The organism is Marisediminitalea aggregata (assembly GCF_900129565.1).
In the GTDB taxonomy this organism is placed as follows: domain Bacteria; phylum Pseudomonadota; class Gammaproteobacteria; order Enterobacterales; family Alteromonadaceae; genus Alteromonas; species Alteromonas aggregata.
Map to the genome: position 1 here is coordinate 1 of NZ_FQWD01000009.1, position 57,671 is coordinate 57,671.

Sequence of the window (57,671 nt, forward strand, 5' to 3'; positions counted from 1 at the left end):
TTAACCGTGAACGCCACCGTGCTGGATGATGCGGGGAACCTGGCCACGGCCAGCACGTCCGGCCTGATTGACCTCACGTTGCCGACCTTGTCGCTGGCGAGCATTGGTGACATCAACAATGATACCCCTGTCATTTCGGGCACCTGTGATGAAATTGGCGCGACAGTGAATATCAGCGTCGTCGATGGCGATGGTACGACGCACACCGTGTCAGCCACCGTGCAATCCGACGGTACGTTTAGTGTGACTATGCCCAGCGCATTGCCGGAAGGACTGTTAACCGTGAACGCCACGGTGCTGGATGATGCGGGGAACCTGGCGACCGCGAGTACGTCCGGTCTGATCGATCTGACGTTGCCGACCTTGTCGCTAGCGAGTATCGGTAGTATCAACAATGATACGCCGGTGATCAGCGGAACCTGTGATGAAATTGGTGCGACGGTCTCCATCAGCGTGGTCGACGGCGACGGCACCACCCATACGGTCAGTGCGACCGTGCAATCCGACGGTACGTTTAGTGTGACCATGCCCAGCGCATTACCGGAAGGACTGTTAACCGTGAACGCCACGGTGCTGGATGATGCGGGTAACCTGGCGACCGCCAGTACGTCCGGCCTGATTGACCTCACGTTGCCGACCTTGTCGCTGGCCAGTATCGGTAATATCAACAATGATACGCCGGTGATCAGCGGAACCTGTGATGAAATTGGCGCGACGGTGAATATCAGCGTGGTCGATGGTGACGGCACCACCCACACCGTCTCAGCCACCGTGCAATCCGATGGTACCTTCAGCGTGACCATGCCCAGCGCATTGCCAGAAGGGTTACTCACAGTGAACGCCACGGTGCTGGATGATGCCGGTAACCTGGCCACGGCCAGCACGTCCGGTCTGATTGACCTGACGTTACCGACGTTATCACTGGCGAGTATCGGTAGTATCAACAACGATACACCGGTGATCAGTGGTACGTGCGATGAAATTGGCGCGACGGTATCCATCAGTGTGGTCGACGGTGACGGCACCACCCACACCGTCTCAGCCACCGTGCAATCCGACGGTACCTTCAGTGTGACCATGCCGAGTGCATTGCCGGAAGGGCTGTTAACTGTGAACGCTACGGTACTGGATGATGCGGGTAACCTGGCCACAGCAGGAACAAGCGGCCTAATCGATCTGACTGTACCGCTATTTAATCTGGATAGTCTGGGTAGTATTAATGACACAACCCCAACTATTTCAGGCACAAGCGATGAAATTGGCGCAACCGTGTCAATTACAACAACCGATGATGATGGTTCAATTCAGACCTTTGATACCACTGTTGGTAGTGATGGAAACTTTAGCATTGATATACCGCTTGACGTAGCAGAAGGGGTGTTAAATGTCAGCGCTTCTGTGTCTGATGATGCTGGTAACGTGTCCAGCGATAGCATCATTGGGTTGATTGATATAACTGCGCCATCACTCGCCTTAACTGCGTTGCCGACGTTACTGTCGCCCATAGTCTCTGGTACCACTGATACTGACATGGTAGGGCGAACCATAAATGTCGACGTGACCGCAGACATTGGAGGAATTAACCAAACAGTATCTCTGTCGACTACGGTACTGGCTGATGGAAGTTGGTCAACCGGGCCGATAGCGTCGCTGGGCGTTGGACCTGTTTCTGTATCTGTGTATATCGCGGATGAGGCAGGGAATATAGCGACAGAGTCTCAATCTGGAACGGTGTCGTTGTCGAGTGGTGGCTCTGGCAGTCCATTACTTGGTACTGATTCCGCTTCAGATTCAGCGCAAAGTGATGCTGACGCTAAGCTGCTCAACTTGATCAACGATCTAAACAAACCTACGGATATATGACAAAAAAAGACGGTGCATAGAATGCACCGTCTTTTCTCTCTCAGAGCTTCTTTTTAGGCACTGTAGTCAGATACCGGCAACTCCAGAATGAATTGGGCACCGCTAGTGGTGTTGGTATCGTAATACAAGTCACCCGCTAATTTTTGCTGCGCTAGTTCTTTCGCTATGGACATACCCAAACCACTTCCATCCTCTCCTCTACGCGTGGTAAAAAATTGTTGGAATATCAGTGGTTGGTGCGCTTTGGGTATACCTACACCATTGTCGCTATAAATGACCTTGAGGACTTGTCGCTGCTCGTCGTATTCACTTGTGATAGTAATCGCAGGTGCTTCAATGTCTTTGAACGCGTGTTTAACCGAGTTGAAAAATAAGTTTGTCATAATTTGCGACAAAGCGCCCGGTACACTCTCCGTCGTCGCCGATTGAGGCAGGTTAATATCCAGCTGAACGCCATGGCGTTTTAGCTCAGGGCCCAAGCTGGTAGCCAGACCTTTTATTCGCTCAGTGATATTAAATTTAATGGTGTCCTGAGCGCCTTGATCGACAGCCGTTTTCTTGAAGCTGTTTACCAGTTCCACCGCTCTTTTTATGTTGAACTCAAGCAAGGTGCAGACTTCAGCACAACTGGCCATAAAGTCTTTAAACGAGGTTTCAGTCAATGTTCCACTGCTAAATTGTTCATTCAGCGCACTAACTTCGTCAGTAAGGTGGGATAGACCCGTTACGGCAACCCCTAACGGTGTGTTTATTTCATGAGTTACCGACGCAACAATGCCACCCAACATCGCCAGTTGTTCGTTTTTGACAACTTGCTGCTTCATTTCCCGGAGTAATTTAATGTAGTCCTGGTTTTGCTTTGCAATGGCGCAATGCAAGAACACTCTGGCTAATTTTTGTAATGGTAAGGGATCAAAATCGGCAGGCAGGCCCGGCTCACATATAAACATACAAAGTATGTCTTCATTGTGATCAGATACCAACGTACAGCCGGATTTTGTTTTGAACAGTAGATGCTTCTCAAGCACCTCGCTGTCAGGCACCTGATTAGGGCTGGAAAATCCGGAGACTGATTGTTCGGTTATTAATTTGGTAAACGAGGGGGCAAGCGACAATGGAAGTAAGGTATCCAAATAACAGCTTTCATCCGTACATCGGTAAACAGGATGCACGGAAGCGTCCATACGGCCCAGCCAAATACTAAATGCGTTGGTCTTCGTCGCATCACTAATAATAGAGGCAATTTCCCGAGCGCAAAAGTCGGTGTCGCCCATTTTTACTTCTGCGCTCAGAGCCAGTTCTACAATACGCGATTGAACATCCATTATTCTTCTCCTGCGTCTGGGAATGCCTCTCTGATTTTCCAGAAGTCGTCGAAGTTGTTAAGCAATAAGTCCACTAACTTGGGCTCAAAGTGCTTCCCTCGTTCCTCTTCAAGGATGGCCTTAATTCTGTCTGTGCTCCAGGGTTCCTTGTAACAGCGCCTTGAACCCAGCGCATCAAAAACGTCAGCCAAAGCGGTAATACGCCCAGCAATGGGAATATCTTCTCCTGCGGTACCGTTGGGGTAACCGGCCCCATCCCAGCGTTCATGGTGAGTGCGGCATATTTCGGCTGCCATTTGTAATATTGGCTTTTTGGAGTTGCGAAGAATTTCATAGCCAATTTGCGCATGTGTCTTCATCTGGTCCCACTCTTCAGGCTCGAGCTTTCCAGGCTTATGCAGAATACCATCAGGGATAGCTACTTTGCCCAAATCATGAAGGGGAGCTCCGCGTTTGATCATTAATGCATCGTGTTCACTTAATCCGTAGAGCTCTGCGAGCTTATAGCTTATCAGCGAAACGCGCTTAACATGTGCACCTGTCTCTTTACTGCGCATCTCAACAGCGTCGCCCAGTAGGTAAACTAATTCACGCTGCGTTTCAATGACCTCTTCGCTCATTAACAGGTTGTCGTATGCCAGTGCCACGTTGATGCAATATATTTCCAGAAACTCCTGCTGACCTTGGGTTAAATCTCCCTGGGTATCAATGTACAGGAGGTTTTCATTGCCCTTATCTGTTTGCAGATAAAAAATGAAGCCGTCTTCCGAATGAAATGAGCGCTTCAGCGTTAAGGCTTTTAAAAATTTAGCCTGAACACTCTCCGGTAAATCAGACAGCGCTGCGATTTCCGGATCCGTACTTAACTGCCCGGTAGAGGCCAGTATACGCCCGTTACTTCGGATCGCATCAGAGCTGGAACCTGTCGACCAGTAGATGGCACTTGAGTCGATTTGAAGGATGTTCATGATTTCTTTAAGCACTGCTGTTGCGAACGCATTTAGTGAGTTTGAACGCAACATATTTCCTGTGCTTTCGATGACCTGCCGCAGACCTTTGCGGTGTGACTCTATGGTACTGATATCCCGGTATGAGCGCAGACCGCTGTACATGAGTGTTTTGAGCTTTTGGCTGGTAAGTTCGGTCTTTTCCTTGTAATCATTGATGTCGTATTTCTCAATGACTTCATGTTCTGGTGCTTGTCCAGGCTGGCCTGTACGGAGAACCAGTCTACAGAGATTATTATTCAGTTCTTTGCGGACCCAGTGCACTAGGTCTAAACCTGCATGGTCGTTTTCCATCACTACATCGACCAGCGCTAGTGCAATGTCCGAATGTTGTTGGAAGACTTCCTTTGCTTCTGCAGCTGAATAGGCATGCAAATATTGAATTTTTTTGCCTTCGAAACGAAAACGCTTCAGTGTTAATTCGGTTACCCTGTGAACTTCAGCTTCATCATCTATAATGAGTACAGTATATTCAGGTTGTTCAACTTGTTGTTCTTCGGTGTTTTGCGTTGTGTTAGCCTGTTTTGCAAATAACGGATTCATGGGTTACAGACCTTTATTGTTAGTTTAAATCGTGCAAAAGAAATGAGATGCAAAAGCCTTCATCTGGCACGCTGTCGTAATGCACATCACTCTCGAGTTTACTTTTTACTAAATTATAGACCACGCTCAGGCCAAGCCCTGCGTTGCCGGCACCTCGCTTCGTTGTAAAGAAGGGCTCAAACACTTTCTTCAAATCCTGTTCATTAACGCCGATACCGTTGTCGCAAAACATAAATTCGTAGGCATCACCAGAAGGTGTCAGTGTGATGGTAATTTCACATTGTTGTTGCCCTGGTTTCATTGCGTGAATCAAGGTATTGGAGGTGAGGTACGACAAGATTTGGGTAATAACGGTGGGGTATGTTTTTATACGGGCAGACGACGGCAACTGCGTTTCAAACTGTATTTTACTGTTGTCTGAATTGATTCGGTAAGCCGCAACATAGTCATTGATCAGCGTAGTTACGTCGACCTCCTCAAGTTGGCTGGCGTCATCTGAGTTCAGAACCGCCACTCGCTTGAAGCTGGCGACGAGCTTGGACGCCCGTTGCATGTTCTTGATTGAGAGGTCGGTGATGTCTTTCGCCGTAGACAGAAAGTCCTCGAACTTGTCTGAATCCAATACGCCGTTTTTGAAATCCATATCAAGTTCAGCCAATAGCTCTTTCATGTGGGAGCTGCTGGTAATGCTGATCCCCAAAGGTGTGTTAACCTCGTGGGATATGCCCGCTACCAAGCCACCCATTGCGTTGATTTTTTCAGACTCAATGATCTTTTCCTGCGCGAACTTGAGTTGTTCAATGGCTTCAGACTTTTCGTTGTGCATACGGGAAAGACGCAAAGAATATTTGTGCATTGAAAAAATAAAAAACGCGATCACTGCTGATAGCAGCGGAATTATCAGATACCAGTATTGTCCTGGGCTGAATTGACGACGTACCGTGATTTCCCAGTTTCGGTCAAAGAAATTCAGTGTGCTGGTATAGCTGTCTAAAGACACGTTTTTATTTATGATATGGTCGTAAATGAGTACGCGCTTGTCGTCAATAGTCTCGTGCAGAACAAAGTCTTCTGCTATTTCGTTATCAAGCACCAGCCTGAATGCCTTTTCAAAGTCGAATAGCAGTAGCAAGATGCCTTCACTACCGTGCATGCGATAAAACACGCCAATTAAGTTGCGGTCAATTTCTTTGAATATGGGCGTTGTCGCTGTCTTACCGACTTCGAGGTTACTTAGCATTTGAAGCTGCGTTGCATCATAAATGGCTTGTTCAGCCGTTGCATTGGAAATTCCCGCGGCCTCCCAGAGCTGAGCCTCTTTGGCACCCCCGTTAAATATTTCATTGTCGAAGTAAGCGACACCCGTTAAGGCTTTGTAGTGTTCGAATAGCACTGTGGTATAGTCCGAAAATTCCTCTTTCGACACTTTATTGGAGGCGGCGTAAAAGCTCTCAATCGACTGAACAGGGTAGGACAGTGTCGATAACTCTTCCTGGGTTAACAATAAAAACTGTTTTACCGGAGTAATAAAGTTGAGTTGTTTATCTTGCTCTATTAATGCACTAGCGATGTAAATAGCGCTTAATACCAAGAGGGCAGATGCCACCAATACATATTTCAGTGAGCTCATAAAACCAGTCAAAACAAGTTAGTTACATTAACTGTAATACAAAATCGAAATATTGCGTGCTTTCCTGCAAAAACATCGACCAAAGCTAAAATTGCCTGGGCTTCATGACAGATGACGCTGCGAAATTTCTCGTACTCTTAGGGAATATGAAGTGTGGCTGAGTGCCGGAATAAGGCGCGGGCAGAACCCGCGCTTCAAAGCTAAGAGCAGAGGCAGTGATTAGTTAAACTTGTTGAACAAGCTTTCCAAATCAAGGCCTTGATGACCTAACATGTCGCGTAATCGACGCAGGCCTTCTACCTGAATTTGTCTTACGCGTTCTCGAGTCAGTCCGATTTCTGCGCCAACGTCTTCAAGGGTTGAAGGTTCATACCCCATCAATCCGAAGCGACGTGCAAGCACTTCCCGCTGTTTGGCACTGAGCTCCTGCAACCAGCCAACAATACTATTTTTTATATTGTTATCCTGGAGCTGCTCTTCCGGACTTGTCTCGTTGTCGTCAGCCAGTATATCTAACAACGCCTTGTCATTTTCACCGCCAATTGGCGTGTCTACTGAACTGATTCGTTCGTTCAGACGCAGCATTTTACTGACTTCATCAATGGGCTTATCGAGATAAACCGCAATGTCCTCAGCGGTAGGCTCGTGGTCTAACTGTTGTGCTAGTTCACGGGCGGCTCGCAAATAAACATTTAGCTCTTTCACTACGTGAATAGGTAGCCGTATCGTGCGCGTCTGATTCATGATCGCGCGTTCGATTGTCTGACGAATCCACCAGGTGGCATAGGTTGAAAATCTGAATCCGCGTTCTGGATCAAACTTTTCGACCGCCCGGATAAGTCCTAAGTTACCTTCTTCAATCAGGTCGAGCAGTGCAAGGCCGCGATTGTTGTAACGGCGGGCAATTTTAACTACCAACCGAAGGTTACTTACAATCATTCGTTTACGGGACGCTTCACAACCTTTCAGCGCGCGTCGGGCAAAGTGAACTTCTTCCTCTGCAGTCAGCAATGGCGAATAGCCAATCTCGCTTAGGTAAAGCTGAGTTGCGTCTAAGTTTTTTGCAACTTCCTCTTGGTTTAACCAAGTATCTGCTTGGTTATCGTCGTTTTCTTCAGTGAACTCATTCTTGGCCTGTTCAGCCATATCAATGTTTTCAAGTTCGTCTCGGGGTGTAGCTTCGATGACAGCGTTATTTTGTTGACCCACAACTGTATCTCCTGCGTTATGTTACCTTTCGACGTTCTCCTGGTTCCTCAGTATTATTATTATTTATTGTTATTATTATGGTTGCTTTGGCAGATACTTCAGAGGGTCCAACGACTTTCCTCTATACCTGATCTCAAAATGTAATTTGTTCGTGGTAGTGCCGGAGCTTCCTACCTTGCCAATGACATCACCGGCCTTTACCCAATCCCGTTCGCTGACAACGATAGACTCGTTGTGCGCATAGGCACTTAAAAACGATTCGGTGTGTTTTATTATTATTAGATTTCCGTAACCGCGAAGTGCGTTGCCTGAGTAAACGACTTTTCCTGCCGCAGCGGCTACAACGTCACTACCTTTAGGTGCGAATATATCTATACCGTTTACACCTGCTTCTGCGCCATTTTGCGTTTGTTCAAACTTCCCGTTGGCTGGCCATTGCCAATGCTCAACGCGTTTGGGAAACGTGTTAACCAGCTTGTTATTTGTTTGCTTTTTAGCTTGCGTTACAGGCTTGTTAACATTTGGTTCACAATCACAATACGCCTGGCTCTCTTTAGGGTCAATAGACATTTTTGTGTTTTTTTCTCTGGTCGTACCAGTCGATTTTTTGACGTTAGACAAAGGGTTAAGATCGTTTAGAGTAGCCTGTAAATGGAGTGATTGACCTGGGTAAATGACGTAAGGCGGCGTTAATTTATTCCATTTGGCGATGTCCCGATAGTCATTTCCTGTGTACCACGCAATGGCAAATAAGGTATCGCCAGACTGCACGGTGTAAGACGTTTGTTGTGGGGTGTCAGGCAGCTCGTGCTGGCTGTTTAATACAACCAATGGGGCAGGTCTTGAAGGATTACTACAGCCCGCTAGTAAAAGACTTAGCGTTAAAATAGAGACGACGGCGCGCGAAAAAGACCTCAACGCAATAGTAAATAAGCAACAATGGCTAACATGATGACTGCCCATCCTATGACCTCAACATATTTACGTAGTTCCTGTTCCATTCTGGCGCCACCCCAACGCATCAGGCCTGCTACCAGGTAGAAACGCGCACCTCTGCCTACTGCTGATGCAATGAGAAAAGGTAAAAATGCCATCTGCAAAAAACCAGCGCTAATGGTAAATATTTTATAGGGGATCGGAGAAAAGCCGGCAATAAATACTACCCAGACACCGTATTGTTCGAACCAGCCCATGGCCGTTTCCAACTTGTGTGTATAACCTGCAGACTCAATAAAGGGCTGTAGCCAGTTTTCAAAGGCTAAATACCCCAGAAAATACCCTGCTATTCCGCCAAGAATGGACGCTAGCGTGGTAAGCATGGCGAAATGCCAGGCTTTGTCTGGTCGCGATAGCGACATAGGGGCGAGCATCACATCCGGGGGAACCGGAAATATCACCGATTCGGCGAAACTCAGACCTGCCAGATAGCGGCTCGCCCACGGGTGCTTGGCCCAACGCAGAGCCAGATCGTAACACGGTTGAAATAGCTTCAAAGTAGCGCTCCTGCTACCAAGGGTACAAAACGTACCGCTTCTATGGTTTGTTCTTCGAGTTGCCCATCGATTTTATCGATACACAGTAACTGTTGGTGATCGTCACCTACCGGAATAACCAGTCGACCCCCTTCGTTTAGCTGGTTTGTCAGGGCTTCAGGCACACTGGTGGCTGCAGCAGTAACAATGATTCGGTCATAAGGCCCTTTGCTCTCCCAGCCTTGCCACCCATCACCGTGTTTCATTTTTACATTGTGCAAATCCAGCTGATTCATTCGGCGCTTGGCCTGAAACTGTAACGCTTTTATGCGTTCGACGGAAAATACCTGTGGGAATAACAGCGCCAGTATTGCCGTTTGGTAGCCAGAGCCTGTGCCAATTTCCAGCACATTTTTAGCAGGTGAAGATGCTGCCAGCAGCAACTCACTCATTTTAGCGACGATGTAAGGTTGAGAAATCGTCTGTCCCTGACCAATGGGCAATGCCGTGTTTTGATAGGCTTTGTGTTTTAATGCGTCCGGGATGAAAATTTCCCGGGGAACACTGGCCACGGCATTTAGCACGCGCTGATTGCTAACCCCTTCATCACACAGTAGTTGTGCTAGTACTTCGCCTTTTCTTGTTGTTCTCATTTGGTTGTTGTCTTTGTTGAGTGTTGCTGCACTGGCACATGCTTAATTACATTGCCAGCCACTTCTCCATGTCTTCAATACTGTCTCTGGCTGTCATATCCACACTTAACGGCGTCACCGAGCAAAAGCCGTTAGCAACAGCGTGAAAATCAGTGCCTGGACCAGCGTCTTGTTCCGCGCCAGCGGGGCCATACCAGTAAATTTCGCGGCCGAATGGGTCCTTGGCTTTTACCATGCCTTCTGCACGGTGGCGTCTGCCCTGACGGGTAATTTTAACCCCTGCCAGTTCTGAGTAGGGAATATCCGGAACGTTGACGTTCAGGATCTGGTTGGCAGCCAAAGGGTGGCTTTGAAGTTTTGTGATTATGTCCGTTACTACCCGTGCGGCGGTTTCGAAATGTTTGCCTTCGTGGCTACACAATGAAACAGCAATAGCCGGCAGCCCCATGTAGCGACCTTCTGTTGCGGCGGCCACCGTTCCAGAATAAATGACATCGTCACCTAAATTGGCGCCGTGATTGATACCGGACACCACTAATTCGGGATCTTCTTCCAGAAAACAGTTTAATCCAAGGTGAACGCAATCAGATGGCGTGCCGTTGACAGCATAAAACCCGCTGTCCATTTGCTGAATTCTTAGTGGTTGATGCAGTGACAACGCATTACTGGCGCCGCTGCAATTTCGATCCGGGGCGATGACAGTGACATCGTGAGATGCTTGCAATGCACCGTGCATAACGGCAATGCCTTTTGCAAACACACTGTCGTCGTTACTCAATAGAATTTTCATAGTCGCTCTGGTTAATTGAAAGGCTAAGCAGCGGTGTAGCCGCTTTAACTGCCTAATTCCGTTATCAATGCACACTCGCGCAGAATCGATGTCGCAAAGCATCCCGGAGGCAGGAAAAACCGTACGGTTAATGTATCACCTTGGGCTTCGCATTCAAGCTGTCGGGGCCAAATAATTGCAGCGCGGCGCTCCATTTTTAATCCTTCCCCGGCCAGAAAGGCGGAGACCTCAGTAAATGGTTCGAATAACGCCTGTTCAAATTGTTCAGCTTCGAGTCGTGAACCAAGCTCTCCTTTGCCCCACAGCGGTATGGTGGTGGATATATCTTTCTCGGCCAATCGTTCGGTCAGTGTGGTATCGACATCATCAGTCACAAAGATACTATTAGAACCTGTCAGATTGATGACATCACCCGGCATAAAAGTAGCCAGTTTACCGGCAGACAATCGTCTGGAGATACCTTCATTAAACAACCAGCTGCGCAGTGCTGACAACGCCATGGAGCGTTTATTGCGATTGCGGATCACTTCGCCATTTAACATGCGCTCTGCCATTTGAAGGTTGCCGCCACGTTGTAATTCACCGGAGTCTTGTCGTCGCTGAACGCCGAATCGCTGGCTGCCAAAATAATTGGGTGCCCCTTCATTGGCAGTCCGGGATAATCGCTCAACAATGACGTCCGGCTCTGTCACGTCGCGGAGCGTGATTATGAAGCTGTTGCCTTTTAACTGACCGGTTCGCAGTTTTTTATTGTGGCGTTTGGCATCGAGTACTTTAGCGCCTTCAAGGTCAAAAGCCGTCCAGTCAAAGTCCTGCTTTCCCGGTAGGTGAATGCCAAACCACTGCTGGGTAACCGCGTATTTGTCCTTGCGGCCGGCATATGTCACCTGACGCAACGGTAATTTGCAAAACTTAGCCAGTTGCTCGGCAACAAAAGCGGTGTTCAGATTGGTTTTCTGAACGTTCAGATAGATGTGTTCACCGTCACCGGTTAACTCATACCCGAGGTGTTCAATGACCTGGAAGTCTTGCGGTTGTTGTTTAAATACCGCGGTGGTTGAGGGTTGGCCGAATCGGTAGCCCCAATGGTCGGTGTTCAGTTCCATTATGGTTTTGCCACCAACAAGGCGACAGCATGTGCCGCAATGCCTTCTTTGCGACCAGCAAAGCCGAGCTTTTCGGTGGTGGTGGCTTTTACGTTGATATGATCAACGCTTACGCCGCAATCCTCGGCAAGAATTTGTCGCATAGCGTCGATGTGCGGTGCCATCTTTGGCGCCTGCGCTATGATGGTTGTATCGGCGTTGCTGACCAGGAACCCTTTTTCGTGGATCAAACCGACAACATGACGCAACAAAACGCGACTATCTGCGCCGGAATAGGCGTCATCGGTATCAGGGAAATGTTTGCCAATGTCACCCATCGCCATTGCGCCGAGTAATGCATCGCACAACGCATGGATCAGCACATCGCCGTCAGAGTGAGCGAGTAGCCCCTGTTCATAATCTATCTGAACGCCGCCCAGGGTTATGGGGCCGTCGCCACCGAATTTATGTACGTCGTAGCCGTGTCCAATTCGTATCACTGCGGTTCACCTTGTTGAAGATAAAATGTGGCCAGCGGTAAATCCGCCGGGCGGGTAACTTTAATGTTGGCCGGATTGCCATCAACCAGCCTGACAGTATGTCCGGCAAACTCCATCGCAGAAGCCTCGTCCGTAACATTGGCACCGGCTTCGAGCGCCTCGTTCAGCGCAGTCAATAATTCGCCCGCACGAAACAGTTGCGGAGTCAGAGCGTGCCACAAATTCTCGCGGTCTTCGGTATGGGAAACAACCGGGCTTCCGCTCTTAGTCTGAGCGCGTTTCATGGTATCGCGGACCGGGGTTGCCAGAATGCCGCCATTAAACGCAGGCTGTTGAATATGGTCAATCAGCGAGCTGAGGTCTTGCTGACTAATACAGGGGCGGGCAGCATCATGAACCAGAGCCCATTCATGCGCTGCAAGGGTGTGCAATGCATTTTGAACCGACTCTGCCCGGCTGTCTCCGCCCGCTACCGCGGTCAGCCAGGGCGCCTGACTAATCGCCAGCGTTGGAAAGTAAGTATCCTCAGGATGTAACGCCACCACAACACGAGATACTGCAGGGTGCTTATTCAGGGCCCGCAGGGTGTGTTCTAAAATGGTGTGGTTACCAATCGTTAAATATTGTTTGGGTTTATCTGCTTGCATGCGCGACCCAATGCCAGCCGCAGGCACTACGGCTACAATTGTCGGAGCAGTCATTCGTTATTCTTCTTCTGAGGGTAAAATTCGGTAAAAGGTTTCGCCGCGTTTTATCAGGCCTAACTCATTTCGAGCGCGTTCTTCAATGGCTTCCATTCCAATTGTCAGATCACTGATATCCGCTTTTAACAACGCATTACGCTGCACCAGGTTGGCATTTTGCTGAGATTGCTTCTCTACTTCCTGCTCTTTGGAAAGATAGTCCGGGATACTGTTTTTGCCGAACCACAGGCGATACTGAAGTAACCCCAATAGTCCTGCTAATACCAGTAAAATCCACTTATCTCGCCACACAGTGCTTACCTGTTTTTGTGTTAATTCCGGCACTTAACCAGTGCGCCGAAATGCATTAAAAATCGATCAGGCTGGGTACTTATCGCCGGCCTGACTGCGGACGCCTTCAGGTTTTAAAGGGGCCGCAGTCAGCACATTATGCCGCGCTCAGTGTTTAACGTCCATCGCCTTTGTTGAACAGTTTGTTGAACAATTTTTCCTTCTGTTTTTCAACAGCATTACTGAGTGTTGTTTTCAGTAATTCGTCCAGAGTGGCGTTATCCTGCTCGCTCGCGCTCAACAATCCTGATAAATCTCCCAGCTCTGCAGACAGGGTAGAAGACTGATTGGCTACCATTTGCTGAAGGCGGCTGTTTAACTTGTCTAGCTGTGCTTGCTTTTCTTTGTCCAGAGAAGCAAGTGCGGCACTGGCAAGTCGGGTGTCTAGATCAGACGCCAAGCCAAACTTTGGTGATGTCAGATCGCCGGAAATATCCATTTTGATGCCCAGATTTCGCAAATCACCCAGCACGGTTGCTACTGCGTTGGTCAATTTATCAGAGCCCGCTGCAGCCATCACGAGTTCAGACAAATCCACCTTGCCGCCACCGCTTAGCTGGTTATCAGTTACCGTTAGTGCACCCGCCGACGCCAGCAATGCTTGCTTAATCGAGGCATCGAGACGTTTGTTTTCTGTTAGCGGAATACTGTCGAGTAGCAATCCGGCTATTTGCCAGGTTTGTTTAGCATCCAGGCCATTTTCATCCAGGAAGAATTCACCTTCGGTGGTGAATTGTTGCTGGCCCTGATTGGCGGCATTCAGTAGAAAGGTGGTAGGGTTGCCAAAGATACTGTGCACGTTAGTGATATTTGTCCAATCGCCGCTTAGCAATGTGTCCTGCCAGTTAACCGAAACGTTGGCCTGACGGATCAGGATCTGCATCGGATCACCTTCCTCGGCGGTTTCGTCTTCCGCGGTAGATTCGCCTTTCAGCATGGGCACAATAATATCAAACGCCGCAAACAGGTATTGGTTGTATTCAGCGGCCTTGGGGCCAAACACTGCCTCGGTTAGCTGCGATAATGCGGCCTGATCGCCAGCATAAACGCCTTTCAGCAACGCATAGTCTTCCTGCGGAGCGGTTTTCAGCGCTTCGAGTGAGGCTGACATGGCTGTTTTGGCCTCTGATGCTTTGTCAGTAAACTCAGCAATAAGCGCTTTGTCTTTCTTTATCGATTCTTTTAACTGTTCCAGTGTCTGCTTGGCTTTCAGTATCGAGGCCGGGTCTTTCAGATCTGTTTCTTTTAACGCTTTAACCTGAGCTTTGTATTGTTCAAGCTTCGCTTTGTCTGGCAGCGCTTTGTAATCTTCCTTCAAGCCTTCGGCGTACGTATTGTAGGTTTGTTGTGCCTGCTCTACGGCAGCAGTGGTTTTCAGCGGTGAACGAGCCAGCAAATCGTCAACTTCTGGCAATGCTTCTTTGGCTTCTGCCAGTAGTTCCTCAAAAGACTGACCTTCAGGTTGTTTTAGTACTTTACCCGGGGATTGACGGGGTTGATTGAAAGCCACATCGGTTACCGCCAATTGATTCATAATCAGTTGGTTACTGAGCAGTGGCCAGAACTCCACATCGCCTTTCAACTGGCCGACGACGACCTGATTGGTTTCCGGTTTCGAAGGGTTGGTCATTTCAATGGCGGCGATATTGACACTGAGTGGAAAAAGGCTGTGCTCAAACTCACCAATATTTACTTCGGCGCCATAGGACTGGGTGAGTTGGGATTCGAGTACCGATTTAATAAGACTGTCGGCAAACAGCCAGTACAAAACGACCGGTATTAATAATATGGCGAACGTCCAGGTTGCCAGCTTTCCCGCTTTACTCTGCATGAATAACTCCTTGAAAAAATGATGCCCAGGTTACGTTTCCTCCGGCAGTGAGACCTTATTCGACAACCTGTCGCATGAATCACCTTCACATACCGCATTAAACCCGCTGTGCGTCGGGTCTGCCTTGACGCAAAGATAGCAGACCGATAGTGTGGCAACTAAATATTACGATATGACGTAGTTTATCGGCTGGCGGCGTATGTGCAAGCATAGGCGGCATGCGAGCCTTTCGTTAAACTATACGGTTATATGTAACAGGTTCAGTGCCACTGGCAGTGACAACGTAATCAACTACCGCGATGTAGACGGTAAGCATCTTAAAATTTATACGACAGATTGTACACAAAGGGGTTCAATGTTAACGCAACGTACTTTTTCTAACGCCAGTCCTATTCGACAGCTGATTCGGGATTTTTATCGTATTCCTGAAACCGATGCAGTTGACCAGATCTTACCCATAGCGGAAGTTAACCCCAGGGCGCGGAGCCGGGCCTGGGAACGCGCGCGACGGATGGTGTTACAGATTCGCAGGGAGCAGGAAAGTCATGGCGGTGTAGATGCACTGCTTAATGAATATTCATTGTCGACTGCAGAAGGCGTTGTACTGATGTGCCTGGCCGAAGCCTTGCTGCGCGTGCCGGACAAAGCGACCCAGGAAGAACTGATCCGCGACAAGCTGTCGAAAGGGCAGTGGACGCCGCATTTGGGCAACAGCGAATCGCTGTTTGTAAACGCGTCTTCGTGGGGATTGTTATTCACCGGCAACATGGTGAACTACGCCGACAAGCGAAAGAGTGAACAATTTGGCCTGCTGAAGAAGACGCTGGGGCGTCTGGGTGAGCCGGTTATTCGCCGTGCAATGAACATTGCCATGAAGGTAATGGGTCGTCAGTTCGTGATGGGGGAAACCATCGAAGACGCAGTTGAACGTGCGCAGGACAAGGAAAAGAAAGGCTACGTTTACAGCTATGACATGCTCGGCGAAGGCGCTCGAACTGCAAGAGATGCAGATCGCTATTACGAATCCTACGTCAAAGCGATTAAGGTGATCGGTAAAGCCGCAGGCGGCAAAGGCCCGCGGAAATCACCGGGTATTTCAGTCAAACTTTCTGCTATTCACCCGCGTTATGAGTTTGTGCAATACGAGCGTGTAATGGCCGAACTGCCAGCCAGACTGAAAGCCCTGTGTCTGATGGCAAAAGAATACAATATCGGATTAACGGTAGATGCCGAAGAAGCAGATCGTCTGGAAACGTCGCTCGATATCATCGAAACCGTATTCCGCGACCCGGATCTGGCCGGTTGGGATGGATTTGGTCTGGCGGTACAGGCCTATCAAAAACGCGCGCTGCACGTTATTGAATGGCTGCGTGAGCTTACCCAGGATGTCGGCCGTAAAATGATGGTTCGTCTGGTAAAGGGCGCGTATTGGGATACAGAAATCAAACTCACCCAAATGGCCGGACTGGACGCCTTCCCGGTATTCACCCGCAAGTCGTCTACCGACGTGTCATATCACGCCTGTGCGAACCGTCTGTTGGCTTACCGGGATACAATCTACCCGCAATTTGCCACCCATAACGCTTACACTGCGTCAGTTATTATTGAACTGGCCGGCGATGACAAACAAGGTTTTGAATTCCAGTGCCTGCATGGCATGGGCGATACCTTGTATGATCAGGTAGTTTCTGAAGAACAAATTCAGTGCCGGGTTTACGCTCCGGTTGGTGTGCACGAAGACTTGCTGGCGTATCTGGTGCGCCGACTATTAGAAAACGGGGCAAACTCTTCGTTTGTCAACGCCATCGTTGACGACAGCAAGCCTGTTGAAGCCTTACTGGAGGATCCGGTAGAGAAAACCCAGCGCCTGACATACCGCTACAATAAGCAAATTCAACAAGCGTCAGATTTATACGCCCCGGAACGTGTTAACTCAAAAGGCCTGGATATCACCGACCTTAATACGGTGAACACGTTGAAATACAGTTTGTCGCGTTGGGCTGAACAGTACCAAATCGACACCAGCGCCGTGCCGGAAGGTGCGGTGGCAGTGCTTAATCCGGCGAATCGTCAGGATGCCGTCGGGTATCACCATTATGCCAGTGAGAGTGCAATTCGGGCTGCGCTGGACACTGCAGACAAAGGGTTTGCGGCCTGGTCGGGACGACCGGTCAGCGAACGCGCAATGCTGCTGAATCAGTTCGCCGATGCGCTTGAACGCCATTCTGATGAATTGATTGCGCTGTGTATCCGTGAAGCCGGCAAAGTGACACAGGATTCGGTTGACGAGATTCGTGAAGCGGTTGATTTTTGTCGCTACTACGCCGCGCGTGCGGTTGAATTAGGCCAGGACGAACGTTTGGTTCCACGGGGTGTTGTACTGTGCATCAGTCCCTGGAATTTCCCGCTGGCTATTTTCCTTGGTCAGGTTGTGGCGGCGTTGGTAACCGGTAATACCGTGGTGGCGAAGCCTGCTGAGCAAACCAGCATGATAGCGGTACGCGCAGTAGAAATGATGCGTGCCGTTGGTTTACCGGATGATGCCTTGCAATTAGTCATCGCCAAAGGGCCGGATGTAGGCAGTGTGCTGCTGCCAGACGAACGCATTAAAGCGGTTATGTTTACCGGCTCTACACAAACAGGTACTTACATATCAAAAGTACTGGCGCAACGAGGCGGTGAGCAGGTACCTCTGATTGCTGAAACGGGTGGCCAGAACTGTATGATTGTCGACTCAACGGCATTACCGGAACAGGTCGTAGACGATGTAATACACTCAGGTTTCCAAAGCGCCGGTCAGCGCTGCTCGGCTTTGCGCGTGTTATTCGTGCAGGAGGACATCGCCGATACCATTATCAGCATGCTGACAGGGGCTATGAAAGAGCTGCAGATCGGCGACCCTGCCTGGCTCAGCACCGATGTAGGCCCGGTCATTGACGAGAAAGCCCTCAAGTCACTGCAAGAACACGAAGTGTACATGCAGGAAAACGGCAAGCTTCTGTATCAGTCGTCTATGCCGGAAGACTGTGCGGCAGGCACCTTCTTCCCACCGACGCTCTATGAGATCAGTGACTTAAGTGTGTTAACCCGCGAGGTCTTTGGCCCGGTTGTACACGTTGTGCGATATAAGGCTAAACACCTGAACAACGTACTTCAGCAAATTAACGACACTGGCTTTGGTCTGACGATGGGGATCCACTCCCGTATTGAAGAACGCGCCAACGAACTTGCCGCACGCTGTCGAGTGGGGAATGTATACGTAAACCGCAACATGATCGGTGCCATTGTCGGCGTACAGCCGTTTGGTGGTCGAGGCTTGTCTGGCACGGGGCCAAAAGCCGGCGGTCCTAACTACCTGCCTCGCCTGATGATGGAAAAAGCGACACCTAAGCCTTCGCAACTGGCCGACGATATCAGCCCGGATAATGCATTGTCAGGTACACCTGAACAGGCAAGTCAGGCAGCGTCTATTATGCGTAAAGCCTGCGAAGTCGAAGAACTGTGGCGTCATACACCGCTTAACGAGCGTATATCTAAAGTGCGTCAGCTTCTGGCGAAACTGGCAACCGTCGATATCGTTGAAGAATTGGCTGACGACCTCAATCGCACATTGGCTTCTGCCCGTTCACAATTGATGAGTATCGAGAAGAAGTTGGCAAAACCCATCACCTTGCCGGGGCCTACAGGTGAATCTAATAAACTGTACCTTGAGCCACGCGGTATTCTGGTCTGTTTTGCCGACAAAGAAGTAACCTTTGAATACTGGGCGCTTTCGATTGTAACGGCGTTGGCCACGGGTAATTGCGTGGTGTCGGTTGTGTCTGAACTCTTCTACGAAGAAGCGCTGGCAGTGAAAGACAAATTCCAGGCAGTAGGTGCGCCTGAAGCAGTGTTCCAGGTTGCTAAACTAGGTCATTTGGACGCACTGTTAATGGACGAGAAGTTAGCTGGCGTAGTGGTAGACAGTAATACCGAGCGTACGGCCCACATTACGGCCATGCTGGCTGAGCGCGAAGGCGCCATCCTGCCAGTGATCACCGCTGAGTATAATGACAAACTGATTCAGCGACTGATGACGGAGAAGACCATTAGCACCGATACCACAGCATCAGGCGGCAATACGTCACTGATGACCATGGTTGAAGAGGACGAGTAGGTTTTCATCCTGAACGCCAGTCGTTTGTCGCAAAACGATTGGCGGAATCAAAAAAGTCCGTAAACTCAATCGACATCAAGGTACAAGTACACATTTGTGCCTTGTTTCGTGTTAGGGGAGTAGCTTTCTCGCAAGAGAGTCGTTATCAACACACTTGGAACGCATTTCCATGGTAACGACGTGGTTGTAGGTCAAGAGGCCTTATCACTATTAGCAAGACCTAAGACAATAACCGGTCCAGAGCGGGACGCCGGCTGTTGTCTTATGTCTGTACTGTCCCGCCGGAATCATTAATGGAAGCCTTTCTTTCTTCATTAACCACTGTTGCTATTGCTGAAATCGGTGACAAAACGCAACTCCTTTCCTTGTTACTGACCGTCCGGTTTAAAAACAACCTCGCGATTGTCGTAGGAATACTGTTCGCTACACTACTCAATCATGCCTTTTCTGCCTGGGCGGGAATCTGGTTGTCCGCCTGGTTAACTCCCGGGTTAAGTAACGGACTGTTTGCCGGCGCGTTTATTGTTGTGGGGCTATGGCTGTTGATCCCGGATAAAGAGGAGGCGGTAACGTCTTCTTTTGACCGCTACGGCGCTTTTCTGGCTACCTCCGTACTCTTCTTTCTGGCTGAAATGGGTGACAAAACGCAGATAGCGACGGTGTTACTGGCTGGTGAATATCAACACCTTGGCTGGGTAACGCTGGGGACAACGCTGGGCATGATGGCCGCCAACGTGCCGGTTGTTTACCTTGGGGAACCCGTAATGAAAGCTTTGCCGATGAAGCAAGTTCGGCTTGCAGCGTCAACCTGCTTTGTATTACTCGGAGTGTACTGGCTATTCAGAATGTAATGGAATGAACACGCCTGGATGCCAGGCGTGTTCATATGAAGGATTACATCCAGGTGTCGTTGCGGCGTCTGCGCTTAGGAATGAAGGTAATTATAATGCCCAGAAGCACGCCTGCACCGGCCACAATGCCGCCGTAAGTAAACATACGGTACAGCTCTTCGGTATCCTGAGATTGAATTTGTTCGCTTAGCTGTGCAATCTGTTGCTGTGCTTCTGCCTTGTCAGCTTCAAGTTCGGTGACTTGTTGCCTGGCTTGTGCAAGTTGCTGAGTTAATTTTTGCACTCTCGACGACAGTGTATTGCGTTGCTGTTCGCTTTCGGCCAGGCGCTGACTTAACTCAGGTAACTGAACCCGACGTGACATCGTGTTAATCAGGTATTGGGTTTCTACCCAACCCTGTCGACCGTCACCATCCTGAATTTGCGTAAAGCTGCCATCATCACTACGCTGCAGCACGGTGACCGGTAAGCCTGCCTCAATAGAGCCGATAATGCGGTAATTACGCCCCGCACCAGAATGCATGTATACGATCAAATCATCGGCAATATAAGCGCCGGGCTGTTCACTGGTCTCTTGCGCACCTGCTGGCAAAACAACAACCAATAAACCGAAAATAACAGAAAGCAATCGCATAACGTTCCTAACCACCTAAACGAAAGCACTGATGTTAGGGGGTGTTGACCAGAAAGGCAAGCCTGCCAGTCACTTGCTATAACCAGCACGGCAACATTGCCAAAATCCCGATGGGCAGGTAATGTACCAGCCATATACCGCACCGCTATTTTCATAGTACATCACATGTCAGAAACCGAAATTAAATTTGTTGTCCGTGACAACCCGCTGGAAGCGCTAAAAGACGCCGTTTTTCCATTGTTAAAGGAAAAAGGCGTAAACATTGAAGAGCAAGGTCAGTCGTTCTTGCAGAACGATTACTACGACACGCCAGAACATCTGTTTCAGCAACACAAAATCGGTATGCGAGTGCGCGGCGCCAATGGTGAATTTGAACAGACAGTGAAAACCAATGGCAAAGTCAGTGGAGGACTGCATCAGCGCCTGGAGCTCAATGTTCCCCTGGCCAATGAACAGCCCGATTTGACGCTGTTCGAAACAATGCAATGGCCGGAAGGCGAGGATGGGAAGTCGCTGAATACGCGGTTAACCAAACAATTCGGCACACATTTTAGTCGCACTCAATTCGATTTGGTGTTCGAGGATGCCGAGATTGAGCTGGTGGTGGATATTGGTGAGGTAAGTGCACCACAACAGCAAAATGCGTCGCCGATTTGTGAAATTGAACTAGAGCTGAAGCAGGGTAATTTGTTGCGCATGTTCGAGCTGGCTACCCTGTTGCCCGGCAAGTTGCCGGTCAGGCTGAGTGATACTTCCAAAGCCGCGCAAGGCTATCAGTTGTTACATGGCGTACAGAATAAAATTTCGCCGTTGCCAGATTTCTTACCACTGACAGAAAATGTCACAACCGAAGAGGCATTTTGTCAGGCGCTGGCGTGCGGATTACGGCACTGGCAGGTTCACGAACACCTGTTTTTCGAAACCCAGTCACCCAAGATGCTGACCGAAATAACCCGTGCAGTGCGGATGTTAATGCAGACGGTGTCCCTGTATTTACCGGTGCTGCAGTGTCCTGCATTACTGGCGTTGCACAAAAAGCTGATGCGCTATGCAGAAGCCTGGTTATGGCAGGACGACCTGCAAAGCTTGCGAATGCTGCTGTCTAAGAAAAGCCTCTTCAATAAACGCTTGTCGCGTTATCCGGCGTTGTTGAGCTATTTACAGGGGCGACAAGCCGGTTTGTTGCAGGCGCACGATCCGCAAAGCAAGTTATATGAGGACACACCGTCTCTGCTGAAATTGTCAATTGCGCAGATTCTGCAAGAGAAACCCTGGCGCGGGGCTGCCACCGGATATGACTTACCGCTGATGGAACATGCCAAGGGCTGGTTGTCACAGGGATGGCAGACTATTCAGCAGTCCATGCCTATTCAACGCCAAATGCATGCGGCAAACTATACCTCGGTTGAAGTGTTGTTACGTCAGACCTTGTTCAACGGCTTTTTAGTGGCCGACTTATTTGCGCATTCACGCGGTCACTTTCGCGCGCCCTGGCTGGATATTCTGACCGGCATCGACGAACTGAATGCATTGTTACTGCTGAAAAAGTCGGTGTTTGATGCGGAGTTAGCTGAGCAGCGCGAGTTGCTGGAGTGGGTTCAGGAAAAAACACAGAACCTGCTTCGCGTGATGGAGCGGAGCCGGCAGGCTGCAATGTCGGGGGAGATTTACTGGTAATGGACAACCCCAATGAGCTTATCTAACGATTCGGTAGCCGTGTGGGTGGCAGCGTTGCTGACCTGTATATGGTTAGTGATGCTGGCTGTCACACTGAAACAAAAAGCACTGCCCGTTGGCAATGGCGGCCGGATGTTAATGTTGCTCAGTTGGCCGCTATTGGTTATTAGCGAACTCTGGGCGCTGGGGTTTGGACAGGGGCATTCCTTAATTAGCCTGGTTGTGCTGATCGTTGCACCGCTTCAGCTCATGGGTTTGCAAATGACTACCATGGCTTTATTGTGGCGCAAGCCTCGTTATGCACGCTGGCCACACGCGCTCGTTGCCACTGTGTTGCTGGCATTACTGAGCTATCAAATGTGGGCTTTCATGGCCGACATGCCGGGTTGGCATGGCCTGGTTCCTTATGGCGAACCCCTGGTGTACTGGCCAGTGTATGCCAGCTGTTTGCTGATTGCGTTTGCGATGCTGTATACCGCCATTATGCAGGTTGAACATATTCAGCAGTACCATCATGACTTACCTCTTCAGGTTGTCGATACACAACACTACAAAATAAAAGGCGTGGCTGGCGCATGCGGTTTTACCGTGGGGGTTGCCTTCTTCCTGGTCGTGATCACGGTCCTGGTGGGGATTGGCATTTTTCCCTTTGAAAGCTGGCTGGCCTGGTTTCATTGTGGTGTGGCAAGCAGCATGTTGGTGGTGTTAGCTAATTTGTGTCGCAGACAACAAACCTCGCCGTCGCCGTTTGATCACGCTGCGCTGGAAAACGCACCAGTATTGACCGATGCCAAAGCCCAGGCAATAGTAAAACAGGCCGATTCGGTAGTGATTGCCTCAAAAGCTTACAAGCAGGTAGGGTTAACGCTGGAGTCCTTTGCGCGTCAGGCAAAGTTAGACCCTACGATATTGTGCCTGGCGTTGTTGAAGGTGAAGAAGCAGCACTTCAGAAATTACATGTATCAGTTCAGAATGAAATACGCCAAACAGCTGTTGCTGCGCTCTGATATCAAACTTGACCAGGTTGCCAAACGCCTGCAGCTAGGCAACAAAGGCACAGTGAGTCACACGTTTTTAAAATATCTGGAAAGTAAGCAATAGTCCGCAACAAGCGCATGCAATCCACTTTTAAACCGCGCTTTTTTGCTCAGGCGTACATAGCGGCAAATTTATCTGCCAGTGCGTCCAGGCTCTCCTTATGAGCCGGATCGGGCTCGATACATTCGATTGGGCACACAGCGACGCAACTGGGTTCATCATAATGACCCACACATTCCGTGCAGCGTGACGGATCAATCTGATAAATCTCAGCGCCCATGCTAATTGCTTCGTTGGGGCACTCCGACGGACACATATCACAATTTATACAGTCATCTGTAATCAACAATGCCATAACAATATCCTCGTCGATGGTAAGCAGGCGGTAGATGTTGTCAGAAATGTATATAAGCAGTAGTGAATATGCAAAGCCTATTCGTGGCAGGCTTGATACAGGTCAATAGCAACCAAAGTGCTGCTGCAAAATACCCTGGGTAAACTCTTTTCGCAGGTAAAAACCGCGAGGGCGGGTTTTGATTCTTTGGCCTTCCGGACCAAGCGCATCGGCCAGCACTTTTCCGCTCGCGGCTTTGGGGCGCAACTGCATAAAATCGCCATGACGGGCAGTAATGGACTCTACCTGTCCCAGTGCAATCATCTCGGTCAGCAGTTCCCAGTCGCGCTGCAATTGCTGATCCTGATGCTCAGAAGGCTGCCAGATAAACGGTGTCGCAATTCTGCGTTGTGCAACCGGGATGTCGCGTTGGCCTTCGACAGGGACCCACAACACGCATTGCAATTTGTTCCGCACATTGCTGCGCTGCCAATTCATCATGGGCGCAGGTATTAAGGGGGCGTAGCACACGTAGGTGGTTTCAAGCGGCATGCCGTTTGCGTCGATAGGCAGGGTTTTTAATTCAATGCCTAACTCCGGAAAGTCCTGAGTTGGCTTTGAACCCGCAGTGGCACCCAGCCATAGTTCAATTAATTGCCCGGTCCAGCCTTTCTGGCGTTTAAAGTTATCGGGGATAGCAATGTTGGCAAGGTGGGCGAGTTCGCCCAGGCTCAGGCCGGCAATGCGTGCTGCCCGTGACTCCAGGTCGTCACTATCCCGTGGTGCGCTGGTGGGTACTTGCAAACCCTCTACCTCTTGTTTGTGTGTTCATAGCCCGGTTAACCGGGTACAAAACGCTGTTCTGTCACTTGTCTGCTCCTGTCATTATTTACCTAATATTGTGGTTGGCGAATGACGGAGTGGGGAATCTTCTGTGTGGGTTGGTATTAATACTTTGAATGCACAAAAGATTGTGAAAGAATGCTAACACAGAAAAATATAAAGTGCCCTGGAGTCTGAGTGATAGATACCGATGGATTCCGTGCGAATGTGGGCATAGTGATTTGCAACAAAATGGGTCAAGTATTTTGGGCAAGGCGTTATGGTCAGCATTCATGGCAGTTTCCTCAAGGCGGAATAGATGAAGGGGAAACTGTAGAACAGGCAATGTATCGAGAGCTGAATGAGGAAGTCGGCCTCACACCCAAAGACGTTAGCATTTTGAATGTGACGCGCAACTGGGTGAGATACAAACTACCAAAGCGGTTAATTCGCCAAGGCAGTAACCCTGTTTGCATCGGACAAAAACAGAAATGGTTTTTATTGCAGCTCGACTGCCATGAAAAGGAAGTCGACGTGCTCAAAACCGGCCACCCGGAGTTTGATGACTGGCGCTGGGTAAGCTACTGGTATCCGATTCGAAATGTAGTGTCGTTTAAACGGGACGTATATCGACGTGTGATGAAAGAGTTTTCTGGCACCGTTATGAATATGCAACCCCGCTATAATAATCAGTCAAAGCAGAATCGTCGCCGGCGTCGCGGCTAAAGGAAAAGTGTGGCGGGAACACGAGGTGAAAAGGGCAGTATCCTTACTGTCTTAAAAAGCATTGTTCAGGAGGTTAACCAAATACCCCGGTTAACCGATGCTTTGTTTCGCCTAGCTGTCAGAGTTAAGGAAACCATGCAGGTAGACTCCTGCTCTATCTATCTTGCCGACTATACCAATCAGGAATTCATATTAAAGGCCACCGATGGCCTGGCAGCAGATGCCGTTGAACGCGTGCGAATTGGTTTTTCTGAAGGTCTGATTGGTCTGGTTGGTCAGCGAGAAGAACCGCTAAATATCGAAAACGCCCACCAGCACCCGCGTTTTAAACATTATCCCGAAGTTAAAGAAGAGCATTATAACGCTTTCCTGGGTACTCCCATTATTCACCAGCGCAAGGTGCTGGGCGTTATTACTATGCAGCAAAGCGCGATGCGCAAATTCAGCGAAGATGAAGAAGCGTTTCTGGTTACGCTGGCTGCACAGATTGCGCTTGAGATTTCCAATGCCGAAACCCGTGGGGCACTGAACCCGCATGCGGGTATGTATGTCGGCGCGATGCAAAAGAACGTTCGTGGGATTCCAGGTTCGCCAGGATTGGCAATGGGCGTGGGATACTCTCCTCATGCTGCCTATACACTGAATACCTGGATTGTTAAGCAAAGCGACAATACACAACAGGAAATTGACTACTACCGCAAAGGGGTCGAAATTACCCGTACGCAGGTGGAGGCGTTATCTGACCGACTGGAAGGCCAGGTGCCTGATGATGTCCGGGCCATCTTTCAGCTTTATCACCAGTTGCTCGACGCCAATAGTCTTGGGCGAGAAGTCGAGACCAAAATTCGCGAAGGCTGGGATGCAGCGTCGTCACTCAAACTGGTTGTAGAAGCCTATGCTGCCCGGTTTGAAGCAATGGAAGACCCGTACATGCAGGAACGGGCCATCGACATTGTTGACTTGTCGAACCGGATTTTGCTGAACATCCTGGCAGAAGTGAAAGGTAAAGCGGTTACCGACCGCGACCGTCCGCAACAAGCCTGTATATTGGTGGCAGAAGAGGTGTCAGCCCCCATGTTGGCGGAATTCCCCCGAGAGTTCTTAGCTGGGATTATCTCGGTCAGAGGTTCGAATAACTCACATGCCGCCATTTTAGCCCGTGCCATGGGTGTGCCTGCAGTAATGGGCTGTCAGAATGTGTCGCCTACGCTGTTAGAGCACAAGGAAATTTTGCTCGACGGTTACGCCGGTGAAGTCATTGTTTCACCTGAAAAGGCGATTCGCGCTGAATTCAGTCAGTTAATTGAAGAAGAGCGGGTCCTGTCTGAGCGCATCGACAGTGAAGCCGGCGAAGCCTGTGAGACACAAGATGGGTGTCATGTATCACTGATGGTCAATGCGGGCCTATCTACCGAACTGGAAACCGCATCGGCCTCATCTGGTCAGGTAGGGATTGGTCTCTACCGCACCGAAATACCTTTTATGTTACGCGAGCGCTTTCCGTCGGAAAGCGAACAGGTTGCCTTGTACCGGAAAATTCTGGAGAGTGCGCCGAACAGTGAAATCGCGATGCGGACACTGGATGTCGGGGGCGATAAGCCGTTACCGTATTTTCCGATAACAGAGGAAAATCCGTTCCTGGGATGGCGGGGGATTCGCTTAACTCTGGATCATCCGGAAATCTTCTTAGTACAGATCCGCGCCATGTTACGCGCCAGTATCGGGCTGAAAAACCTTAGTATTATGCTGCCCATGATTTCCAGTGTGGCAGAAGTAAATGAGGCACGCCGCCTGGTTGAACAGGCTTTCTTTGAAGTTGAAGAAGAAGCCAGACATCAGAATGTAACGCTGCATCGCCCGCGTCTGGGGATCATGCTCGAAGTGCCGTCGGTGCTTTATCAACTGCCGCAACTCGCCAAGAAAGTCGATTTCTTCTCGGTGGGCAGCAACGATTTAACCCAGTATTTACTGGCAGTGGATCGAAACAATTCCCGTGTCGCCAGTTTGTACAACAGCTATCACCCCGCTGTGTTGTCGGCCCTATACGACATTGTTAAGCAAGCCGATCAGCATCAGGTACCGGTATCGATTTGTGGCGAAATCGCCGGCGAACCGGGTGGCGCGGTATTACTGATGGGCATGGGGTATCGCAAGCTTAGTATGAATGCCTTCAACCTGCGTAAAATTAACTGGGTGATCCGCAACGTTAACCTCACTGAAGCGCAATCGTTGCTGTCGTGTGCGCTAACATCAGACAGCTACGAAGAAGTCTACCACCACATCAATCAATACCTTGAAAAGCGCGGGCTGGGAGGCCTGGTCAGGGCGGGTTCCTAACCCCTATTCTCATTCTCAATAAAGTATGATTTGATAGCGCTTACAGTGCGACAAATTTTTGGCAGGGCGTGTTAAAAAACTGACACAACACGTCTGACGAAGTGTGATATGCTTGCTGCCGAAAAGTAGGAGTGAGCTGGTGGATGCGCTAATTATCATATTCTTGAGTTGTATGGCGCTTGGTATGTTAACCGGAACACTTGCCGGTATGCTGGGCATCGGAGGCGGTCTAATCATCGTACCCGTGCTGACAGCACTCATGACCAGCGTAGGCAATATCGACGCACAACTGGCTATGCCAATGGCAATTGCCACGTCGTTATTTACGATTATTGTGACAGGTTTCTTCTCTGCCAGAGCACATTACCAATTGGGTAATATTGTACCGCGGGTAATTCTCTGGTGTGGCGCGGGTATTGCGTTTGGCGCAATTGCCGGGGCACAAATAGCAAGCCTGATGCCGGCTGATTTGCTACAAACTGTGTTTGCTGTATTGGTTATCGGCATTGCTGCACAAATGGTTTTCGGCAAGCGCAAAGCGTCGCGCTTCGTTGCAACGCCCGCAATTTTGGTTGCGGTGGGGTTAGTAACCGGGATCATATCTGCGCTGATGGGCATTGGTGGCGGCGCATTACTGGTACCAGCCCTGGTCTGGTTTCAGGTACCGATCCGACAGGCTATTGGCTGCGCAGCGCTAAGTGGCTTGGTAATAGCCTTGTTCGGCACAGGCAGTTTTATTATTGCAGGTTGGGGTTTACCGCAGCTGCCCGATTGGGCGCTGGGCTACGTTTATTTACCTGCCGGCGTGGGCATTATGGCTACCTCGGTGTTTACCGCTGGTTTTGGTGCCAGGTTGGGGCAAACAATGCCCACTGATTTATTGAAAAAGATTTTAGCCGGCATACTGGTCTTAGTTAGTATCCGCATGATTATGGGAATGGAATAGTTACATGGGTGGAACAGAGTATCTGGTTTTTCCAAATATCGATCCTGTTATTGTCAGCTTGGGACCATTGAGTGTTCGCTGGTATGGCATGATGTATCTGGTGGGCTTTATTGCCGCTTATTTGTTAGCAAAAAAACGCCTGCCGCAGTCACCCTGGAATCAGGAGCAGCTCAGTGATTTGCTGTTTTGGGGATTTGTCGGTGTCATCATTGGCGGTCGCCTGGGCTATGTCTTCTTCTATCAATGGGACATGTTTATCAGTGATCCCGCCTATTTATTTAAAATTTGGACCGGCGGAATGTCCTTCCACGGTGGTCTGCTTGGCGTTATTGGCGCAATGGTTTGGCAGGCAAAGCGGTTAAACAGCTCTTTGCTGGAAGTCGGAGATTTTATTGCGCCACTGGTGCCGATTGGGCTGGGTGCCGGACGAATCGGTAACTTTTTGAACGCGGAATTATGGGGGCGTCAAACCGATGTGCCCTGGGCTTTTGTGTTTCCAGGCGCAGGCCCTGAACCCAGACACCCGTCACAGCTATATGAGTTCGCATTGGAAGGCGTATTGTTGTTTATTATTCTGTGGCTGTACTCTGCACGGCCTCGTCCTACTGGTGCTGTCGCAGGTCTGTTTCTGGTCGGATATGGTGCGTTTAGATTCATTGTAGAGTATTTCAGAGAACCCGATGCACATATAGGTTTGTATCAGATAGGGTTGAGCCAGGGGCAACTACTATGTCTGCCGATGATCCTTGCCGGATTATGGTTAATGGTGATGGCTTACCGCAAGGGTAGCGTTGCTACCGCACAGGCAAAACAAAACTAGAATAAATTCAAATTATGAAAGAATATTTAGCGTTGATGCGCCATGTGAAAGAGCATGGAATTAAAAAAGAAGACCGCACGGGTACCGGTACAATTAGCGTGTTTGGGTATCAAATGCGCTTTGATTTGGCAGATGGATTCCCGCTGGTTACCACCAAAAAATGTCACCTCCGCTCGATCATCCATGAATTACTTTGGTTCCTGAAGGGCGAAACTAACATCGCCTATCTGAAAGAGCACGGTGTCTCAATTTGGGATGAGTGGGCAACTGATGAGGGTGAACTGGGCCCGGTTTACGGTCACCAGTGGCGCAGCTGGACTGGCGCCGATGGACAAGTTATCGACCAGATCAGTGATGTCATTCAACAAATTAAAACAAATCCGGATTCACGTCGCTTGATTGTCAGTGCGTGGAATCCGGCTGTTCTGCCCGATACCTCAGTCTCCCCCAAAGAGAATGCGGCAAATGGAAAACAGGCGCTGCCACCCTGCCATACGTTATTTCAGTTCTACGTGCTGGACGGCAAGTTATCCTGTCAGCTGTATCAGCGCAGCGGTGATGTATTCCTTGGCGTGCCTTTCAATATAGCCAGCTATGCGTTACTGACTTTAATGGTCGCACAAGTTTGCGATCTTGAGCCTGGTGAGTTTATTCATACACTGGGTGATGCGCATTTATACCTGAACCATCTGGAACAAACTGATCTGCAGTTAAGCCGAGAGCCATTTGCGCGTCCGCAAATGCGGATTAATCCTGAAGTGAAAGATATTTTTGGGTTTACCTACGACGATTTTACGTTGGAAAACTATCAGGCCCACCCTCACATCAAGGCGCCGGTCGCAATATAAGGCTTTAGGGAATGAGCAAAACGAACGTATTAATCTGTGACGATTCAGGGTTTGCGCGAAAACAAATGGCGCGTTCTATCCCGGATGGCTGGGATGTCGATATCCATTATGCAGAGCACGGTGAGCAAGCGCTGGAACAAATCCGCGCGGGCAACGGCGATGTGATGTTTCTCGATCTTAATATGCCGGTGATGGATGGTTATGAAACCATGGACGTTATTCGGCGTGAGGATCTGCCCTGTCTGGTTATTGTGGTTTCCGGTGATGTGCAGGAAGAAGCGCGTTCGCGTATGTTAGCCATGGGGGCACTGGACTTTATCCGTAAACCGATCGACAACGAAAAGCTTATCACATTGCTAAAGCAATACGGCATTTACACTGGCGACGGCAACGCGGAGAAACGCAAGAAAGTAAACCTGTTGGCAGCCAGTAGTGAGAACGAAAAGTTCGACGCTTACCGGGAAATGGTAAATGTAGCCATGGGGCGCGCGGGTGAGAACCTGGCAAGCTTGTTAGGCGAGTTTATTGACCTGCCTATTCCCAACGTTAACGTCATCGAAAATAACGAACTGCATATGGCGATTGCAGAAGTGAATCGCAACAACAGTGTCTCGGCTGTGTCAAAAGGCTTTGTGAGTGCCGGTATCAATGGCGAAGCATTGGTAATTTTCAACGACACGGATTTTGACAATATCGTTGAGCTGCTCAATTACGATCAGTTAAGTGCCGCGCCAGCTCAGCTGGAAGCACTGATGGATATTTCGAATATTCTGATTGGTGCTTGCCTGAATGCGTTATCCGATCAACTCAACGTTACGTTTAGCCACAGTTCACCGATTATTCTCGGGCGCAACCGTGACCTCGACAGCATGTTAACCACGACCAAACAACGCTGGCAACGCATCATGGCGATCGAGATTGGCTACGCCATTAAGCATAAGAATATTCATTTTGACTTGTTGTTGCTGTTCCCAGATACATCAATGGAACGCATTTACTCTAGACTGGTTGATATTGAGGAGTAAACCGTGACATCTGACGTTTTAGAAGAATTAAGCCGCCAGCACTGGATGCACGACCTGCTCAGTTCACTGGAAGTGGGTATCGTGGTACTGGACAGGGAATTTAAGGTTGAAGTGTGGAACCAGTTTATGGAAAACCACAGTAACCTGCGTCCCAGTCAAATCGTTGGCACCTGTCTGTTCGATAGCTTTCCGGAAATCAGTGCCGACTGGTTGAAAGTAAAAGCCGATCCCGTTTTCAATTTGAAAACACCAGTATTTTTAATTTGGGAACAACGACCTTATTTGTTTAAGTTTGGTTGTAACCGCCCGATCACCTCTGAGCTGGATTTCATGTACCAGAACGTGACTTTGTTTCCGTTGTCATCACTGACCGGCAAAGTAGAGCGTTTGTGTATGCTGGTGTATGACGTAACCGACCAGGCGACAGGCCGCTTGCATATCGAAGGCCTGAACGAAAAGCTTACCAATGTGAGCCGTTTGGACGGGCTGACAGGCCTCTATAACCGACGCTATTGGCAGGAGCGATTTGAAAAGCAGTTTAAACTAGCCAGACGACGGGGTGCGCCCGAAACCGCAATTATGCTGGACATCGACCACTTTAAATTAGTGAATGACACTTACGGCCATCAGGCTGGAGACAAAGTCATTCAGGCTTTGGCGAACGTGATTAAGCAGTGCGTTCGTGAAACCGATTTAGCCGGTCGTTACGGTGGGGAAGAGTTCGCCGTGATCCTGACCGACGCAAAACTTGATGATGCGTTACAGGTCGCTGAGCGTATTCGTCGTGCAGCTGAGGCTACTGTGGTAGAGCATGAAGGTCAGAACATTACATTCACAGTAAGCCTGGGGCTTTCAGAGTTTAACGAATCATTCGACAACGAAATGCAATGGCTTGACCGCGCCGACCAGGCTCTTTACAAAGCCAAAGAAGGCGGTCGTAATCAGGCGGTGAGTTTATAGTCTTTGTTGACAGTCACGATAAGCGGGGCTTATCGTGACGTTTCCACTTCTGCAATTTTATCTTTCAGTGACGTTAAAATGATCAGGCTCGGGATCACCATCAGTGCCGTGATCACAAAGAACAGCGCCCAGTTTCCTCCTAGCCCATCCACTAACATACCACTACTAGAAGCCAGCAAAGTGCGGCTTAGCACGCTCAATGACGCCATCAGTGCATACTGCGTTGCAGAGAAGGCACGGTTACACAGCAAGGATATAAACGCGACCATGGCCACGGTTGCCCATGCAGAGGTGAATCCGTCCAGAATAATCGTGACCACAAACCAGCCTTTGTGTGGTCCCACAACAGCCATTAAAGCAAACAACAGGTTACTGGCTGCCATTGCAATACCCGCAATGAGTAACCCCCGGAAAATACCATAGCGGATATTTACCATGCCGCCTAATATCGAAAAGATGATAGTGACCCACCAATTAAGCAATTTTGAGTAGGTGCCGATCTCGGTATTGCTGAATCCTATTTCCTTGTAGAACACGATACTCATTCGACCGAGGAAGGCCTCACCAATCTTGAACAGAAAAATAAAGCACAGTAGTTTGACGGCCAGCCTGGCGCCGCTACGCTGAAAAAATTCGCGGAATGGCTCTATCAGAGTGAGCAGCAGCCATGCAGAAAGCTTGTTGAAGGCTGACTGCGAATCGCCAGCCAGTGCACTGTATCGCGCTTTTGCTTCGCGCAACAACGCGTCGCGATCGATATCCGGTTCCTTTGCTAGCAGGGTGGCAATAAAACACATCACCATTATCGCGGCCAGCACCAGATAAATCATTTGCCAGTGCCAGCCGGGCAAATCGGCTAACAAAAAAGGAATTGCACCCAGACCGCCATAGCCAGTCCACCATCCGGCTGTAGCCAGAGATGAAGCGGCAGACATGGTGTCTTTTTCCTGCTCACTAATGACATCAATCCGGTAAGCATCAATAGCAATATCCTGCGTTGCCGACGCAATTGCAATGAACAGTCCGCACAGGGCGATGTAGAATAAATCAACCTGCGCATCGAGACTCGACATCCACAGACAGCAACCAATAATGACCCACTGCATCTGAGCGATCCAGCCTCGCCGCTGACCTAAAAAAAGCGGTTTGATACGGTCGATAAGGGGCGCCCATAACCAGTTAAATGAATAAACTGCAAATATGGCACCGAACAGGCCAATGGCGGACCGGGACAGGGACTCGTCTTTGAGCCAGGCGGATAATACTGAACCAATCATCAGCCAGGGGAAGCCACTGGCAATGCCAAATACAAAAACGCTGATCAAACGCTTGTCGCGAAATGAAGCAAATGTGGTGGACACCGAATCCTTTCCTCACCGATGGATTATGAGCTGATGAATGTGATCATGTATGAAGCGAGGTAACAAGTCCAGTAAACTGTAGCCTGTGATGCGAGACAGGTAAAAGGGGAATGGTTACCCCTTTATGCCCGTTAAGGTCTGATGCCAATGCAGTCAAACGGAAAGACCGCGCCGCCCTGTAGAAACCGCACGCACTGCTTCAATTCGTCTCGCAGAATGGTGTCGTGTAGCAGCTGTTCGTCACGCCAGTAGTGAATCTGGTGCAACAAATGCCAAAAGACTCTTTCCCTGTGAGAATAAGGTTCAGAATCTTCACAGCGATACAACGACCATTCTTCCAGCGTGTCCCAAAAGAAATAATTGAGCTCGCGATAGTCAAGCGCGCCATTCCAGAATGCTTGCAGGTAACAACACAACTGACGGGACTTTTCTTCAATAAATGGAGTAATACTCACGCCGCTGTTCCAAGAATTCAACACTCTGTGAGTATAGTTCAATATTGTCAGAAAGCTGCAAATTGTGAACAAAGATCACAACGAGGGTATTAAAGAAAATAACTACCAGCCTAAGTATCTCAACCAACTGTATATTTCTTGTCCAAGCCAGGCGCCGGTTGGGTTGGGTAGGGATGCGCCGGCATTACCGAGTCCGACAGTGGGGAACAGTTGGCGCTGTCGGTAGTGACGTTTCAGGCTGACTTTGGCGGCAGTCTGACGGGCATCCGCCGTGAATGATTGCCATTGACTGAGCATCGGCATATTCAGGTCCAGAACAGGGTAACTGCTTTGCGCCAGCCAGTCGATCAGTTGCTGATTTTTGTCATGCTCGGGCCAAAACGCGCCGAGGCTAACCAAGGTGTCAGGCATGTCCAGGGCTCCACGTTGAAATGCATCTATGAGTACTGCGCTGGTCATGCCTTCCGCAATCACAAATGTGTAGCCGCGATGTTGTTGTGCATAGCCGTATGCAGCATTGGTTAGGCCCAGTATGCTGGTATAAAAACTGTCGTAGTCCGGTGTCATGCTGGTGGTGTTATCAATAGGTTTAGGCGGCGCATCTGGCGTGTCTGAAGGGGTAACAGCAGGGCGCTCAACCGGAATGAGTAAACAATGCCAGCCCTTCTCAGTAAGCGTGTCGGCCAGAATGAGCCCACCATCCAGATTAAGAGACTGGGATTCAGCGTCGACTAGAACAATCGCTACACCGCGGCTTAACGGGTGCCTGGAAGACAGTGTCACAGCTGGAATTTGCTTATCCAACACAGTTAATTGGGTAATTTGCTGTTCGGGAAAATAGCGCGCAATATCGTCAGCCACAGCACCATAAGCTGTACACGCTATTGCATTCAAGCATAGCGCAGATAAGAGAATTATGACTTTGGTTATTCGCATTTACCCGTTCAATGACTGAGGTGATTATCAGTATAGTTGTATCGGCAGAACAGGGTAAAAGTTAATCTTTGTCTGCACTAAACGGCGAAGGTGTGTAGTGACCAAAGGGCAAGGGCGCTGAAAAGCACATTTGTTCGTTGCGAGAGGGGTGCGTAATGATTAACGACTCGGCGTGGAGCTGTAACCGACTTGCTTTTGCTAACCCCTCAGGCGGGCTGTAAAGCCTGTCGCCCAGAATGGGGTGGCCTAAAGCAAGCATATGCACCCGTAGCTGATGAGAACGACCGGTAACAGGGCGAAGCTCCACTAGCGCTTCATCGTCTGATGCGCTAATAACCTGATAATGCGTTAGGGCGGGTTTTCCGTGCTCATGGCTAACCATTTGTTTCGGGCGGTTGGGCCAGTCACAAATGAGCGGTAAGTTGACCTCGCCACTGGGTTGTTCAGGCGCACCCAGTACACGCGCGTAGTAGCGTTTAGCCGTATGTCGTGTTTCAAACTGACGGGACAGGTGCTTGTGACTGGCTTTGTGTTGGGCAATCACAATGACTCCGGAGGTCGCCATGTCGAGGCGGTGCACAATGCGCGCTTGGGGAAAGACAGTTTGAATCCGTGAGGCCAGTGAGTCGCGGTGCTCAATGGCCTTACCTGGCACGGTTAACAACCCGCTGGGCTTGTTCGCCACGATAATGTCATCATCGTGGTATAGCAAGCTCAGATAAGGTGAAACCGGCGGATTGTAGACAAAGTCCGGGTTGGCACTCACGGATTGTTCACCAGTATGCGAACGGCGTCTAATTGCACATCGCAGTTTTGTAGCACGTCGGTAAGCGCAGCGATTTGCTGTTCGATGAAAGCAATTTCGCTATCGCGAATTGCCGGGTTTTGCTTTTGCAGGTCTTTTAGCCGTTGTGCCTCACTACCCAACGATTGCTGCATGCGCTGCAACGCGTCCTGCAAAATATGGTTGGCGTGCTGATGGGCCTGATCCCGGGCACGTTCCAGTTGCTGTTGTAGTTGCGGTGTCAGCGCCTGAATCAGTTGTTGGGCAATTTTACGGCCAACCGGTCTGAGCGACTGATTTAACAGTTCGGTATGTTGCCCTTTTACGTCCAGACACAAACGAATCGGCGTGGGTGGCAGGAAGCGCTCTAATTGCAACTTTGCGGGGGCTTTACCCGATAGCACAAACAGGGTCTCTACAAAATAAGCACCTTTAGGTTGTTCTTTTTCGGCAATAAAGCCAACGCTGCTCTTTCCATGAACGTCAGTGAGTACTAACTCAATAGCGTTGTGAATAAGCGGGTGATCCCAGGTCAGGAAATGCACATTTTCCAGGGTAGTGGCAGTACGACGGCGATAGGTCACTGTCATACCTTCCGGATCAAGTCCTGGCAAGTGGCCAATCATCGACTCAGTCGGACGCAGAATAAAACAGTCCTGGCCTTTTTCTTCCTGAGCAATACCGATAGAGTCAAACAAACGGCCTGCCAACTTGGGTAAATCGGCGGCGCTATCCCGGGCTATGATTTGCTCCAACAGGCTATCTACCCTGCCCACACCAGCAGCATTAAGCTCCAGCAGTTTGTCTCGCCCTGCGTCGAGTTTGGCTTTCAATTCGTTGTTCAGGGTATGGCTCTGACTTACCAACGTGTTAATCAATGCACTATCGTCTGGCATCAAACACGCAGTGATTAGCATTTCTTCCACGTTTTCGTATACTTTACCGCCGGTCGGGCAGGTTTGCTCGAATGCATTCAGACCTTCGTGATACCACTTCAGCAGCACGGCCTGAGCGGAGTGCTCGATAACCGGTACATGGATCTGCACATCCTGGGTTTGCCCTATGCGGTCCAGTCGACCAATGCGCTGTTCCAACAGGTCCGGCGTAAGCGGTAAGTCGAATAACACCAGATGATGAGCGAACTGGAAATTACGGCCTTCACTGCCGATTTCGCTACACAATAATATCTGCGCGCCGTCTTCCGGGTCAGCAAAGTAGTGAGCCGCTTTGTCGCGATCCACAATGCTCATGCCTTCGTGGAACACCGCCTGCCTGATGCCGGTTTTAACCCGAATAGTTTCGGCTAACTGCTGGGCTGTGGCTGCACTTGCACAAATCAGCAGAACTTTGGCGGGTTTGACCGTGGGTAAGAATTCGAGTAGCCAGCTGACCCTTGGGTCTTCATTTAACCACTGCTCTGTTAATCCAGGCTGGCGCTCCGGAAACAGTGCGGAAGACAATGAATCAATAGCGTCTACCGGATAGCAATTCGGGCGGGGTAGTGCATAGCTGTGTAATTGCCTTGCTGGAAAGCCTTCAATGGCTGCGCGTCGGTTGCGGAACAACAATCGGCCGGTACCGTGACAATCGATTAACTGGTGTAGTAGAGCGTCGCGGGACGCGGTGTCATTTACATCGTCAAACTGACTAACGATTTCCGGGGCCAGTGCCTGTAGCGCTTTATAGGCGTCGTCTGTTAATGGCTCACCATCAATCAGTGGAGCAACCGCGTCTGCTAATGCGGCGTATTGTGACTCTTCCTCAAGGAACGTTGCATAGTCATAAAAACGCGCCGGGTCGAGCAGGCGCAAACGGGCAAAGTGGCTTTCATGACCTAATTGGTCCGGCGTGGCGGTAAGCAGTAACACCCCCGGGGTGGCCTGAGCCAATTGCTCGACTAACTGGTATTCTTCCGAAGGCGCATCAGCCGACCAGGCCAGGTGATGGGCCTCATCTACAACCATGAGATCCCAACTTGTTTGCTGAATTTGCTGCTGGCGTTTAGGGTGTTGAGTCAGCCAGTTAAGTCCGCAGAGTATGAGCTGATCGTTGTCGAACGGATTGCTGCCTTCTTCACTTTCTTCCAGTGCCACACAACGGCTTTCATCGTAAATAGCAAAGGCCAGATTTACCCGGCGCAGCATTTCAACCAGCCATTGGTGAATAAGCGTGTCTGGCACAATAATCAGAACGCGGCCAGCTCGACCGGTTTGAATTTGCTGGTGGATAATAAGCGCAGCTTCTATGGTTTTTCCCAAGCCCACTTCGTCGGCCAGCAGTACGCGGGGCGCGTGACGACGGCCCACTTCAGAGGCGATGTGCAACTGATGAGGAATGAGTTCTATACGGGCGCCCACCATGCCGATAGTGTCTGATTGCGCGTGCTGATGCTGGCTGCTTAGCGATGCCTCACGGACGTCGAACCAATTAGGGTGGTCGAACTGATAGTTAAACAACCGCTTCTCAGGTTGATTCAGGCGAATGTGGTGATCGAGATTGGGTTCTGCCAGCGTGACTGACTGCTTGGTGTCTTCGCGCAGCCCCTGGTAAATCAGTACACCCTGCTGTTCACTGACGGTGTCGACACACATGCTCCAGCCTTCCTGAGATTTCACGGTTTCGCCAGGTGTAAAAACCAGGCGCGTGAGCGGGGCATTGTCTTTGGTGTAAATGCGGCTCTCGCCCGTGGCGGGGTATAAAACTTCGATTGATCGAAAATCTACCCGAATAATGGCGCCCAGGCCTAAGTCGGTTTCAGTGTTACTTAGCCAGCGCTGACCAATGGCGTATTGTGTGTCGGAACTCATCTCAATTACTACTCCGTGATAACGGGGGGCGTATTGTACTTATCCATCTGCGACCTGTCTTGTTCAATATAGCAATCTTGCGGAATTACGCGTACTCGGTCGACGTTTTGATAGTACCTGAAGATAATTTTTACATTTTTTGCGCGAAAATAAGTGAATAAGTTAGCAAACTGGATTATGGTGGAATTGTAGGTCGATGTGATGCGGAGTATAACGGTCAAAATCGGCACTTGGTTCTCCGCTCACACTGACCCTGTTAGCGCGTCGTTGTACAGACGAGCTTGGTTATGTTCATTGGAGTGACGGATGCCAAGAAAATCAAATACAGATACAAGAATCTACGTCCTAGATACCAACATTCTGCTACACGAACCCCTCGCTTTCCTCTCTTTTAAAGAAAATGACGTTGTTGTCCCCATGACCGTTCTGGAAGAACTGGATTACATTAAAGACAGCAAAAAAGATGTGGCTCGCGATGCCAGGGTATGTATTCGCGCTATGGAGGATTTACTGAGCGAAGCGACCCCGGAAGAAATGATTGCCGGCGTACCCCTTGAAGGTCTCGGCGCTGGCGAAAACCGACCGACGGGAACACTGTCTATTTTTGCTGATCTCAACATGGTCGAAGCGCAGCAAATTTTTACCAGTGACGAAAACGACAATCGCATCATTAATGTTGCACTGCACTTGCAGAAAACCTTCGCACCGAATCAGGTGGTGCTGGTAACCAAAGATTTGAATATGCGTCTGAAGGCTAAAGGGGCCGGGCTGGCGCATGTTGAAGACTACCGTACTGACCAGTTGATAACCGACATCAAATATCTCACGAAAGGTTACCACCAATTTGAGGGAGATTTTTGGACTCAGGTCAAATCGGTAGATAGTCGCACTGAAGGTCGCGATACCATACATACGGTACCTCGTTCACTTCTGCCCGAAGCCTACGTAAACGAATTTCTGTTAGACGAAACCAACCATTTTGCCGGGTTGGTTGAGTCCATGACCAGTGATCACTTTGATATTCTGGATCTTGGGTATGAGCGCTTGATGTCGCGACATGCCTGGGGAATTAATCCAAAAAACATTGGTCAGGCAATGGCGCTGCACTCGCTGTTAGACCCGCACATTGACTTAGTGATCCTGACCGGCCCAGCAGGAAGTGGTAAAACGCTCCTCGCATTGGCAGCAGCGCTGGAAATGGTGGTTGAACGCAACATGTACGACAAGATCATCGTGACCCGGAATACACCGGAGATTGCCGAGTCCATCGGCTTTCTGCCAGGCACCGAAGAAGAGAAAATGGCGCCGTGGCTGGCGGCTATTACCGACTCGTTGGAAGTGCTGCACAAACACGATGAGAACACCAAAGGCTCCATGAACTACATCATGGAAAAGGCCAACATTCAGTTTAAGTCGATCAACTTTATGCGTGGGCGAAGTATTCAGAATGCGATCGTTATTCTGGATGAATCGCAAAACCTGACCGCATCACAGTTGAAGACCATCATTACTCGTTGTGGTGAAGGGACTAAGCTCATTTGCAGTGGTAACCTGGCGCAGATAGACAGTAACTACCTCAGCCCGGTTACATCCGGTCTGACTTACCTGGTAGAGAAATTCAAAGACTTCTCAGGCAGTTCAACCATTAACCTTGATGGTGTGGTGCGTTCACGTCTGGCTGACTTTGCGGAAAATCACCTGTAGCAGTAACGCTAAGTCAGTTTAAGGAATTGTCTCCAGAGTGTAATTCCTGGAGGCAATGCCTTGTCTGGTCGATTTGCTAACCTCTCCCAATTTCAATTGCCCCGGGCCGGTCGGGTCCAGCAAAATGAAGGGCAGTCCCTCGGCGTTAATTGTTTCGTCTGTTGCCAGTGGCGTCATGCTAATAGCAAGCAGAGCATGATCGTGTAGCAAGACCAGTTTCATTGGGTTATTCGGCAAAAACGCGCGAATTAAAGCGGCGGCTAATACGGCTTTGCTGTCGCAATCTCCCTTGTTTTGGTTGAGTATTGCCAGTGGTGGTGAGAAGCCTGAACCATTGCTCGACACTCGGTTTTCCAGTGTGTCATAGGGTATCGCCTGGGCCCAGCTCAGCAACAGGTTGAGGTAAGAACGCGCATTCGACTGCTCATCAACAATGTCATAAAGCGATTGAGCGGCAGGCACCATAGGTAAGACACTTTCCTGAATGTATCTCACGTGATTGGGCTTCACAGCTTTCTGTTGCAGAGGTGTGGTGTAGTGCTGGTAATAACGCTCTGTTAAATACGAGTCCATGGTTTCTTTTTGGGTCTCTTTGAGTGACGCCGTAAGCGCTTCGAGCTGCTCTTCATCTTTGCCTGACAAGGAAAACGACAAGGTGTCGTGCCGTTTCGTCAGCGAAAAGCGGGCCACGCGCGGGTCTATTTGCTGCGCCGCTTTCATTAAGGCAATTTCCACCTCCCGCATGGCTAAACCCGGCTGATAATTTAGTTGTTGTTGCGGCAGCGACTGCAAAGTGTCAGCCGGTAACGTGAAGCTGATTTTACGCGCTTTACCGTCGTGATCTAGCCAGCGGTATTCGTAGCTGGCACCACTGCCCGTACTTTTGCGTTGATAGTGCGTCTGCTCAGCGTAAGGCTGGCTACACAAGATAACCAGGCTCAACACTGTGAGTTGAATAAAACGAACCAGCATAGGGGAAGCGCGCATTCCTTGTAGTTGAATAGCCAAAGTATAGTGGCTAAACGCAAACTTGCTCCGCTTGTGACGTAATTATGTGTGTCGTTTCTCGCTGTATACCGTGTGGTAACGGAATATTTGTATTGCGCTTACAGCTTACTCAATACAGCAATGAGACTATATAAAAAGTCTTACTGTCGCTCTCAGCTACTTATACGAAAATCATCGCCGGTCACATCGGATAAGATCACGGAGGTATCAGTAATACAAAACTGGCTCATTTCTTCCAGCATGGTGTCGAGTACTGTTGTTGATGCAAGCGAGACCTCCAACACAAATGCATATTCTCCAGTAACGTTGTATGCTTTCAAAATAGACTCAGAAGCCTGAATATATTTAATTACTTTGGGCTCTTTTCCTGCGAAAGGCTTCACCCTGATGACTGCCGAAACGGCATGCCCCATAGTGCGAAGGTCAACAATCGCTTTGTAACCTGTGATAACCCCTTGCTCTTCCAACTTTCGTAGTCGCTCCGCCGTGGCTGGTGCAGACAAACAAGCCTCTTTTGCCAAATCTGAAATGGAAATACGCGCATTTTTCAACAGCGCATTCACGATTCTGGTATTCTTTTTATCCACTTAACTTTCCTATCTTTCGTTTCTAAATACCGTGATTTGTTAAGTTTTCAATCGGCTTTTCCTACGTTTATCTATGTCTTCAGTACGTTGAGGTTACTTATAATGACTTATCGGTGACCACAAATTGAAGAGATATAAATAAATGAAAATTAAAGAGTTTAGCCTCGAGAGAATTCAGTCTTTGTACGAAAACCTGGTAGAGCTTAATCTATCTGATAGTGGCGTGCACCCCTATAATTTAAGCGATCTTTTGAATGAAGAACAGCAACGAGCGTTGTTGGACATTGAATTAGGCTATGGCTGGACGAACGGAAGTGTCGAATTAAGACAAACCATTGCTAACTTGTACCCAGATAAAGGGCCTGACAACGTTATTGTCACTAACGGATCGGCTGAGGCAAACTTTTTAATGGTGATGAGTTTGTTGGAAAAAGACGATGAACTCATCGTCGTTGTCCCAAACTACATGCAAATCGCCGGTTGGGCAGAAGCAACAGGGGTAAAAGTAATCGAAACATCTTTGGATGAATCGAAAGGATGGGTGCCAGATATAAGCAAATTACAGTCGCTGGTGACCGACCGTACAAAAATGATCACCCTATGTCACCCAAACAATCCTACTGGTTCCACATTGCCACTGAGTGAAATGAAAAAACTGGTGCAATTTGCTCGAGACAACGACATTTATTTACATGCTGATGAGGTCTACAAAGGAGCCGAATTTGATGGCGTTGAAATTCCAAGCTTCGTTGATTTATATGAGAAGGCAATCATTACAAGTGGATTGTCAAAAGCAATGGCGATGCCCGGGTTAAGAATTGGCTGGTTGATTGGTTTGCCAGAAGATATTTATGCAAGTTGGCAACGGAAAGACTATACCAGTATCACAACGGGCGCGGTTAGTGAGTATGTTGCATCGATAGTGCTGCAACCCGACGCCCGAACTAAAATTCTGAATCGCAGTAAGCAGTACCTCATTGATAATCTGAAAATACTCAGTGACTGGGTTTCGGTCAACCAATCCTGGGTGTCGTTCGTGCCACCAAAAGCAGGTGGGATGGCATTTCTAAAATATGCATTAGATATTAATTCTACTCAACTCGCCCATGTGTTTCGTGAACAGTTAAATGTATTGGTGTTGCCCGGCGATGTTTATGGGTTGGACGGCTACTTTAGAGTCGGCATAGGCGCCCCAACCGCACATCTAAAGGAAGGGCTGGCACGCATTAGTCAGTATGTGTCAGATAATTATGACATTAAAACGAGTACGCCTGTATGAAGATCATCGCGCAATCGTCTATTCAGGCAATATTAGACAGCAAGGATTTCACAAAGGATATCGAAGGCAGCTTTGTCGCTTTCTCGAATGGACACGCCGTCATTCCTCCAGTTGCTGAGTTACTGATGGATAAAGGCGAAACACATATTAAATACGGTTTTATAAAAGAGCAGCCGTATTTTGTCATTAAAGTAGCGTCAGGCTTTTATCAGAATCCACAAATAGGTTTGTCTTCCAGTCAGGGCGTTGTCATATTGTTTAGTCTGGAAACCGGTGAGCCTGTCGCCTTTTTGCAAGATGGTGGGATACTGACCAATTACCGCACGGCCTATGCTGGAGCGATTGCTGCTAAATACCTTGCTCCCACAGGTATTCAAGCGATAGGTATTATAGGTAGTGGTATTCAGGCCCAGTTACAGGCTCAAATGATTGCCGCTCAAACCGGATGTAATCACGTAATGTTGTGGGCCAGAAATTCCAACAATGCTAAACGATGTGCTGAGGCATTGGCATCATCTGGGCTTCAGGTTGAGCTTGTCGACTCGGTTTCCCGGGTTGCAGAGGCCAGTCAAATTATTGTGACAACCACACCATCGGAGCAACCGCTTATTAAGCCGGGCGACCTGAGCGGGGCAAAGCTAATCATTGCGGTCGGATCCGATACCGCTGAAAAGCAGGAACTGGACACGAATATACTGCTCGACGCCCGCCTGATTACTGACAGTAGAGCTCAGGCTACACTGCGGGGCGAGCTTTCTCATTTATTGAAAATCTCACCAGAGCATTCTACATCGGTATCTGAGTTGGGGGAGATTATTGCAGGTAAGACAAACCTTGATACAGGCTACGAAGGGATCACTGTCGTTGACTTAACAGGCATTGCAACACAGGACCTTGCTATCGCTCAGGGGGTATTAAATGCTGCCTTGGAAAACAGTGAGTAGGCCAACGGCGCAGCGTAAAATGGCACACAAGCTGTGTGCCGTTTTACAGTTATTCAAACCAATTGAGCTTTGACTGAAGTGACACCACGCTGCCAACAATGATTAATGTGGGCGGTTTCATTTCGCTCAGTTGTGGATGAGTCACAATGCTCGACAATGTTGCGGTCAGCACTTTCTGATCGCTGGTTGTGGCTTTCTGAACCAAGGCGATAGGTGTGTCAGCGCTTAACCCATGTTTTATGAGTTGTTCACAAATAATAGGAAGTCCGGTCAGGCCCATGTAGAACACAATGGTTTGGTTACCTTGCGCTAAACCCTGCCAGTTTAAATCAATGGTTCCGTCTTTCAGGTGGCCGGTGGCGAATACCACAGACTGCGCGAGGTCTCTGTGGGTAAGCGGAATACCAGCATAAGCACCAGCACCTGCTGCAGCGGTGATACCAGGGACAACCTGAAAGCTAATACCGGCCGTTAACAATGTTTCAATTTCTTCGCCACCCCGGCCAAAAATAAACGGGTCGCCGCCTTTTAAACGTACTACCCGGTTACCGGCTTTTGCCTGGTCGACCAGAATTTGGTTAATGTCGTGTTGAGGCACGGTGTGGTGGCTCTTGGCTTTACCCACGTAAATCTTTTCTGCATCACGGCGAACCAGCTCCAGGATCTGGGGTGAGACCAAGCGGTCATACACAACGACATCGGCTTTTTGCATTAATCGCAGTGCGCGGAATGTGAGTAAGTCCGGATCACCCGGGCCAGCACCAACCAGGTATACCTGACCTTCAGTCTGCTTTTGTTCAGACGCATCTTCAAGTGCTGCCAAAAACTTCTGCTCGGCTTTGTCATCATTGCCTTGTGTGACTTCTTCAGCAATATCGCCTTCCAGCACAGACTCCCAGAAATAGCGACGCTCGGTGACCGTCGATAGTGACTGCTTTACTTTCTCGCGGAATCGCTCTGAAAAAGAGCCCAGCTTGCTCAGGTTGGCAGGCAGAATGGACTCCAGTTTTTGACGTAAATAACGCAGCAATACGGGAGCGTTGCCGCCGCTGCTCATCGCAATGACCAGCGGAGAACGGTCTATGATAGACGGGGTAATAAAGCCGCACAGCGGGGTGTTGTCTACCACGTTTACCAGCATGTTGCGCTGAGTCGCCAGCTTATGAATGTCAGCGTTTAACGCTTCGTCACTGGTGGCAACAAAGACCATGCGGCGACTATCCAGATCGCTTTCTTCAAAGGCACGCTCGACAAGTGTAACCTGATCTGATTCTGCTAAATGACGCACCGTCGTGCAGACTTCGGGAGCTACCACAGTAATGTGTGCCGGACTTTTTAGTAAAAGCTCCAGCTTGCGGGCGGCCACCTCACCAGCACCCACAATTAAAACTTGCAGTGCCTGGGCATCAATAAAAATCGGAAAATATCGCATAGCAGACTCATCTCACAGTAACTGCGTTTAGTTTGCCTGAAATTAATATTGTATAAATGAATTAAAAAATATTTTTCAGATTAAAAAGTTATTATGGCCAGGGGGCGACTTTTCGGGCCCCGAAACAAAAACCGGCAGGGTGGTTACACGCTGCCGGTTGAGTTTTTAGTTACGAGGCTTGGGGCCTTTCTTGCGTGCTGGTGGCTTATCTGACCATTCACGCAGTCCCATGCGCTGACCGGATACCCGGGTATCCTGTAGCGTTTGCTTCACCTCTTTAGGCATACCTTCCGGTAAATCAACAGTAGTAAAGTTGTCGTAAATTTCGATAGCACCAATGTACTTGCTGTCGATACCGGCTTCATTAGCAATGGCGCCAACGATATTGCCTGGTTTTACGCCATGGGTATGACCCACTTCGATGCGATAACGCTGCATACCTTGTTCCGGTCGTCGGCTGTCACGCGGTGACTTACGGCGACTATCGCGTCCTTCGCGGCCATCACGACGGTTGCGTCCATCACGCTCACCACCGCGGCGATCATCATCGCGACGTGGGCGTGGAGCGTGCAGGTCAGGGCGATCTGACTCTTTTAACAACAACGGCTCATCGCCTTGCGCTAATTTAATCAGGGCAGCCAATAACACTTCAGGACTTGCTTCGTTTTCGTCAATCAGCATATCGACAATAGGCATCAGGCCTTCCAGACTGTCGTCTTTTGTGGCTTCCATCACGCTTTGTTTAAACTTGCTTAAACGGGTTTCGTTCAGTTCGCTGATCGATGGAATTGGCATCGACTCAATAGACTGACGCGTGGTTTTCTCGATCGCGTGAAGCATGCGCTTTTCACGATGAGAGATAAACAATATAGCGTCGCCGTTACGGCCGGCACGACCGGTACGACCGATACGGTGAACATAGCTCTCGGTATCGTAAGGGATATCAAAGTTAATAACGTGACTAACACGCTCTACGTCCAAACCACGCGCAACAACGTCTGTGGCAACCAGGATGTCAATTTTACCTTGCTTCAGGCGGTCAACGGTACGTTCACGCGCGGCCTGAGGAATATCACCATTTAACGGCTCTACATCGTAACCACGGGCAGCTAACTTTTCCGCCAGTTCTAACGTTGCGGTTTTAGTACGAACAAAGATGATCATACCGTCGAAAGGTTCAACTTCCATGATACGTGTCAGAGCTTCAAGCTTGTGGTGACCGGCCACCTGACAGTAACGCTGGCGAATGGTGCTGGCGGTGCTGACCTTGGATTCAATTTTTACGTGCTTAGGATCATTCAGGTAACGCTGCGTGATCTTTTTGATTGGCCCTGGCATTGTTGCAGAGAACAAAGCTGTCTGACGTTCTTCTGGCGCGTGGCTCAAGATCAATTCAACATCGTCAATGAAGCCCATACGCAGCATTTCATCGGCTTCGTCCAGTACCAGAAACTTCAGTTTATCCAACTTTAATGTGCCACGTTTAATGTGATCAATTACTCGACCTGGTGTACCCACTACAACCTGCACGCCGCGTTTAAGCTGACGAATTTGATTGTCATAAGACTGGCCACCGTAAATTGGCAATACACGGATTTTTTGTGAAAAGCTTGCGTAGGCCTGGAACGCTTCAGCAACCTGGATAGCCAGTTCGCGCGTTGGGGCAAGCACTAGTAGTTGCGGGTAATTGCCTTCTACGTCAAGATTTGCCAGCATAGGCAAAGCGAAAGCAGCGGTTTTCCCGGTACCGGTTTGTGCCTGACCAAGCAGGTCATGTCCTTCCAGTAACAGGGGAATACTTTCGGCTTGAATTGGCGACGGTTTCTCGTAGCCAACTTTCTCAAGGGCCTGTAAGATAGGTTGCGGAAGTTTGAGATCGGTAAAGGTCAGTTCGACGTTTGTGGTCATTAAATTAAAGATCCTGAATAACTCGGACGGGCATAGCAGAAAAGCCAGCGATATATATAAAGCGCTATTATAGGCCAATAGTAGTGCGGATACCATTATTGTATAGGAAACCGTCTGGTAAATTATAGGGACAGCACTAGGAATCATGAGCAAGGTAAGCACTATGAAGAACAGGTCGTTACATCGCCGGGTACTTATTTCGGCATTAGTTATGGGGCTGAGTGCCACGTCTTTAGGAGGCTGTGGGCAGAAAACCAGTGAAGAACATCTACTCGCCGCCCGCCAATTTATAGAAGCCCAGGACACAGAATCGGCGATCCTGGAATTTAAAAACGCGATCCAAAAAAATCCTCAGGATCCGAATCCCCGCTTCGAACTCGGACAACTTTATGCCAATCAGGGCAGTTATGCGGCTGCTGAGAAAGAATTAAATCGTGCATTAGAATTAGGTTATGACGTCGCAGAAGTCATTCCTCTGCTGACCCTGGCCTATCAGGAAACCAATGCGGAAGTCGCTCTGTCGGAGATCGATCACAGTGTGGATGGCCTGACCGCGGTTAAGCGCGCAGAAGTCAGTTTTTATAAACTGGAAGCGTTAATTAAGCTCGAGAAAAAAGCGGAAGCGCGCCAGTTGATCGACGAGATCCGTCAGTTGGACACCAACAGTGTGTTCAAAGGGTTGGCATTAGCGTATGAAAGCATGCTGGATGAACAGTACGAGAAAACGCTAACTCAGGTAGAGGCACTTCGCGAACAGTCACCATTGAATAAAAATGTACTGCAGTTGTTAGCACGCCTGAATTTGTATCTGGAGAAGCCCGATCAGGCGATTGAAGCTTATCAGGCCTATGTAAAAGCGTATCCGGAAGATGCTGAAACCTCGTTTATTTTGTCTGCGTTGTTGATGGACAACAAGCGTTATGACGAAGCAGAACCACTGGTAGATAAATTACTGACCAAGAGCGCAGGCAATCCGCTTCTGAACCAGTACAAAGCGGTTATCGAAGTCAGGGCCGGTGAGTTTGCCAGTGCATTGAAACACGTAGAAACGGCCATTCAGGGCGGAAGAACGGATCCTCTGGCTCGTCTTGTAGGCGGTTACAGTGCCTACCAACTGAAAGACTACGCAGCGGCTACGCGCCATTTATCGATGATTGCATCGAATCTGCCTAAGACCCACCCTGCTTTACGTATGCTGGCCGATAGCCTTTTATATCAAGGCAATAACGAGGAAGCGCTGGATGTACTAAGTCGCGTAGATGGTGATTTCAGTACCGATGCTACCCTGTTTTCTAAAGCGGGCTACAAACTACTTCAAGACGGCAATGTTGTTGATGCACAGACAATGATTGAGCGGTCGGCCGAACTGGCAACTACGGCTGAGGATTTAACCCGAATAGGGGTACTGCAACTTTCATTAAACGATGCAGATGGCATTCTGAATCTGGAAGAAGCGGTGAAAAAAGCGCCCGAGGTGTCAAGTGGTCAACAGACCCTGGCGAATGCTTACATCGCGACCAAGCAATTCGATAAAGCCTTAGGCGTTGCGCAAGAGTGGAAGGAAAAAGAACCCCAAAACCCGGAGCCCTGGCTGACCATTGCGCAGGTGAGCATTTTAAAGAATGACTTTGAGGCGGCAACAAAAGCCATTGAAACTGCCGAGTCACTGGACCCGCAAAACATCAAAGCTAAATTGCAGCGCGTGTCTATTTCGCTAAATCAGAAAAAGGTCGATGAGGCGCTGTCTTATCTGAAGCAGGCTCTGGATATCGAACCGACGCACCAGTCAGCACTGGCCATGTATTACATGATCATGAAACAAGCTGGCAAAGCGAATGAAGGCATTGATTACATAAAGGAAATAGCCTCGCGTAATCCCGACTCGGTCACGCCTAACATTGTGCTTGCGCGTGTTTTGTTGAGTGAAAATCGCTACGAAGAAGGCTTGAGCGCGATAAACAAAGTCCCGCAAAGCTATGACGTGCCAATGCCTTACTGGGATACCAAAGGCCGCCTGTTGCTTGCGAACAACAAAGTGAATGAAGCCAAAGAGCTGTATTCAGAATGGTTGAAGGTATCGCCAAATAACAAAACGGCAACCCTGGGCCTGGTGATGATCCTGGATGTGCAAAATAAATTTGCAGACGCGTTGGATGTGACCAAGAAATTCCTTGAGAAACGCCCGGATCGCCAAATCGACATCGTAAAATCGTACTTGCACGCCATGCTGCGTCAAATTCGAGAAGCGGAGGCTATTCTTAACAAGCTGACGGCAGAAGAACGGATGCTGCCATTTGTCCGTGGTGTAGAAGCCCGTCTGCAAATTTATCGCGAAGACTACGCGGATGCGGTGCCCAATGCACTGGCGGCTTATGAGGAAATCCCCAGCACCCGTAATTTGTTAGTCATTATGGCGGCGTATGAGTTAACGGGAAATAACGACAAGTCATTCGCGTTATTAAACACGTTTTTGGAAAACAACCCCGACAACCTGCAGGCCAGATTGTTATACGCTGAGCGTATGATTCCGAAAGACCGCAAAGGCGCGATAACCGAATATCGCAAGGTTGTAAAAGATTGGCCGGATAATGCTATTGCGCTGAACAACCTGGCATTTTTGGAGCTGGAAGAAGGCATGTTGAGGGACGCCGAAAAGCATGCTCGCCAGGCACTTAAAGTGATTCCCAATGCGCCTGAAATTGCCGATACACTAGCGCAGATCCTGGTTGCTCAGGGAGAAATGGAAGACGCTAAAGAGGTATACGACGGCATTGTGGACGACAACGTGCGCAGTGACGAAGTGTTCCTTAACTACGTCGAGTTATTGCTGAAGATGGATTTAAAAACGCTGGCAAACAGACGCCTTGGCAGCAGGGTATTTGAAACACAAGAGTCGAAAGCGCGTGTCGCCGAGCTGAAGAAGACCTACAATATTTAATCTAAAAAAAGCAACGCCCGGTTAAACCGGGCGTTTTTTTGTGCTGGACATAAACGTTACTTTATTCAGCTTTGTTGTTTATGCTTTGGTCCAATTTCTTTTCCAGTGCAGCCAACTGCTGAGCGATGTCCTTTAAAGTAGGCTCGTCCTTGTGCGCTTCACGCCAGGCCTTGGCGTTTTCTTCTTCCATCACGTTAACCACAATACCTATGACCATGTTAAGGAAGGCAAAGGCGGTAAAGAAAATAAAGCTCAGGTAATAGAACCAACTGAGAGGGTAGACCTTCATGGTTTCGTACATAACCTCTATCACCGTTACACATCGTTTATATGAGAAAATTGCGAAACACCTTTAACAACGGGGCTTCCAGCCATTTTTACATTTTCTCAGGCGAGGGCGGCGAAAAGTTGAGAAAAACTCATGAACTTTGATTGAAATTCTCAACTTTTATAATGATACGGTAATTGTTTTAAAGCCGATGTCATGTGCGTTTTTGATGGCAGCATCTGTCGTTTTGAACACGCGAGGTTCACCTTTCGTTCGTTGCCCACTAATATGATATTGCTTTGACTTGTCTTTAGCATCAAACACAACCGTATAGCCTGTATCCATCATTGCCTTGGTCACAGTTGCTGTTTTAAGTGCGCCATTGTCAAATAACACCTTTAGCTCTTTGATTTCCATACTCACTCCATAGTGGATTATTACGCCGTTTTCAAAAACGATATACTACATGTCATAATTGGATTTTGATTGTATATCATATTGCGCATCTGAGGAATCATTTTTCGATTTTGATTTCCGGTGCAAGGTGTCTTCATTTGGCTTGTTGCCAATAAGGTGTATATTTAGCATTCACATTGGGGGCTGAGCGATGGAAACCGAAGACGTAGATAGAATCATCAATATTGCAGTAAAAGCATGTTATGACGCGACTTTAGCAGTTCACAGAGCAGCGCGTGTTTATGGAACGCTCTTGATTATTGAAAGGGATGGAGTGCCGGAGGGCGTTTCGCCACTATCTGACAAGGAAGTGAGGGAGCGATTAAATAGCCTTAAAGGTGACTCCATGTTGATGATAAATATGTAGTTTATGCAATTATGCTTAAAGCATAATGCTTCAAGCATAATTGAGGTTTTAGGACATCACTTTAACTCGAAAATGAGGCCAACATGCCAGCAGAATTAATATTTTTACTGCCCCTGAGTTTGCTTATCGGCGGTGCAGCGTGGGTGTATTACCGTCAAAAGCAGAAGTAGCACCGCAATTGAGGATAGTCGGCTCATGAAGATGACCTACGATGATTATCTCGGCCAAGCAAAGATACTTGCTAAAGCTGGGCATAATCGCTCGGACGTGTTGAAAGCACTCAGGACGCTATATCTGTTAAACGATGGGGATTTAAACCCCAAGGATGAGCTTGGGGTTCTTATTGCAGACATTGAGAACGGTAAACATAGTAAGATGTTCCAAACACTTTAAGAGGTAAATGCAATGGATTTATTTGAACAAGTTTTAACTTAATCTGGCAAAAAATAAAGTAGGATTCTATCTGTTCTGACACTTCAGCGTTTGGTCAAAAGCGGACATTCTGAACGAAAAATTTAAAAAGCAACAATTTTAATTCAGCCGCTTCATAACCTGATTTATTTATGGCTATATAAACTTTAGTCTATGTCAAAAATCTTTACAGCATACATTTAAGCTAAAGGTAAGATAACTATAAAATTATTATGTTTCAGTGAATTAATTTATCAGGAACAGTTATTGCTTGAGATTTTCTTGTACTAAAATTAAAAAATAAAATATGTTATTCAAGTTCATATAAAAGGAAGTTACATGAAATACTTCAAATATTCCCTTCTAATTGTGACACTGGTAATCCCTAGCCTAGCGACCGCAGCTTTAATTACAGAAACTTGGCAATCCACAATTCGGACGGTATCCAATACAACAGCTTTCAATGTGGGAGATGTAATACAATGGACTGTTACTTATGATGATACGTCAACTGTTATGCATTTTTATTTGGATGGCTCAGATGGAGTTGCTGGCACTGGTGACGACATTCTTGACTCGACACCCGTTATCGACTGCCCGGATGGCGAATATTGCGGGCAATATTCTTTGTTTTCTGACGCTGTATTTGGTGGCTTAGAAAACTTTACTGCCCCGTTATTAGCTGAATTTGCCTCTAATGGCCATACCGTTAGAGATGCGGCGGATGTTAATATCAGTGCCTTATTTAGGTATACCTCCGGTGAAGTAAGTATGGCGCTGGTGCGCGACGAATTGAATTTTTTAATAGATATGTCAACGCCCGTTGAAAACGGTTGGCAATATTTGGCATTAGCTTACACGTCTTCTGGCGGAGCGAAGAATTGGGTAGTTTTATCATTTGAAAGCGAGATAGTTGACCTACATTCATCGGTTATATCAGAACCTTCAAGTGTCACAATTTTTTGCTTGGTATTTATGGGGTTGGTGGCGAGAAAAGTTCGTCGAGGCTAACATCCGCTATTCGCTCTTTTCGGACATTAACTTGTTGCGGACTGTCTGATTTGGTTGAACTCAAAATCCTAAACTGTCAGGTCGTGTATGAGTCAGTACAAATAACTTATTTGAGCTAGCGCTTTAAATATTCTTCCTTGTATTTTATGTATCCTTGGTTAATCAAAGACCATGAATCTTCGACTATTTTTATTGCTTCATCATTTATGTATAGTGCGTGACGTATGTACGTTTCCAGAGACTCACTATCACTGTCTTTCATTCTCTCAGTTAGCGCTTTTAATCTCCCTTGATTAGATTTCAAAGCGTGCCAATCATGCCCAGCAACAAGTCGTGCTAGTCCGATCTCAAATTCGTTGAATTCATGGCCGCTGACTGATTCTAAATTAGCTCTTAGTGAGTCTCGTTTGGATAGATATAACTCCCTCTGTTCCATTAAATAAGTAACAGCTGAATCAAGGCATCTTTTTTTGTTCTATTAACCTTTCGTTTTCTTCAAAAATATAGATGAAATTATCTCGAATTTCTCTGGCATTCTCGTAACAAATGTGAACAAAATGCTCGTAATGTTTGTCTTTTCTTTTGTTTCCAATTTCTAGTAGTTTTATCAAACCATTGAATAAGTCTAAATATTCCTTCAACTCTCATTCCTTTTAATTTATATAAGTTGCCACTGTAGAAATTTTCTTACTAGCATAAGCCAGTTTTAAGGTTTGCTTTTTAATTTATCTTTCAGTATGCGAAGGTCATCAATTATAGTTTTTTCTAAAAAGTGCATTTTGTGCCCCTCGTTCCATATTTTAACATTTTCACCTGACCATCCACCTTCAATTAATTCGCTCCAGCCGTAGATGTACTCAAATGTGTCCGTAAATAAACTCTGAAATTCAAAAGGGTCTATCTTTTCAAATAGCTTATCTTTCCCTGAGCCGTGGACAAAGAAGTTTCTAACTAAAATGGCTTTACGCACAATATATCTCAAGTCATCCGCGCTCAAAGGTCTCGACTTCTGGTGCAATTCCAGAACGTTTATTCGCTCGAAAACCCTATCTTTTAGGGACTTCCGAGAAATATTAGATATCGAGTACAGTAAGGATTGTTTGATCTCATCAAAGTCCTCAAAGTCTGACCTGATTCTTGAGTCAAGCTCCTCAAGTAGTTTAGAGGAGCCTTCAGGTAGCTTTTTCTTTTCTTCACCTATGGGGGAAGGGAATATGTCGAAGAGGTTTGCTACAGCAATAAGCCTACTAGGTGAATAACCTTCTTGGAAGTATGAGCCATAGAAACTATATCTAACAGTATCTCTTTCCTCTTTATCGAACCAATTTTCTAGGATGCACAAGAATTCTTCACCATTAACATCGACCAAAGGGTCTGATGTGAAGCTTATTTTCGTATCTTCGCCCCAGTTGTAATTGCTATGGTAAACCAATAATTCCTGGTGTTCATCTTCGCAGTCTTTTTTTAAACTAATATCTCCAAAGTGAAGTCCAGTTCCACTAACGAATCGCAAAAAAAATGAAAGTTTATAGGCTCTTTCAAAAACTTCTTCTAATAATAAAGGCTCTTCAAAATCAATATTCACTACTACTTTATTTTTAATACTTACACCGTTGATACTATAGCCTCCGCCAGTGCTTAACCTGTTGCTTGCACTAACTTTTCCAATCTTTGTATCTTGGCTGAAGATTTCAAAATTCCCATCAAAGTAAGCTATTATGGCTCTTTCATTTGGTTCTAATTCTTCATGATAATCTTGTTTTTTTAAAGCTGATAGCAATTCATCGTTGGGAAAGTTTATATAATCGAATCCACTGTGCCTAGGGATTATGCGTTCTGCGTTATCTATAGTTAAAGAGATTGATTTGAATAAGTCTTCGGAAGGAGATATCTTGCTATCTCCAACTATCATTAAGTGTGAATATATTTTTGCATCAAAAGATGCTGTTTGGCCGTACCTGTGCTGGCTTGTATTTCCTAAACAATTTATAAGTGAAATATACTTTCCTTCAGACGTTTTTCCATATATGTCTGAGTGACTTTCCACATTGAAAAACTCGGATGACCAGCAATTGAATTCTTTTGATCCATCTTCTGTATTGAGTATTCCCGATACATTATCATTGCAGCCAACCTGAAAACTTCCCTTAATAATTTCTCTCATTGATTTTTCCTTTTGAGTGAGCGCTACCAGTCTGTTATATAACGTTATAGTCCTTTCACTTGCTTATGAATTTCATGTTTACGTAAGAATCGGTTAGGAATGTCAAAATCAAAATATGATGCAGCATATCTTATTTTTGATTTTTACTTGATAGGCTCACGACATTGTTGTGGCGTAGTTCATCTTGCAGCTCATACACCCTGAACATAAGGGTACTGATTTGCTTTTCTAGCAACTTCCTTGCAACGTCTGAATCATCACGTTCCTTCCGGTACTGCTCCTTCAGGGCGATTTCTTTTTTTAGCTTTCCTCTGAGCTTATCCGTATCGCTCAGGTTTTCTGTCGTGCCCGACTTTAATTGCTCTGCGAGCGGATCGTAATTCTCGTTGTATTTTGCAATTGCTGGCTCAGCTACCTTCTCAACGAAGTCCTTAAACTTGTTTATGTAGCTATGACTTAAGCCTGCTTCTTTGTTTATCTTGTTCAATGATAACTTGCCGACCTTCTCCAGGCGTTCTGGTTTGCCATCTAGTAATCGCTGTAAAGCCGCTCGCAATCTGCCTTCGGTTAATTTTCTCGATGCCATGTTATGCCCCCGCAGTCTCTATGATGCCTTTTATCTTATCGTCGAAAGGTTCGAAGCTAAGATTGAAGTCCTTTATCATTTGCTCATTGCGCTTAATCTTTTGCTTCTGGCCGATGAGTATGCTGTTCATCATGGGGTCGCCAGTATTCATCTCCCTGAATGCCTTGATGATGCGTCTGTTTTGCCTGAGGATGACCTTAGCCTGATTATCCGTGATGACCTGGTGCTCGCAGGGTTTGATTTCTGTCGTAAATTCACCAATGCCACAAACTCTGCTGCAAGTGGCGTTCGTGCAATAGCCGCCTGTCGGCAGCTTAACTACGGACAAGGTGCCATTTCTCACCAGGCGATCTATCTCACTACGAGTCATATAGACATGCTCGCCACTTCGAAGCCTTTCAAATTTATCCTTAGCAATCCGCTCTCCTCCGGCACCGCCAAGCTGCTCTGACTCATTGTAGATTTCGTCGAAAATGTCTACGCCCATGCGAATTCCTTCTTCGTTCAACAGAGCCAGTAAATCATTGTCCAAAAGCACATCTTCCATTCTCTGCAATTGGGCATTGTTGCTGTAATAGTTAGACATATTGATATTACGGTGTTTGTACTGGAACTTGATAGTTGCAGAGGAGCCGAAACCGTAACGCTTAAAGAACACGGCAAAGCTTCGGCGAAAGTCGTGAGGTGTAAGTTTAGGAAGAGTACCTCCCACCATGAGTTGTCCATTACGAGATGGGTTAAGGCGGTCAAACTCTTCCACATCCGCTTGTGTGGCAACAATACCTGAGCTTGCTATAAACGTATTGAACGTCCTATCCGCGTTACTTCCGCAATAACTCGTTTTCACTTTTTCACATTGGGTGGCTAGGAACGCACTGTTAATTTGCCTCACGTAGTGTTTATATTGTTCCTGACTTATGCTTCCATCTTTGAGGTTCTTATTGTTTTTTGAAGTGTATATGTCGCGAAGATATTGCGTTGCGTCGGTGGCTAGCTCCAGCGCATCTTTCACCACTCTGTGAGTCTGCCACGTTTCTCGAATGGGTAGACCCTCTCGCTTCGTCTCTTCGCCTACAAGGGTGGGGATGGCGCTAGCGCCTTTTTCTTCGTAACTATGTTTGTTCATGCTTATAAGCTCCCCCACACGCACACCGCTAAAAGCTAATGCTACCATCGCACACGCATCCAGAATTCTACGCAAATTCGTTCCCTTCTTTGATGGTTTGTAATTGGGTATTGCGTGTTGCAGTTCACTCACGCGATATGCTGCTCTGCCATTCGCGGAAGTAGGCTTCACATCCGTACGCGCACTCTCTTCTCGATGAATTTCATCAACGACAGTTTGAATTTCGCTAATCGCATAGCGGTGTGGATGATATGTTTCCACGACATCAATGGCTTGTGCGATTATCTGTTGGTACATGCGAATGGGAATTGCAATATGTTGTTGGCGCTCTTTAACTACCCAGCTTTTAATCTCTTTACAGTCTGGAATTCTGCTGGATAAGCCTGACTCTCTAAGCTTATTTAAAGCTGTCGCAATTAAGTTAGCTTTTCCCTTGCTCCACATCCTTTCTCTAATGCGATTCTTTAGAGAGCGTTTGAATCGATTATAGATAACATCATCAGATAGACTTCCCCAATCACTACTTCCAAGAAATTGCCTTACGTCTAACAATCCATCTTTCCATTGACGAACTTGGCTGCGAGAAGGAACAGTCCTCTTTCGCTCCTTGTATGCGTTCATGATAAGCGCTAACGCCGCTTGAATATCCTGACGGTATTCAGTGTCAATGTACCCGAAAGTGACAGTTAGGACGCTATTTACTTTGTTCTGCTCTTGCCCAGAGAAATACCAAACAACATCAAATATCCGGCTAAGTGTTGTGCCATCTGGATTCAGAGTTACTGGCGCATTTCCATCGACCTTTTGTATGGTGCTAAGTGTTATATGATGAGTCGTGTTCAACTGAACGTCTCCAGTAAGTCATTTAGGCTATACACGGTAGAATATAAGGGGTGTGGAGCATCCATTAGTTTCTCCAGAGCCTGTTGGTAGTTGTTCTCATTTTTGACCTTAAACCCGTTAAGGATGCTTTCTACTGTATTGTACAGGTCAGTGTATTTGCGTTCGGGCATCGAATTGATG

The 57,671-nt window shown here is 48.1% G+C and carries 49 protein-coding genes, 1 pseudogene and 1 riboswitch (1 of these 51 running past the window's edge); of the genes and pseudogenes, 19 read left to right on the top strand and 31 right to left on the bottom strand.

Translation table 11 applies throughout. The annotated features are described in order from the left end of the window. Positions 1-1,863 (top strand): beta strand repeat-containing protein (locus tag BUB81_RS20645; protein ID WP_175555845.1); only part of this gene is annotated, 1,863 nt, incomplete at its 5' end. A 53-nt stretch (positions 1,864-1,916) separates the two neighbouring features. Here BUB81_RS20645 and BUB81_RS20650 read toward each other — a convergent pair. From BUB81_RS20650 to BUB81_RS20710, 13 genes are all read right to left on the bottom strand, one after another. Further along, the gene (locus tag BUB81_RS20650) at positions 1,917-3,188 is read right to left on the bottom strand and encodes a sensor histidine kinase (RefSeq protein ID WP_073325258.1); all 1,272 of its coding nucleotides are present in this window, start codon (positions 3,186-3,188) and stop codon (positions 1,917-1,919) included. Then, on the bottom strand, positions 3,188-4,738 hold the full coding sequence (locus BUB81_RS20655; protein WP_073325259.1) for a DUF3369 domain-containing protein: 1,551 nt from the start codon (positions 4,736-4,738) through the stop codon (positions 3,188-3,190). The genes BUB81_RS20650 and BUB81_RS20655 overlap by 1 nt, the downstream gene beginning before the upstream one ends. Positions 4,739-4,757: 19 nt before the next feature. Further along, positions 4,758-6,368, bottom strand: a complete 1,611-nt coding sequence (locus BUB81_RS20660) for a sensor histidine kinase (protein WP_073325260.1) — start codon at positions 6,366-6,368, stop codon at positions 4,758-4,760. 219 nt (positions 6,369-6,587) lie between these two features. Then, a complete protein-coding gene (gene rpoS, locus BUB81_RS20665; RefSeq protein WP_073325261.1) occupies positions 6,588-7,577 on the bottom strand; it encodes an RNA polymerase sigma factor RpoS in 990 nt (329 codons plus the stop codon). Positions 7,578-7,652: 75 nt separating this feature from the next. Then, on the bottom strand, positions 7,653-8,408 hold the full coding sequence (locus BUB81_RS20670; protein WP_245819313.1) for a peptidoglycan DD-metalloendopeptidase family protein: 756 nt from the start codon (positions 8,406-8,408) through the stop codon (positions 7,653-7,655). Positions 8,409-8,491: 83 nt separating this feature from the next. Next, positions 8,492-9,070, bottom strand: a complete 579-nt coding sequence (locus BUB81_RS20675; RefSeq protein WP_073325262.1) for a YqaA family protein — start codon at positions 9,068-9,070, stop codon at positions 8,492-8,494. After that, positions 9,067-9,702 (bottom strand): protein-L-isoaspartate(D-aspartate) O-methyltransferase, encoded by a 636-nt coding sequence (locus tag BUB81_RS20680; RefSeq protein ID WP_073325263.1) that lies wholly within the window; start codon positions 9,700-9,702, stop codon positions 9,067-9,069. The genes BUB81_RS20675 and BUB81_RS20680 overlap by 4 nt, the downstream gene beginning before the upstream one ends. A 46-nt stretch (positions 9,703-9,748) precedes the next feature. Then, positions 9,749-10,492, bottom strand: coding sequence for a 5'/3'-nucleotidase SurE (gene surE / locus BUB81_RS20685; protein WP_073325264.1), 744 nt, complete (start codon positions 10,490-10,492; stop codon positions 9,749-9,751). Between the two features lie 44 nt (positions 10,493-10,536). Next, positions 10,537-11,601, bottom strand: a complete 1,065-nt coding sequence (gene truD, locus BUB81_RS20690; protein ID WP_425435085.1) for a tRNA pseudouridine(13) synthase TruD — start codon at positions 11,599-11,601, stop codon at positions 10,537-10,539. Beyond that, positions 11,598-12,074 carry a 2-C-methyl-D-erythritol 2,4-cyclodiphosphate synthase gene (gene ispF, locus BUB81_RS20695; RefSeq protein WP_073325345.1) on the bottom strand — a complete coding sequence of 159 codons (477 nt, stop codon included), beginning with the start codon at positions 12,072-12,074 and terminating at the stop codon, positions 11,598-11,600. Before ispF ends, truD begins: the two co-directional genes overlap by 4 nt. Continuing rightward, on the bottom strand, positions 12,074-12,778 hold the full coding sequence (gene ispD, locus BUB81_RS20700) for a 2-C-methyl-D-erythritol 4-phosphate cytidylyltransferase (RefSeq protein ID WP_073325266.1): 705 nt from the start codon (positions 12,776-12,778) through the stop codon (positions 12,074-12,076). Before ispD ends, ispF begins: the two co-directional genes overlap by 1 nt. 3 nt (positions 12,779-12,781) lie before the next feature. Further along, positions 12,782-13,072, bottom strand: coding sequence for a cell division protein FtsB (ftsB, locus tag BUB81_RS20705; RefSeq protein ID WP_073325267.1), 291 nt, complete (start codon positions 13,070-13,072; stop codon positions 12,782-12,784). A gap of 154 nt (positions 13,073-13,226) precedes the next feature. Next, on the bottom strand, positions 13,227-14,942 hold the full coding sequence (locus tag BUB81_RS20710; RefSeq protein ID WP_073325268.1) for a TIGR03545 family protein: 1,716 nt from the start codon (positions 14,940-14,942) through the stop codon (positions 13,227-13,229). Positions 14,943-15,297: 355 nt separating this feature from the next. On the opposite strand from BUB81_RS20710, the gene putA reads away from it, so the two are divergent. Both putA and BUB81_RS20720 read left to right on the top strand, forming a co-directional pair. Next, positions 15,298-19,098, top strand: coding sequence for a bifunctional proline dehydrogenase/L-glutamate gamma-semialdehyde dehydrogenase PutA (gene putA / locus BUB81_RS20715; RefSeq protein WP_073325269.1), 3,801 nt, complete (start codon positions 15,298-15,300; stop codon positions 19,096-19,098). A 112-nt stretch (positions 19,099-19,210) separates the two neighbouring features. Beyond that, positions 19,211-19,332, top strand: a riboswitch (yybP-ykoY riboswitch). A 59-nt stretch (positions 19,333-19,391) separates the two neighbouring features. Then, positions 19,392-19,949 (top strand): TMEM165/GDT1 family protein, encoded by a 558-nt coding sequence (locus tag BUB81_RS20720; RefSeq protein ID WP_073325270.1) that lies wholly within the window; start codon positions 19,392-19,394, stop codon positions 19,947-19,949. Positions 19,950-19,992: 43 nt separating this feature from the next. Here the strand turns inward: BUB81_RS20720 and BUB81_RS20725 are convergent, their stop codons facing one another. Next, positions 19,993-20,583, bottom strand: a complete 591-nt coding sequence (locus BUB81_RS20725; protein WP_073325271.1) for a TIGR04211 family SH3 domain-containing protein — start codon at positions 20,581-20,583, stop codon at positions 19,993-19,995. Between the two features lie 165 nt (positions 20,584-20,748). Here BUB81_RS20725 and BUB81_RS20730 point away from each other — a divergent pair, with 165 nt between their 5' ends. Then, entirely contained in the window at positions 20,749-22,260 is a 1,512-nt protein-coding gene (locus BUB81_RS20730; RefSeq protein ID WP_073325272.1) for a CYTH domain-containing protein, read from the top strand. Between the two features lie 12 nt (positions 22,261-22,272). Continuing rightward, positions 22,273-23,361, top strand: a complete 1,089-nt coding sequence (locus tag BUB81_RS20735) for a helix-turn-helix domain-containing protein (protein ID WP_073325273.1) — start codon at positions 22,273-22,275, stop codon at positions 23,359-23,361. A gap of 46 nt (positions 23,362-23,407) precedes the next feature. On the opposite strand, the gene BUB81_RS20740 is transcribed toward BUB81_RS20735, so the two are convergent. Together BUB81_RS20740 and mutH are read right to left on the bottom strand one after the other, a co-directional pair. Continuing rightward, positions 23,408-23,653: a YfhL family 4Fe-4S dicluster ferredoxin gene (locus BUB81_RS20740; RefSeq protein WP_073325274.1), complete on the bottom strand. Its 246-nt coding sequence runs from the start codon at positions 23,651-23,653 to the stop codon at positions 23,408-23,410. Between the two features lie 102 nt (positions 23,654-23,755). Then, a complete protein-coding gene (gene mutH / locus BUB81_RS20745) occupies positions 23,756-24,436 on the bottom strand; it encodes a DNA mismatch repair endonuclease MutH (RefSeq protein WP_073325275.1) in 681 nt (226 codons plus the stop codon). Between the two features lie 216 nt (positions 24,437-24,652). Between mutH and rppH the strand changes: the two genes are divergently transcribed. The 7 genes from rppH to BUB81_RS20780 all read left to right on the top strand — a co-directional run bounded on the left by rppH (position 24,653) and on the right by BUB81_RS20780 (position 32,116). After that, positions 24,653-25,180, top strand: coding sequence for an RNA pyrophosphohydrolase (gene rppH / locus BUB81_RS20750; protein WP_073325276.1), 528 nt, complete (start codon positions 24,653-24,655; stop codon positions 25,178-25,180). Positions 25,181-25,219: 39 nt separating this feature from the next. Next, entirely contained in the window at positions 25,220-27,517 is a 2,298-nt protein-coding gene (gene ptsP / locus BUB81_RS20755; RefSeq protein WP_073325346.1) for a phosphoenolpyruvate--protein phosphotransferase, read from the top strand. 139 nt (positions 27,518-27,656) lie between these two features. After that, entirely contained in the window at positions 27,657-28,463 is an 807-nt protein-coding gene (locus BUB81_RS20760) for a sulfite exporter TauE/SafE family protein (protein ID WP_073325277.1), read from the top strand. A gap of 4 nt (positions 28,464-28,467) precedes the next feature. Next, on the top strand, positions 28,468-29,283 hold the full coding sequence (lgt, locus tag BUB81_RS20765; protein ID WP_073325278.1) for a prolipoprotein diacylglyceryl transferase: 816 nt from the start codon (positions 28,468-28,470) through the stop codon (positions 29,281-29,283). Between the two features lie 14 nt (positions 29,284-29,297). Then, a complete protein-coding gene (locus tag BUB81_RS20770; protein ID WP_073325279.1) occupies positions 29,298-30,131 on the top strand; it encodes a thymidylate synthase in 834 nt (277 codons plus the stop codon). An 11-nt stretch (positions 30,132-30,142) separates the two neighbouring features. Further along, positions 30,143-31,156, top strand: coding sequence for a response regulator (locus tag BUB81_RS20775; RefSeq protein ID WP_073325280.1), 1,014 nt, complete (start codon positions 30,143-30,145; stop codon positions 31,154-31,156). 45 nt (positions 31,157-31,201) lie between these two features. Next, a complete protein-coding gene (locus BUB81_RS20780; protein ID WP_073325347.1) occupies positions 31,202-32,116 on the top strand; it encodes a sensor domain-containing diguanylate cyclase in 915 nt (304 codons plus the stop codon). A 29-nt stretch (positions 32,117-32,145) separates the two neighbouring features. Here the strand turns inward: BUB81_RS20780 and BUB81_RS20785 are convergent, their stop codons facing one another. From BUB81_RS20785 to rapA, 5 genes are all read right to left on the bottom strand, one after another. Next, positions 32,146-33,477: an AmpG family muropeptide MFS transporter gene (locus BUB81_RS20785; protein WP_073325281.1), complete on the bottom strand. Its 1,332-nt coding sequence runs from the start codon at positions 33,475-33,477 to the stop codon at positions 32,146-32,148. 131 nt (positions 33,478-33,608) lie between these two features. Further along, entirely contained in the window at positions 33,609-33,932 is a 324-nt protein-coding gene (locus BUB81_RS20790) for a hypothetical protein (RefSeq protein ID WP_073325282.1), read from the bottom strand. 102 nt (positions 33,933-34,034) lie between these two features. Beyond that, positions 34,035-34,793 (bottom strand): DUF3530 family protein, encoded by a 759-nt coding sequence (locus BUB81_RS20795; RefSeq protein WP_073325283.1) that lies wholly within the window; start codon positions 34,791-34,793, stop codon positions 34,035-34,037. Between the two features lie 136 nt (positions 34,794-34,929). Further along, a complete protein-coding gene (gene rluA / locus BUB81_RS20800) occupies positions 34,930-35,634 on the bottom strand; it encodes a bifunctional tRNA pseudouridine(32) synthase/23S rRNA pseudouridine(746) synthase RluA (RefSeq protein ID WP_073325284.1) in 705 nt (234 codons plus the stop codon). Further along, on the bottom strand, positions 35,631-38,459 hold the full coding sequence (gene rapA / locus BUB81_RS20805) for an RNA polymerase-associated protein RapA (RefSeq protein ID WP_073325285.1): 2,829 nt from the start codon (positions 38,457-38,459) through the stop codon (positions 35,631-35,633). Before rapA ends, rluA begins: the two co-directional genes overlap by 4 nt. 306 nt (positions 38,460-38,765) lie before the next feature. On the opposite strand from rapA, the gene BUB81_RS20810 reads away from it, so the two are divergent. After that, the gene (locus BUB81_RS20810; RefSeq protein ID WP_073325286.1) at positions 38,766-40,163 is read left to right on the top strand and encodes a PhoH family protein; all 1,398 of its coding nucleotides are present in this window, start codon (positions 38,766-38,768) and stop codon (positions 40,161-40,163) included. 18 nt (positions 40,164-40,181) lie between these two features. On the opposite strand, the gene BUB81_RS20815 is transcribed toward BUB81_RS20810, so the two are convergent. Both BUB81_RS20815 and BUB81_RS20820 read right to left on the bottom strand, forming a co-directional pair. Next, the gene (locus tag BUB81_RS20815; RefSeq protein WP_084526780.1) at positions 40,182-41,135 is read right to left on the bottom strand and encodes a hypothetical protein; all 954 of its coding nucleotides are present in this window, start codon (positions 41,133-41,135) and stop codon (positions 40,182-40,184) included. Between the two features lie 188 nt (positions 41,136-41,323). Further along, positions 41,324-41,758 carry an Lrp/AsnC family transcriptional regulator gene (locus BUB81_RS20820; RefSeq protein WP_073325287.1) on the bottom strand — a complete coding sequence of 145 codons (435 nt, stop codon included), beginning with the start codon at positions 41,756-41,758 and terminating at the stop codon, positions 41,324-41,326. A 142-nt stretch (positions 41,759-41,900) separates the two neighbouring features. Here BUB81_RS20820 and BUB81_RS20825 point away from each other — a divergent pair, with 142 nt between their 5' ends. Together BUB81_RS20825 and BUB81_RS20830 are read left to right on the top strand one after the other, a co-directional pair. Then, positions 41,901-43,037 (top strand): aminotransferase class I/II-fold pyridoxal phosphate-dependent enzyme, encoded by a 1,137-nt coding sequence (locus tag BUB81_RS20825; RefSeq protein WP_073325288.1) that lies wholly within the window; start codon positions 41,901-41,903, stop codon positions 43,035-43,037. Beyond that, entirely contained in the window at positions 43,034-43,981 is a 948-nt protein-coding gene (locus BUB81_RS20830; protein ID WP_073325289.1) for an ornithine cyclodeaminase family protein, read from the top strand. The genes BUB81_RS20825 and BUB81_RS20830 overlap by 4 nt, the downstream gene beginning before the upstream one ends. 49 nt (positions 43,982-44,030) lie before the next feature. On the opposite strand, the gene cysG is transcribed toward BUB81_RS20830, so the two are convergent. Beyond that, positions 44,031-45,413, bottom strand: a complete 1,383-nt coding sequence (gene cysG, locus BUB81_RS20835; RefSeq protein ID WP_073325290.1) for a siroheme synthase CysG — start codon at positions 45,411-45,413, stop codon at positions 44,031-44,033. A 165-nt stretch (positions 45,414-45,578) separates the two neighbouring features. Continuing rightward, the gene (locus BUB81_RS20840) at positions 45,579-47,321 is read right to left on the bottom strand and encodes a DEAD/DEAH box helicase (RefSeq protein ID WP_073325291.1); all 1,743 of its coding nucleotides are present in this window, start codon (positions 47,319-47,321) and stop codon (positions 45,579-45,581) included. A gap of 163 nt (positions 47,322-47,484) precedes the next feature. On the opposite strand from BUB81_RS20840, the gene prsT reads away from it, so the two are divergent. After that, positions 47,485-50,259, top strand: a complete 2,775-nt coding sequence (prsT, locus tag BUB81_RS20845; RefSeq protein ID WP_073325292.1) for an XrtA/PEP-CTERM system TPR-repeat protein PrsT — start codon at positions 47,485-47,487, stop codon at positions 50,257-50,259. Between the two features lie 61 nt (positions 50,260-50,320). On the opposite strand, the pseudogene BUB81_RS20850 reads toward prsT, so the two are convergent. Together BUB81_RS20850 and BUB81_RS20855 are read right to left on the bottom strand one after the other, a co-directional pair. Next, positions 50,321-50,566: pseudogene (locus BUB81_RS20850) on the bottom strand (ion transporter); the annotation flags it as partial. Positions 50,567-50,707: 141 nt separating this feature from the next. Continuing rightward, a complete protein-coding gene (locus BUB81_RS20855; protein WP_073325294.1) occupies positions 50,708-50,944 on the bottom strand; it encodes a hypothetical protein in 237 nt (78 codons plus the stop codon). Positions 50,945-51,134: 190 nt separating this feature from the next. On the opposite strand from BUB81_RS20855, the gene BUB81_RS20860 reads away from it, so the two are divergent. The 3 genes from BUB81_RS20860 to BUB81_RS20870 all read left to right on the top strand — a co-directional run bounded on the left by BUB81_RS20860 (position 51,135) and on the right by BUB81_RS20870 (position 52,772). Next, positions 51,135-51,350, top strand: coding sequence for a hypothetical protein (locus BUB81_RS20860; RefSeq protein ID WP_073325295.1), 216 nt, complete (start codon positions 51,135-51,137; stop codon positions 51,348-51,350). Between the two features lie 195 nt (positions 51,351-51,545). Next, complete coding sequence (locus BUB81_RS20865) at positions 51,546-51,743, top strand: hypothetical protein (protein WP_073325296.1); 198 nt, start codon at positions 51,546-51,548, stop codon at positions 51,741-51,743. Between the two features lie 357 nt (positions 51,744-52,100). After that, entirely contained in the window at positions 52,101-52,772 is a 672-nt protein-coding gene (locus BUB81_RS20870; protein ID WP_073325297.1) for a hypothetical protein, read from the top strand. A 706-nt stretch (positions 52,773-53,478) separates the two neighbouring features. Here the strand turns inward: BUB81_RS20870 and BUB81_RS20885 are convergent. The 4 genes from BUB81_RS20885 to BUB81_RS20900 form a co-directional block, all read right to left on the bottom strand. Further along, positions 53,479-54,936, bottom strand: a complete 1,458-nt coding sequence (locus BUB81_RS20885; protein WP_084526782.1) for an ApeA N-terminal domain 1-containing protein — start codon at positions 54,934-54,936, stop codon at positions 53,479-53,481. A 130-nt stretch (positions 54,937-55,066) separates the two neighbouring features. Further along, positions 55,067-55,522, bottom strand: a complete 456-nt coding sequence (locus tag BUB81_RS20890; RefSeq protein WP_073325300.1) for a hypothetical protein — start codon at positions 55,520-55,522, stop codon at positions 55,067-55,069. Position 55,523: 1 nt separating this feature from the next. Then, positions 55,524-57,491, bottom strand: coding sequence for a hypothetical protein (locus tag BUB81_RS20895; protein WP_073325301.1), 1,968 nt, complete (start codon positions 57,489-57,491; stop codon positions 55,524-55,526). Next, positions 57,488-57,671, bottom strand: partial view of a hypothetical protein gene (locus tag BUB81_RS20900; RefSeq protein ID WP_073325302.1) — the 3' end only. 1,667 nt of this gene lie beyond the right edge of the window; 184 of the gene's 1,851 nt are visible here — the last part of the coding sequence; its start codon lies beyond the right edge, outside the window; the stop codon is at positions 57,488-57,490. Before BUB81_RS20900 ends, BUB81_RS20895 begins: the two co-directional genes overlap by 4 nt.

Excerpts from the sequence above, each read along its gene's own strand:
- BUB81_RS20885 (WP_084526782.1), bottom strand. The coding sequence starts at position 54,936 with ATGAGAGAAATTATTAAGGGAAGTTTTCAGGTTGGCTGCAATGATAAT.
- BUB81_RS20650 (WP_073325258.1), bottom strand. The coding sequence starts at position 3,188 with ATGGATGTTCAATCGCGTATTGTAGAACTGGCTCTGAGCGCAGAAGTA.
- cysG (WP_073325290.1), bottom strand. The coding sequence starts at position 45,413 with ATGCGATATTTTCCGATTTTTATTGATGCCCAGGCACTGCAAGTTTTA.
- BUB81_RS20740 (WP_073325274.1), bottom strand. The coding sequence starts at position 23,653 with ATGGCATTGTTGATTACAGATGACTGTATAAATTGTGATATGTGTCCG.
- BUB81_RS20720 (WP_073325270.1), top strand. The coding sequence starts at position 19,392 with ATGGAAGCCTTTCTTTCTTCATTAACCACTGTTGCTATTGCTGAAATC.
- surE (WP_073325264.1), bottom strand. The coding sequence starts at position 10,492 with ATGAAAATTCTATTGAGTAACGACGACAGTGTGTTTGCAAAAGGCATT.
- BUB81_RS20860 (WP_073325295.1), top strand. The coding sequence starts at position 51,135 with ATGGAAACCGAAGACGTAGATAGAATCATCAATATTGCAGTAAAAGCA.
- BUB81_RS20710 (WP_073325268.1), bottom strand. The coding sequence starts at position 14,942 with ATGCAGAGTAAAGCGGGAAAGCTGGCAACCTGGACGTTCGCCATATTA.
- BUB81_RS20770 (WP_073325279.1), top strand. The coding sequence starts at position 29,298 with ATGAAAGAATATTTAGCGTTGATGCGCCATGTGAAAGAGCATGGAATT.
- prsT (WP_073325292.1), top strand. The coding sequence starts at position 47,485 with ATGAAGAACAGGTCGTTACATCGCCGGGTACTTATTTCGGCATTAGTT.
- BUB81_RS20815 (WP_084526780.1), bottom strand. The coding sequence starts at position 41,135 with ATGCTGGTTCGTTTTATTCAACTCACAGTGTTGAGCCTGGTTATCTTG.
- lgt (WP_073325278.1), top strand. The coding sequence starts at position 28,468 with ATGGGTGGAACAGAGTATCTGGTTTTTCCAAATATCGATCCTGTTATT.
- BUB81_RS20855 (WP_073325294.1), bottom strand. The coding sequence starts at position 50,944 with ATGGAAATCAAAGAGCTAAAGGTGTTATTTGACAATGGCGCACTTAAA.
- ispD (WP_073325266.1), bottom strand. The coding sequence starts at position 12,778 with ATGACTGCTCCGACAATTGTAGCCGTAGTGCCTGCGGCTGGCATTGGG.
- BUB81_RS20775 (WP_073325280.1), top strand. The coding sequence starts at position 30,143 with ATGAGCAAAACGAACGTATTAATCTGTGACGATTCAGGGTTTGCGCGA.
- BUB81_RS20865 (WP_073325296.1), top strand. The coding sequence starts at position 51,546 with ATGAAGATGACCTACGATGATTATCTCGGCCAAGCAAAGATACTTGCT.
- BUB81_RS20780 (WP_073325347.1), top strand. The coding sequence starts at position 31,202 with ATGCACGACCTGCTCAGTTCACTGGAAGTGGGTATCGTGGTACTGGAC.
- BUB81_RS20870 (WP_073325297.1), top strand. The coding sequence starts at position 52,101 with ATGAAATACTTCAAATATTCCCTTCTAATTGTGACACTGGTAATCCCT.
- rapA (WP_073325285.1), bottom strand. The coding sequence starts at position 38,459 with ATGAGTTCCGACACACAATACGCCATTGGTCAGCGCTGGCTAAGTAAC.
- BUB81_RS20680 (WP_073325263.1), bottom strand. The coding sequence starts at position 9,702 with ATGAGAACAACAAGAAAAGGCGAAGTACTAGCACAACTACTGTGTGAT.
- putA (WP_073325269.1), top strand. The coding sequence starts at position 15,298 with ATGTTAACGCAACGTACTTTTTCTAACGCCAGTCCTATTCGACAGCTG.
- BUB81_RS20825 (WP_073325288.1), top strand. The coding sequence starts at position 41,901 with ATGAAAATTAAAGAGTTTAGCCTCGAGAGAATTCAGTCTTTGTACGAA.
- BUB81_RS20655 (WP_073325259.1), bottom strand. The coding sequence starts at position 4,738 with ATGAATCCGTTATTTGCAAAACAGGCTAACACAACGCAAAACACCGAA.
- BUB81_RS20725 (WP_073325271.1), bottom strand. The coding sequence starts at position 20,583 with ATGCGATTGCTTTCTGTTATTTTCGGTTTATTGGTTGTTGTTTTGCCA.
- BUB81_RS20810 (WP_073325286.1), top strand. The coding sequence starts at position 38,766 with ATGCCAAGAAAATCAAATACAGATACAAGAATCTACGTCCTAGATACC.
- BUB81_RS20890 (WP_073325300.1), bottom strand. The coding sequence starts at position 55,522 with ATGGCATCGAGAAAATTAACCGAAGGCAGATTGCGAGCGGCTTTACAG.
- BUB81_RS20730 (WP_073325272.1), top strand. The coding sequence starts at position 20,749 with ATGTCAGAAACCGAAATTAAATTTGTTGTCCGTGACAACCCGCTGGAA.
- BUB81_RS20830 (WP_073325289.1), top strand. The coding sequence starts at position 43,034 with ATGAAGATCATCGCGCAATCGTCTATTCAGGCAATATTAGACAGCAAG.
- BUB81_RS20735 (WP_073325273.1), top strand. The coding sequence starts at position 22,273 with ATGAGCTTATCTAACGATTCGGTAGCCGTGTGGGTGGCAGCGTTGCTG.
- BUB81_RS20660 (WP_073325260.1), bottom strand. The coding sequence starts at position 6,368 with ATGAGCTCACTGAAATATGTATTGGTGGCATCTGCCCTCTTGGTATTA.
- BUB81_RS20840 (WP_073325291.1), bottom strand. The coding sequence starts at position 47,321 with ATGACCACAAACGTCGAACTGACCTTTACCGATCTCAAACTTCCGCAA.